53 protein-coding genes (2 of these 53 only partly in view) are annotated in these 56160 nt (G+C 70.8%); 11 read left to right on the top strand and 42 right to left on the bottom strand.

Annotated features, from left to right (window positions below):
• The 13 genes in view from ACIRC0_RS08315 to ACIRC0_RS08255 are tightly spaced (at most 15 nt apart) and all read right to left on the bottom strand, a layout consistent with a single transcriptional unit that may run on beyond the window.
• On the bottom strand, positions 1 to 604 hold the 5' end (the start) of the coding sequence (locus tag ACIRC0_RS08315; RefSeq protein WP_403613044.1) for an NADH-quinone oxidoreductase subunit M. Its footprint begins 968 nt before the window's first position; 604 of the gene's 1572 nt are visible here — the first part of the coding sequence; its start codon is at positions 602 to 604; its stop codon lies beyond the left edge, outside the window.
• A 5-nt stretch (positions 605 to 609) separates the two neighbouring features.
• Entirely contained in the window at positions 610 to 2556 is a 1947-nt protein-coding gene (gene nuoL, locus ACIRC0_RS08310; RefSeq protein WP_403613041.1) for an NADH-quinone oxidoreductase subunit L, read from the bottom strand.
• 15 nt (positions 2557 to 2571) lie between these two features.
• Positions 2572 to 2871 carry an NADH-quinone oxidoreductase subunit NuoK gene (nuoK, locus tag ACIRC0_RS08305; protein WP_023547474.1) on the bottom strand — a complete coding sequence of 100 codons (300 nt, stop codon included), beginning with the start codon at positions 2869 to 2871 and terminating at the stop codon, positions 2572 to 2574.
• Positions 2868 to 3707, bottom strand: coding sequence for an NADH-quinone oxidoreductase subunit J (locus tag ACIRC0_RS08300; protein ID WP_403613039.1), 840 nt, complete (start codon positions 3705 to 3707; stop codon positions 2868 to 2870). The genes nuoK and ACIRC0_RS08300 overlap by 4 nt, the downstream gene beginning before the upstream one ends.
• On the bottom strand, positions 3704 to 4345 hold the full coding sequence (gene nuoI / locus ACIRC0_RS08295) for an NADH-quinone oxidoreductase subunit NuoI (RefSeq protein ID WP_403613037.1): 642 nt from the start codon (positions 4343 to 4345) through the stop codon (positions 3704 to 3706). The genes ACIRC0_RS08300 and nuoI overlap by 4 nt, the downstream gene beginning before the upstream one ends.
• Positions 4338 to 5702 carry an NADH-quinone oxidoreductase subunit NuoH gene (gene nuoH / locus ACIRC0_RS08290; protein ID WP_403613035.1) on the bottom strand — a complete coding sequence of 455 codons (1365 nt, stop codon included), beginning with the start codon at positions 5700 to 5702 and terminating at the stop codon, positions 4338 to 4340. Before nuoH ends, nuoI begins: the two co-directional genes overlap by 8 nt.
• Positions 5699 to 8200 (bottom strand): NADH-quinone oxidoreductase subunit G, encoded by a 2502-nt coding sequence (locus ACIRC0_RS08285; protein WP_403613033.1) that lies wholly within the window; start codon positions 8198 to 8200, stop codon positions 5699 to 5701. Before ACIRC0_RS08285 ends, nuoH begins: the two co-directional genes overlap by 4 nt.
• The gene (gene nuoF, locus ACIRC0_RS08280; RefSeq protein WP_403613030.1) at positions 8197 to 9573 is read right to left on the bottom strand and encodes an NADH-quinone oxidoreductase subunit NuoF; all 1377 of its coding nucleotides are present in this window, start codon (positions 9571 to 9573) and stop codon (positions 8197 to 8199) included. The genes ACIRC0_RS08285 and nuoF overlap by 4 nt, the downstream gene beginning before the upstream one ends.
• Positions 9573 to 10448, bottom strand: a complete 876-nt coding sequence (gene nuoE, locus ACIRC0_RS08275; RefSeq protein ID WP_403613028.1) for an NADH-quinone oxidoreductase subunit NuoE — start codon at positions 10446 to 10448, stop codon at positions 9573 to 9575. Before nuoE ends, nuoF begins: the two co-directional genes overlap by 1 nt.
• Complete coding sequence (locus tag ACIRC0_RS08270) at positions 10445 to 11776, bottom strand: NADH-quinone oxidoreductase subunit D (protein WP_403613025.1); 1332 nt, start codon at positions 11774 to 11776, stop codon at positions 10445 to 10447. Before ACIRC0_RS08270 ends, nuoE begins: the two co-directional genes overlap by 4 nt.
• The gene (locus ACIRC0_RS08265; RefSeq protein ID WP_403613022.1) at positions 11773 to 12537 is read right to left on the bottom strand and encodes an NADH-quinone oxidoreductase subunit C; all 765 of its coding nucleotides are present in this window, start codon (positions 12535 to 12537) and stop codon (positions 11773 to 11775) included. Before ACIRC0_RS08265 ends, ACIRC0_RS08270 begins: the two co-directional genes overlap by 4 nt.
• Positions 12534 to 13088 carry an NADH-quinone oxidoreductase subunit B family protein gene (locus tag ACIRC0_RS08260; RefSeq protein WP_007383964.1) on the bottom strand — a complete coding sequence of 185 codons (555 nt, stop codon included), beginning with the start codon at positions 13086 to 13088 and terminating at the stop codon, positions 12534 to 12536. Before ACIRC0_RS08260 ends, ACIRC0_RS08265 begins: the two co-directional genes overlap by 4 nt.
• A gap of 13 nt (positions 13089 to 13101) precedes the next feature.
• Positions 13102 to 13461 (bottom strand): NADH-quinone oxidoreductase subunit A, encoded by a 360-nt coding sequence (locus ACIRC0_RS08255; protein WP_003992243.1) that lies wholly within the window; start codon positions 13459 to 13461, stop codon positions 13102 to 13104.
• Positions 13462 to 14265: 804 nt separating this feature from the next.
• On the opposite strand from ACIRC0_RS08255, the gene ACIRC0_RS08250 reads away from it, so the two are divergent.
• Positions 14266 to 15069, top strand: coding sequence for a C40 family peptidase (locus tag ACIRC0_RS08250; RefSeq protein WP_403613019.1), 804 nt, complete (start codon positions 14266 to 14268; stop codon positions 15067 to 15069).
• A gap of 87 nt (positions 15070 to 15156) precedes the next feature.
• On the opposite strand, the gene ACIRC0_RS08245 is transcribed toward ACIRC0_RS08250, so the two are convergent.
• Together ACIRC0_RS08245 and ACIRC0_RS08240 are read right to left on the bottom strand one after the other, a co-directional pair.
• Complete coding sequence (locus tag ACIRC0_RS08245; protein ID WP_403613017.1) at positions 15157 to 16944, bottom strand: FAD-dependent oxidoreductase; 1788 nt, start codon at positions 16942 to 16944, stop codon at positions 15157 to 15159.
• Between the two features lie 85 nt (positions 16945 to 17029).
• Positions 17030 to 18319 carry a geranylgeranyl reductase family protein gene (locus ACIRC0_RS08240; protein WP_403613014.1) on the bottom strand — a complete coding sequence of 430 codons (1290 nt, stop codon included), beginning with the start codon at positions 18317 to 18319 and terminating at the stop codon, positions 17030 to 17032.
• Between the two features lie 158 nt (positions 18320 to 18477).
• Between ACIRC0_RS08240 and ACIRC0_RS08235 the strand changes: the two genes are divergently transcribed.
• Positions 18478 to 18984, top strand: coding sequence for a GNAT family N-acetyltransferase (locus ACIRC0_RS08235; RefSeq protein ID WP_403613011.1), 507 nt, complete (start codon positions 18478 to 18480; stop codon positions 18982 to 18984).
• Between the two features lie 93 nt (positions 18985 to 19077).
• Entirely contained in the window at positions 19078 to 19419 is a 342-nt protein-coding gene (locus tag ACIRC0_RS08230; protein ID WP_403613008.1) for a PASTA domain-containing protein, read from the top strand.
• Here the strand turns inward: ACIRC0_RS08230 and ACIRC0_RS08225 are convergent.
• From ACIRC0_RS08225 to ACIRC0_RS08205, 5 genes are all read right to left on the bottom strand, one after another.
• The gene (locus ACIRC0_RS08225; protein WP_403613006.1) at positions 19406 to 20101 is read right to left on the bottom strand and encodes a demethylmenaquinone methyltransferase; all 696 of its coding nucleotides are present in this window, start codon (positions 20099 to 20101) and stop codon (positions 19406 to 19408) included. The genes ACIRC0_RS08230 and ACIRC0_RS08225 overlap by 14 nt on opposite strands.
• Before the next feature lie 127 nt (positions 20102 to 20228).
• A complete protein-coding gene (locus ACIRC0_RS08220; RefSeq protein ID WP_403613004.1) occupies positions 20229 to 20870 on the bottom strand; it encodes an imidazolonepropionase-like domain-containing protein in 642 nt (213 codons plus the stop codon).
• A gap of 7 nt (positions 20871 to 20877) precedes the next feature.
• Entirely contained in the window at positions 20878 to 22092 is a 1215-nt protein-coding gene (mqnC, locus tag ACIRC0_RS08215) for a cyclic dehypoxanthinyl futalosine synthase (protein WP_403613001.1), read from the bottom strand.
• Between the two features lie 87 nt (positions 22093 to 22179).
• Positions 22180 to 22905, bottom strand: coding sequence for a prepilin peptidase (locus tag ACIRC0_RS08210; protein ID WP_403612999.1), 726 nt, complete (start codon positions 22903 to 22905; stop codon positions 22180 to 22182).
• A gap of 33 nt (positions 22906 to 22938) precedes the next feature.
• A complete protein-coding gene (locus ACIRC0_RS08205; protein WP_403612996.1) occupies positions 22939 to 23787 on the bottom strand; it encodes a menaquinone biosynthetic enzyme MqnA/MqnD family protein in 849 nt (282 codons plus the stop codon).
• A 287-nt stretch (positions 23788 to 24074) separates the two neighbouring features.
• Between ACIRC0_RS08205 and ACIRC0_RS08200 the strand changes: the two genes are divergently transcribed.
• A complete protein-coding gene (locus ACIRC0_RS08200) occupies positions 24075 to 24278 on the top strand; it encodes a cold-shock protein (protein WP_043442843.1) in 204 nt (67 codons plus the stop codon).
• A gap of 142 nt (positions 24279 to 24420) precedes the next feature.
• Here ACIRC0_RS08200 and ACIRC0_RS08195 read toward each other — a convergent pair whose 3' ends face one another.
• A complete protein-coding gene (locus ACIRC0_RS08195) occupies positions 24421 to 24996 on the bottom strand; it encodes a helix-turn-helix domain-containing protein (protein WP_403612994.1) in 576 nt (191 codons plus the stop codon).
• A 70-nt stretch (positions 24997 to 25066) separates the two neighbouring features.
• On the opposite strand from ACIRC0_RS08195, the gene ACIRC0_RS08190 reads away from it, so the two are divergent.
• Positions 25067 to 25783, top strand: a complete 717-nt coding sequence (locus ACIRC0_RS08190; protein WP_403612992.1) for an AzlC family ABC transporter permease — start codon at positions 25067 to 25069, stop codon at positions 25781 to 25783.
• Positions 25780 to 26094 (top strand): AzlD domain-containing protein, encoded by a 315-nt coding sequence (locus tag ACIRC0_RS08185; protein WP_403612989.1) that lies wholly within the window; start codon positions 25780 to 25782, stop codon positions 26092 to 26094. Before ACIRC0_RS08190 ends, ACIRC0_RS08185 begins: the two co-directional genes overlap by 4 nt.
• 15 nt (positions 26095 to 26109) lie before the next feature.
• Here the strand turns inward: ACIRC0_RS08185 and ACIRC0_RS08180 are convergent, their stop codons facing one another.
• The 4 genes from ACIRC0_RS08180 to ACIRC0_RS08165 all read right to left on the bottom strand — a co-directional run bounded on the left by ACIRC0_RS08180 (position 26110) and on the right by ACIRC0_RS08165 (position 32014).
• Positions 26110 to 27315 carry a cytochrome P450 gene (locus ACIRC0_RS08180; protein ID WP_403612987.1) on the bottom strand — a complete coding sequence of 402 codons (1206 nt, stop codon included), beginning with the start codon at positions 27313 to 27315 and terminating at the stop codon, positions 26110 to 26112.
• Positions 27316 to 27387: 72 nt separating this feature from the next.
• Positions 27388 to 28395, bottom strand: a complete 1008-nt coding sequence (locus ACIRC0_RS08175; RefSeq protein WP_403612985.1) for a DUF1259 domain-containing protein — start codon at positions 28393 to 28395, stop codon at positions 27388 to 27390.
• Between the two features lie 184 nt (positions 28396 to 28579).
• Complete coding sequence (locus ACIRC0_RS08170; protein WP_403612982.1) at positions 28580 to 30517, bottom strand: AMP-dependent synthetase/ligase; 1938 nt, start codon at positions 30515 to 30517, stop codon at positions 28580 to 28582.
• Positions 30518 to 30724: 207 nt separating this feature from the next.
• A complete protein-coding gene (locus ACIRC0_RS08165; RefSeq protein WP_403612979.1) occupies positions 30725 to 32014 on the bottom strand; it encodes an acetyl-CoA C-acetyltransferase in 1290 nt (429 codons plus the stop codon).
• Between the two features lie 86 nt (positions 32015 to 32100).
• On the opposite strand from ACIRC0_RS08165, the gene ACIRC0_RS08160 reads away from it, so the two are divergent.
• Entirely contained in the window at positions 32101 to 33408 is a 1308-nt protein-coding gene (locus ACIRC0_RS08160; RefSeq protein ID WP_403612976.1) for a 3-oxoacyl-ACP reductase, read from the top strand.
• Between the two features lie 169 nt (positions 33409 to 33577).
• Positions 33578 to 34420 carry a MaoC family dehydratase gene (locus ACIRC0_RS08155; RefSeq protein WP_403612974.1) on the top strand — a complete coding sequence of 281 codons (843 nt, stop codon included), beginning with the start codon at positions 33578 to 33580 and terminating at the stop codon, positions 34418 to 34420.
• On the opposite strand, the gene ACIRC0_RS08150 is transcribed toward ACIRC0_RS08155, so the two are convergent.
• The 9 genes from ACIRC0_RS08150 to ACIRC0_RS08110 form a co-directional block, all read right to left on the bottom strand.
• Positions 34365 to 35066 (bottom strand): TetR/AcrR family transcriptional regulator, encoded by a 702-nt coding sequence (locus ACIRC0_RS08150; RefSeq protein ID WP_403612971.1) that lies wholly within the window; start codon positions 35064 to 35066, stop codon positions 34365 to 34367. The two genes, ACIRC0_RS08155 and ACIRC0_RS08150, sit on opposite strands and share 56 nt — an antisense overlap.
• A 39-nt stretch (positions 35067 to 35105) precedes the next feature.
• Positions 35106 to 35405, bottom strand: coding sequence for a DUF4229 domain-containing protein (locus ACIRC0_RS08145; RefSeq protein WP_403612969.1), 300 nt, complete (start codon positions 35403 to 35405; stop codon positions 35106 to 35108).
• A 106-nt stretch (positions 35406 to 35511) separates the two neighbouring features.
• Positions 35512 to 36036, bottom strand: a complete 525-nt coding sequence (locus ACIRC0_RS08140) for a GNAT family N-acetyltransferase (RefSeq protein WP_403612967.1) — start codon at positions 36034 to 36036, stop codon at positions 35512 to 35514.
• A gap of 8 nt (positions 36037 to 36044) precedes the next feature.
• On the bottom strand, positions 36045 to 37208 hold the full coding sequence (mqnE, locus tag ACIRC0_RS08135; protein ID WP_403612965.1) for an aminofutalosine synthase MqnE: 1164 nt from the start codon (positions 37206 to 37208) through the stop codon (positions 36045 to 36047).
• A 41-nt stretch (positions 37209 to 37249) separates the two neighbouring features.
• On the bottom strand, positions 37250 to 37705 hold the full coding sequence (locus ACIRC0_RS08130) for an Lrp/AsnC family transcriptional regulator (RefSeq protein ID WP_403612962.1): 456 nt from the start codon (positions 37703 to 37705) through the stop codon (positions 37250 to 37252).
• A 106-nt stretch (positions 37706 to 37811) separates the two neighbouring features.
• Positions 37812 to 38501: a UbiX family flavin prenyltransferase gene (locus tag ACIRC0_RS08125; protein WP_263231321.1), complete on the bottom strand. Its 690-nt coding sequence runs from the start codon at positions 38499 to 38501 to the stop codon at positions 37812 to 37814.
• A 160-nt stretch (positions 38502 to 38661) separates the two neighbouring features.
• A complete protein-coding gene (locus ACIRC0_RS08120) occupies positions 38662 to 40926 on the bottom strand; it encodes an ArnT family glycosyltransferase (protein WP_403612959.1) in 2265 nt (754 codons plus the stop codon).
• Between the two features lie 199 nt (positions 40927 to 41125).
• Positions 41126 to 42028 (bottom strand): menaquinone biosynthesis prenyltransferase MqnP, encoded by a 903-nt coding sequence (gene mqnP / locus ACIRC0_RS08115; protein ID WP_403612957.1) that lies wholly within the window; start codon positions 42026 to 42028, stop codon positions 41126 to 41128.
• Positions 42025 to 43482: a menaquinone biosynthesis decarboxylase gene (locus ACIRC0_RS08110; protein WP_403612954.1), complete on the bottom strand. Its 1458-nt coding sequence runs from the start codon at positions 43480 to 43482 to the stop codon at positions 42025 to 42027. The genes mqnP and ACIRC0_RS08110 overlap by 4 nt, the downstream gene beginning before the upstream one ends.
• A 188-nt stretch (positions 43483 to 43670) precedes the next feature.
• On the opposite strand from ACIRC0_RS08110, the gene ACIRC0_RS08105 reads away from it, so the two are divergent.
• On the top strand, positions 43671 to 44069 hold the full coding sequence (locus ACIRC0_RS08105) for a PLD nuclease N-terminal domain-containing protein (protein ID WP_403612951.1): 399 nt from the start codon (positions 43671 to 43673) through the stop codon (positions 44067 to 44069).
• Between the two features lie 26 nt (positions 44070 to 44095).
• Here the strand turns inward: ACIRC0_RS08105 and ACIRC0_RS08100 are convergent, their stop codons facing one another.
• On the bottom strand, positions 44096 to 45073 hold the full coding sequence (locus ACIRC0_RS08100; RefSeq protein WP_403612949.1) for an isopenicillin N synthase family dioxygenase: 978 nt from the start codon (positions 45071 to 45073) through the stop codon (positions 44096 to 44098).
• Between the two features lie 156 nt (positions 45074 to 45229).
• Here ACIRC0_RS08100 and ACIRC0_RS08095 point away from each other — a divergent pair, with 156 nt between their 5' ends.
• Together ACIRC0_RS08095 and ACIRC0_RS08090 are read left to right on the top strand one after the other, a co-directional pair.
• The gene (locus ACIRC0_RS08095) at positions 45230 to 47347 is read left to right on the top strand and encodes a hypothetical protein (protein WP_403612946.1); all 2118 of its coding nucleotides are present in this window, start codon (positions 45230 to 45232) and stop codon (positions 47345 to 47347) included.
• 103 nt (positions 47348 to 47450) lie between these two features.
• Positions 47451 to 48992 (top strand): ABC transporter substrate-binding protein, encoded by a 1542-nt coding sequence (locus tag ACIRC0_RS08090; RefSeq protein ID WP_403614654.1) that lies wholly within the window; start codon positions 47451 to 47453, stop codon positions 48990 to 48992.
• 42 nt (positions 48993 to 49034) lie between these two features.
• Here ACIRC0_RS08090 and ACIRC0_RS08085 read toward each other — a convergent pair whose 3' ends face one another.
• The 7 genes from ACIRC0_RS08085 to ACIRC0_RS08055 form a co-directional block, all read right to left on the bottom strand.
• Positions 49035 to 49442, bottom strand: a complete 408-nt coding sequence (locus ACIRC0_RS08085) for an SRPBCC domain-containing protein (protein WP_403612943.1) — start codon at positions 49440 to 49442, stop codon at positions 49035 to 49037.
• A gap of 214 nt (positions 49443 to 49656) precedes the next feature.
• The gene (ccsB, locus tag ACIRC0_RS08080) at positions 49657 to 50739 is read right to left on the bottom strand and encodes a c-type cytochrome biogenesis protein CcsB (protein ID WP_403612940.1); all 1083 of its coding nucleotides are present in this window, start codon (positions 50737 to 50739) and stop codon (positions 49657 to 49659) included.
• A complete protein-coding gene (locus tag ACIRC0_RS08075; RefSeq protein ID WP_403612938.1) occupies positions 50736 to 52628 on the bottom strand; it encodes a cytochrome c biogenesis protein ResB in 1893 nt (630 codons plus the stop codon). The genes ccsB and ACIRC0_RS08075 overlap by 4 nt, the downstream gene beginning before the upstream one ends.
• 3 nt (positions 52629 to 52631) lie before the next feature.
• Positions 52632 to 53402: a cytochrome c biogenesis CcdA family protein gene (locus ACIRC0_RS08070; RefSeq protein WP_403612936.1), complete on the bottom strand. Its 771-nt coding sequence runs from the start codon at positions 53400 to 53402 to the stop codon at positions 52632 to 52634.
• A 3-nt stretch (positions 53403 to 53405) separates the two neighbouring features.
• Positions 53406 to 54041 carry a TlpA family protein disulfide reductase gene (locus tag ACIRC0_RS08065; RefSeq protein ID WP_403612934.1) on the bottom strand — a complete coding sequence of 212 codons (636 nt, stop codon included), beginning with the start codon at positions 54039 to 54041 and terminating at the stop codon, positions 53406 to 53408.
• A 66-nt stretch (positions 54042 to 54107) separates the two neighbouring features.
• Positions 54108 to 55415 (bottom strand): hypothetical protein, encoded by a 1308-nt coding sequence (locus ACIRC0_RS08060; RefSeq protein ID WP_403612931.1) that lies wholly within the window; start codon positions 55413 to 55415, stop codon positions 54108 to 54110.
• A gap of 241 nt (positions 55416 to 55656) precedes the next feature.
• Positions 55657 to 56160, bottom strand: the 3' portion of a protein-coding gene (locus tag ACIRC0_RS08055; RefSeq protein WP_200418706.1) for a histidine phosphatase family protein. It continues 186 nt past the right edge of the window; 504 of the gene's 690 nt are visible here — the last part of the coding sequence; the start codon falls outside the window, past its right edge; its stop codon occupies positions 55657 to 55659.

The raw sequence follows: 56160 nt of genomic DNA, 5'->3' as shown, positions 1-56160 counted from the left end.
TCACCGCGGCCAGCATGATCAGGCCGCCGGCCAGGTTGTAGAGGAGGAACTTCACGGCGGCGTACGACCGCTGCGTGGACGCCGCCTTCTCGCCCTGCTCGTGGGCGCGGTCCCCGAAGCCGCCGATGAGGAAGTACATCGGGATGAGCATGGCTTCGAAGAAGATGTAGAAGAGAAAGACGTCGGTGGCCTCGAACGAGAGGATCACCATCGCCTCGACGGCCAGGATCAGGGCGAAGAAGCCCTGCGTCGGCCGCCAGCGCCGGCTTCCGGTCTCCAGCGGGTCCGCGTCGTGCCAGCCCGCCAGGATCACGAACGGGATCAACAGCGCGGTCAGCGCGATGAGCGCCACCGCGATGCCGTCCACGCCCAGCTCGTACCGGACCCCGAAATCCTTGATCCAGGCCTGGGACTCGGTGAACTGGTACCGGGCGCCGCCCGGTTCGAAGCGGAACGCGATCACTGCGGCGAGCGCGAGCGTGGCGAGCGAGACGACCAGCGCCAGCCACTTGGCGGCGGTGCGCTGCGCGGCCGGGACCGCGGCCGTGGCGATCGCCCCCACGGCCGGGAGCACCGCCGTCGCTGTCAGCAGGGGAAAGGACATCGCTATCAGACCGCCCTCATCAGCAGGGTCAGGGCGACGAGCACCGCCGCACCGCCGAACATCGAGACGGCGTACGACCGTGCGTAGCCGTTCTGCAGTCGGCGGAGCCGGCCGGACAGGCCGCCGACCGAGGCCGCCGTGCCGTTGACGACGCCGTCGACCAGGGTGTGGTCCACGTACACCAGGGAGCGCGTGAGGTGCTCCCCGCCCCGGACGAGGACGACGTGGTTGAAGTCGTCCTGGAGCAGGTCGCGCCGGGCGGCCCGGGTGAGCAGGGAGCCGCGCGGGGCGACGGCCGGGACGGGCCTCCGGCCGTACTGCGCCCAGGCGATGGCCACGCCGATGACCAGGCACACCATGGTCGCTCCGGTGACCGTCCAGGCGCTGACCGGCGAGTGCCCCTCGCTGTGCCCGGTGACCGGCTCGAGCCAGTGCAGGAACCGGTCGCCGATGCTGAAGAACGCGCCGCCGAAGACCGATCCGACCGCCAGCACGATCATGGGGATCGTCATGACGCCCGGCGACTCGTGCGGATGCGGCTCCGCGTGCTCGCCCCGGGTCTCGGCGGCGGGCTCCACGCTCGGCTCCGCCGGGGACGGAGTCGGGGCGTGGCGCCAGCGCTCCTCGCCGAAGAACGTCATCAGCATCACGCGCGTCATGTAGAACGCCGTGATGGCCGCGCCCAGCAGGGCCGCACCGCCGAGGATCCAGCCCTCGGTGCCGCCCTTGGCGAACGCCGCCTCGATGATCTTGTCCTTGGAGAAGAAGCCGGACAGGCCCGGGAAGCCGATGATCGCCAGGTAGCCGAGGCCGAAGGTGACGAAGGTGACCGGCATGTACTTCCTGAGGCCGCCGTACCGGCGCATGTCGACCTCGTCGTTCATGCCGTGCATGACCGAGCCGGCGCCGAGGAAGAGCCCGGCCTTGAAGAAGCCGTGCGTCACCAGGTGCATGATCGCGAAGACGTAGCCGATGGGGCCGAGGCCCGCGGCGAGCACCATGTAGCCGATCTGCGACATGGTCGAGCCGGCCAGCGCCTTCTTGATGTCGTCCTTCGCGCAACCGACGATCGCACCGAACAGGAGTGTGACCGCACCGACCACGGTGACGGCCAGCTGCGCGTCGGGCGCGGCGTTGAAGATGGCCCCGGACCGGACGATCAGGTACACGCCCGCGGTCACCATGGTCGCGGCGTGGATCAGGGCGGAGACCGGGGTCGGGCCCTCCATCGCGTCACCGAGCCAGGACTGCAGCGGCACCTGCGCCGACTTGCCGCAGGCGGCGAGCAGCAGCATCAGGCCGATCGCGGTGAGCTTGCCCTCGCTCGTGTCCCCGACGTGGCCGAGGACCGGGCCGAAGGCGAAGGTCCCGAACGTCGTGAACATCAGCATGATGGCGATCGACAGGCCCATGTCGCCGACGCGGTTGACGATGAACGCCTTCTTCGCCGCGGTCGCCGCGCTGGGCTTGTGCTGCCAGAAGCCGATCAGCAGGTAGGAGGCGAGACCGACGCCCTCCCAGCCGACGTACAACAGCAGGTAGTTGTCGGCGAGGACGAGCAGCAGCATCGCCGCGAGGAACAGGTTCAGATAGCCGAAGAAGCGGCGCCTGCGCTCGTCGTGCTCCATGTACCCGACCGAGTACAGGTGGATGAGCGAGCCGACTCCGGTGATCAGCAGGACGAACGTCATCGACAGCTGGTCGAGCCGGAAGGTGACGTCGGCCTGGAAACCGGCCACCGGGACCCAGGTGAACAGGTGCTGGGTGAGGGTCCGGTGGTCGGCGGCCCTACCCAGCATGTCGGTGAAGAGGACGACACCGAACACGAAGGAGGCGGCGGCGAGCACCGTGCCGAGCCAGTGGCCGACCGCGTCCAGCCTTCTGCCGCCGCACAGCAGCACGGCCGCTCCGAGCAGGGGCGCCGCGATCAGCAGCGCAATCAGGTTCTCCACGATTCTCCCGACCCCTTACAGCTTCATCAGGCTGGCGTCGTCGACCGAGGCCGAATGGCGGGTACGGAACAGCGACACGATGATCGCGAGCCCGACGACGACCTCCGCGGCGGCGACGACCATCGTGAAGAAGGCGATGATCTGCCCGTCGAGATTGCCGTGCATCCGGGAGAAGGTGACGAACGCGAGGTTGCACGCGTTGAGCATCAGCTCGATGCACATGAACACCACGATCGCGTTGCGCCGGATCAGTACGCCGGTGGCGCCGATCGTGAACAACAGGGCGGCGAGATACAGGTAGTTGACCGGGTTCACTTCGACGCCTCCTCGGTCCTCTTGAGCGCCGGCCGCTTCTCCTCGGTGCGCTCCAGGCGCTCGGCGGCGTGCTGCTCCAGCGCCTTGAGATCGCTGATCGCCTCGTCGGACACGTCGCGGATCTGGCCGCGGGCGCGCAGCGTCTTGTTGACGGTCAGCTCGGACGGGGTGCCGTCCGGCAGGAGGCCCGCGATGTCCACCGCGTTGTGCCGGGCGTAGACGCCGGGGGCCGGCAGCGGCGGAACGTGCTTGCCCTCCCGTACGCGCTGCTCGGAGAGTTCGCGCTGGGTGCGGGCGCGCTCGGTGCGCTCGCGGTGGGTGAGCACCATGGCGCCGACGGCGGCCGTGATGAGCAGGGCGCCGGTGATTTCGAAGGCGAACACGTACTTGGTGAAGATGAGGGCCGCCAGGCCCTCCACATTGCCGCCCGCGTTCGCCTTGCCGGTGCCGGCGAAGTCCTTCAGGGACGCGTTGGCGATGCCCGCGAACAGCAGGATGCCGAAGCCGAGCCCGCACAGGAGGGCCAGCCAGCGCTGCCCCTTGATGGTCTCCTTCAGGGAGTCCGCCGCGGTGACGCCGACGAGCATCACCACGAACAGGAACAGCATCATGATCGCGCCGGTGTAGACGACGATCTGCACGATCCCCAGGAAGTAGGCGCCGTTGGCGAGGTAGAAAACCGCCAGGACGATCATGGTGCCCGCGAGGCACAGCGCGCTGTGCACGGCCTTCTTCATGAAGACGGTGCCGAGGGCGCCGAGCACCGCGACGGTGCCCAGGACCCAGAACTGGAAGGCCTCTCCGGTGGAGGTGGAGTAGGCCGCGAGATCAGTCATCCGCCGATCACCTTCTTCGACGCCGGCTCGCCCTCGCCGAAGGTGGAGACGGCCTCCTGCGGGACCTCGCCCTTCGAGACGGCGACCTGGCGCACCGTGCCGGGCGCGGCCTCCGTCACCAGTCCCTGGTAGTAGTCCTGCTCGTCCATCCCCGGGTAGATGGCGTGGGGTGTGTCGACCATGCCCTCTTCGAGGCCGGCGAGCAGTTGCTCCTTGGTGTAGATGAGGTTGGCGCGGCTGGAGTCGGCCAGCTCGAACTCGTTCGTCATCGTGAGCGCGCGCGTGGGGCACGCCTCGATGCACAGGCCGCACAGGATGCAGCGGGCGTAGTTGATCTGGTAGACCCGCCCGTACCGCTCGCCCGGGGAGTAGCGCTCCTCGTCCGTGTTGTCCGCGCCCTCGACGTAGATCGCGTCGGCGGGACACGCCCAGGCGCACAGTTCGCAGCCGACGCACTTCTCCAGGCCGTCCGGATGGCGGTTGAGCTGGTGCCGGCCGTGGAACCGCGGAGCCGTGGTCTTCTTCTGCTCCGGGTACTGCTCGGTGAGCCGCTTCTTGAACATGGCCTTGAAGGTCACGCCGAAGCCGGCCACCGGGTTCTGGAAACCCGGCTTGGTGTCCTTGGGCTCGTCAGCCATCGGACGCCTCCTTTCCATCCGAAGATCCGTCACTGACAGTGTCCGGCCCACCACTGACAATCAGCTCCCGCTCCCGGCGCGAGCGGCGCCTGGGCACCGGTGGCAGCGTCTGTCCCGGCAGCGGCGGCACGGGGAATCCGCCGGCCATCGGGTCGAAGGCGGCGGGCTCCTCGGCGGGCCGCTCGGCCTCCTTGGCCTTCGCGCGGAACATGTCGACGACGAACGACACCAGGAGCAGCGCGAGGACTCCGCCCGCGACGTACAGCGCGATGTCGCCGAACCCGTAGTTCTCGTTGCGAAGCGCCCGTACGGTCGCGACGAGCATCAGCCAGACCACGGAGACCGGGATGAGGACCTTCCAGCCGAGCTTCATCAGCTGGTCGTAGCGCACGCGCGGGAGCGTGCCGCGCAGCCAGATGAAGAAGAACAGCAGCAGCTGGACCTTGATGACGAACCAGAGCAGCGGCCACCAGCCGTGGTTCGCGCCCTCCCAGACCGTGCTGATCGGCCACGGGGCGCGCCAGCCGCCCAGGAAGAGGGTGGTGGACACGGCCGAGACCGTCACCATGTTCACGTACTCGGCGAGCATGAACATCGCGAACTTGATCGACGAGTACTCGGTGTTGAAGCCGCCGACCAGGTCGCCCTCGGACTCCGGCATGTCGAAGGGGGCGCGGTTGGTCTCGCCGACCATCGTGACGATGTAGATGATGAACGACACCGGCAGCAGCAGGATGTACCAGCGGTCGTGCTGCGCCTCGACGATCCTCGACGTCGACATCGACCCCGAGTAGAGGAACACGGAGGCGAAGGCGGCGCCCATGGCGATCTCGTAGGAGATCATCTGCGCGCAGGAGCGCAGGCCGCCGAGGAGCGGGTAGGTGGAGCCGGAGCTCCAGCCCGCCAGCACGATGCCGTAGATGCCGACCGAGGCGACCGCGAGGATGTAGAGCATCGCGATGGGCAGGTCGGTGAGCTGCATCGTGGTGCGGTGCCCGAAGATCGAGATCTCGTTGCCGGCGGGCCCGAAGGGGATCACCGCGATCGCCATGAAGGCCGGGATGGCCGCGACGATCGGCGCGAGGATGTAGACCACCTTGTCCGCGCGCTTGACGATGAGGTCTTCCTTCAGCATCAGCTTCACGCCGTCGGCGAGCGACTGGAGCATGCCCCAGGGGCCGTGCCGGTTGGGGCCGATGCGCAGCTGCATCCAGGCGACGACCTTGCGCTCCCAGACGATGGAGAACAGCACGGTCACCATCAGGAAGGCGAAGCAGAACACCGCCTTGACGACGACCAGCCACCAGGGGTCGTGGCCGAACATCGAGAGGTCTTCAGCGGCGAGGTACGGGCTCATGCCTCCACCTCCTTGGGAGCTTCGGCGGGCGTCGCCGGGCCGATGCGGACGAGGGTGCCGGGCTGCGCCCCGATGTCGGAGGGGACGCCGCCGCCCGTGGAGTTCATAGGGAGCCAGACGACGCGGTCGGGCATCTCGGTGATCTGCAGCGCGAGTTCCACGGTTCCGGCCGGGCCGCGCACGGCCAGCAGGTCGCCGTCCTCGACGCCCGCCTCGGCGGCGGTGGCGGCGGACAGACGCGCGCGTGCCGCGTGCCGGGTGCCGGCGAGCGCCTCGTCGCCGTCCTGGAGGCGGCCCTGGTCGAGCAGCAGCCGGTGGCCGGCGAGCACGGCCTCCCCGGCGGCCGGGCGGGGCAGCTGCCCGCCGATCTCCAGGGGGTTGGCGGCCCGCGGACCGTCCCAGGCGCCGAGGCGGTCCAGCTCCACGCGGATCGTGCGCAGATCGGGCAGCCCCAGGTGCACGTCCATCGCGTCGGCGAGCATCTGCAGTACGCGCGCGTCGGTCGGCATCAGCGGGCGGGTCATCTGGTCGGGTTTGAGCGCGGCCTCGAAGAACCGGGCCCTGCCCTCCCAGTTGAGGAAGGTGCCGGCCTTCTCGGCGGCCGCCGCGACCGGCAGCACCACGTCCGCGCGCTCGGTGACCTCGCTGGGCCGCAGCTCCAGGGAGACCAGGAAGTCCACCTCGGACAGTGCTTCACGCGCGCGTGCCGGATCCGGCAGGTCGGCGACCTCGACGCCGGCCACGACCAGGGCGCGCAGTTCGCCGGTGGCCGCGGCCTCGACGATCTGGCCCGTGTCCCGGCCGTAGCGGTGCGGGAGGTCGGCGAGGCCCCAGGCGGCGGCGACCTCCTCCCGCGCGCGCGGGTCGGTGGCCGGACGCCCGCCCGGCAGCAGCGAGGGCAGCGCGCCCACCTCGACCGCTCCGCGCTCACCGGCCCGGCGCGGGATCCACACCAGCTTGGCCCCGGTGGCGGCCGCGGTGCGGACGGCGGCGGTGAGGCCGCCCGCCACGGCGGCGAGGCGTTCACCGACGACGATCACGGCGCCCTCGGTGCGCAGCGCCTCCGCGGCGCGTACGCCGTCCTCCTCCAGGCCGACCCGTCCGGCCAGCGCGTCCAGCCACTCGGTCTCGGTGCCGGGCGCGGCGGGCAGCAGGGTGCCGCCGGCCTTCTCCAGGCCCCGGGTGGCGTGCGTGGCGAGGGCGAACACCTGCTGGCCGTGCCCCCGCCAGGCCTTGCGCAGCCGCAGGAAGACGCCGGGCGCCTCCTCCTCGGACTCGAACCCGACGAGCAGGACGGCGGGCGCCTTCTCGAGGAAGGTGTACGTGACGCCCGTACCGTCGAGGTCGCGGCCGCGTCCGGCGATCCGGGCGGCCAGGAAGTCGGCCTCCTCGCCGCTGTGCACGCGCGCGCGGAAGTCGATGTCGTTCGTGTCGAGCGCCACGCGCGCGAACTTGCTGTACGCGTAGGCGTCCTCCACGGTGAGCCGGCCGCCTGTGAGCACCCCGGCCCGGCCCCGCGCGGAGAGCAGCCCCCGGGCGGCGATGTCGAGCGCCTCGGGCCAGGACGCGGGCTCCAGCTCACCGCTCTCGCGCCGCACCAGCGGGGTGTCGAGCCGGTCCTTCATCTGCGCGTACCGGAACGCGAAGCGTCCCTTGTCGCAGATCCACTCCTCGTTGACCTCGGGGTCGTAGGCGGCCAGGCGCCGCATGACCTTGCCGCGCCGGTGGTCGGTGCGGGTGGCGCAGCCGCCGGAGCAGTGCTCGCAGACCGAGGGGGACGAGACGAGGTCGAAGGGGCGGGAGCGGAAGCGGTACGCCGCCGAGGTCAGCGCACCGACCGGGCAGATCTGGATGGTGTTCCCGGAGAAGTACGACTCGAAGGGGTCGCCCTCGCCGGTGCCGACCTGCTGCAGCGCGCCCCGCTCCAGCAGCTCGATCATCGGGTCGCCCGCGATCTGGTTGGAGAACCGGGTGCAGCGGGCGCACAGCACGCACCGCTCACGGTCGAGCAGCACCTGCGTGGAGATCGGGACCGGCTTCTCGTACGTCCGCTTCCTGCCGTCGAAGCGGGACTCGGCGTTGCCGTGCGACATCGCCTGGTTCTGCAGCGGGCACTCGCCGCCCTTGTCGCAGACGGGGCAGTCCAGCGGGTGGTTGATGAGCAGGAGCTCCATCACACCCTTCTGGGCCTTCTCGGCGACGGGCGAGGTGAGGTGCGTCTTCACGACCATCCCGTCCGTACACGTGATCGTGCAGGACGCCATGGGCTTGCGCTGGCCCTCGACCTCGACGATGCACTGGCGGCAGGCGCCGGCGGGGTCGAGCAGAGGGTGGTCGCAGAAGCGGGGGATCTCGATGCCGAGCTGTTCGGCGGCGCGGATGACCAGGGTGCCCTTGGGCACGCTGATCTCGACGCCGTCGATCGTCAGCGTGACGAGGTCCTCCGGCGGGACCGCCGCCTCTCCCCCACCTGAGGGAGCGCTGGTGGTCACAGTCATGCGGTCACCTCCGCGGGCTTGTCCGCCCAGGCCGTGGACTTGGCCGGGTCGAAGGGGCAGCCCCGGCCCGTGATGTGGTCCTCGTACTCCTCGCGGAAGTACTTGAGGGAGGAGAAGATCGGCGAGGCGGCGCCGTCGCCGAGGGCGCAGAAGGACTTGCCGTTGATGTTGTCGGCGATGTCGGCGAGCTTGTCGAGGTCGGACATGACGCCCTTGCCTGCCTCGATGTCCCGCAGCAGCTGCACGAGCCAGTACGTGCCCTCCCGGCAGGGGGTGCACTTGCCGCAGGACTCGTGGGCGTAGAACTCGGTCCAGCGGGTGACGGCCCGCACCACGCAGGTCGTCTCGTCGAAGCACTGCAGGGCCTTGGTGCCGAGCATGGACCCGGCGGCGCCCACGCCCTCGTAGTCCAGCGCGACGTCGAGGTGCTCCTCGGTGAACATCGGCGTGGAGGAGCCGCCCGGCGTCCAGAACTTCAGCCGGTGGCCGGGCCGCATCCCGCCGCTCATGTCGAGGAGCTGCCGCAGCGTGATGCCGAGCGGGGCCTCGTACTGGCCGGGGTTGGCCACATGGCCGCTGAGCGAGTACAGCGTGAAGCCCGGCGACTTGTCGCTGCCCATCGACCGGAACCATTCCTTGCCCCGGTTCAGGATCGCGGGAACCGACGCGATCGACTCGACGTTGTTCACCACAGTCGGGCACGCGTAGAGGCCCGCGACCGCAGGGAAGGGGGGGCGGAGCCGCGGTTGACCACGACGGCCTTCGAGCGAGTCGAGCAGTGCGGTCTCCTCACCGCAGATGTACGCGCCCGCGCCCGCGTGCACGGTGACGTCGAGATCGAGCCCGCTGCCCAGGATGTTCTCGCCCAGGTAGCCCGCCGCGTAGGCCTCGCGCACGGCCGAGTGCAACCGCCGCAGCACGGGGACGACTTCACCACGCAGATAGATGAAGGCATGCGACGACCTGATGGCGTAGCACGCGATGACGATGCCCTCGATGAGGCTGTGCGGGTTCGCGAAGAGGAGCGGGATGTCCTTGCAGGTCCCGGGCTCCGATTCGTCGGCGTTGACAACCAGATAGTGAGGCTTGCCGTCCCCCTGGGGAATGAACTGCCACTTCATTCCCGTCGGGAATCCCGCGCCGCCGCGCCCGCGCAGTCCGGAGTCCTTGACGTACGCGATCACGTCGTCCGGCGACATGGCGAGCGCCTTGCGGAGCCCCTCGTAGCCGTCGTGCCTGTGGTAGACGTCCAGCGTCCAGGCCCTCTCCTCGTCCCAGAAGGCCGACAGCACGGGCACGAGCAGCTTCTCGGGGCTGGTCTCTCCCCCAGCCTCCGGCTGGGAGGTGCCCCCATGTTGAGTGGACAAGGTCATCACTGCCCTCCCTCGTCGGCTACGGGCCCGGCCGGGTGGGCCGGGTCGGAGGCCGATGTGTCCTGCGGCGCGTCGTGCGAGCTGAGGTGCTCGGACGGCGACGGCTGGTGCACGGCCGTGTCCCCGGCCTCGTCGTGCGGCCCGGCGTCCCGCGGGTGCACCACGCGCGCGGCGGGGGACTCCCCCTTGGCCAGCCGCAGCCCGACCAGGGAGGCCGGACCCGCGCTGCCGGTCGCCTCGACGGCCCCGTCCCTCTCGTCGGGGAAGCCGGCCAGCATCCGGGCGGTCTCCTTGAAGGTGCACAAGGGGGCACCGCGGGTGGGAGCGACCTGCCGTCCCGCGCGCAGGTCGTCGACGAGGCGCCTGGCGGTCTCGGGGGTCTGGTTGTCGAAGAACTCCCAGTTGACCATCACGACCGGCGCGTAGTCGCAGGCCGCGTTGCACTCGATGTGCTCCAGGGTGACCTTGCCGTCGTCGGTGGTCTCGCCGTTGCCGACGCCCAGGTGCTCCTGGAGGGCCTCGAAGATGGCGTCGCCGCCCATCACGGCGCACAGGGTGTTGGTGCAGACGCCCACCTGGTAGTCACCGGAGGGCCGCCGCCGGTACATGGTGTAGAAGGTGGCGACCGCGGTGACCTCGGCCGTGGTCAGGCCCAGCACCTCGGCGCAGAACCGCATTCCGGTGCGCGTGACATGGCCCTCCTCCGACTGCACCAGGTGCAGCAGCGGCAGGAGGGCGGACCGGGAGTCCGGGTAGCGGGCGACGATCTCGTGTGCGTCCCGCTCCAGCCGGGCCCGCACGTCGTCCGGGTAGTCGGGCGCGGGCAGTTCGGGCATGCCCAGGCTGACGCCCCGCTGGGAAGAAGAGGTGGTCACCGGTCGACGCCTCCCATCACGGGGTCGATGGACGCGACGGCGACGATGACGTCGGCGACCTGGCCGCCCTCGCACATCGCCGCCATGGCCTGCAGGTTGGTGAAGGACGGGTCGCGGAAGTGGACCCGGTAGGGGCGGGTGCCGCCGTCGGATACGGCGTGCACGCCGAGCTCGCCCTTGGGCGACTCGACCGCCGCGTACGCCTGTCCCGGCGGGACGCGGAAGCCCTCGGTCACCAGCTTGAAGTGGTGGATCAGGGCCTCCATGGAGGTGCCCATGATCTTCTTGATGTGGTCCAGGGAGTTGCCGAGCCCGTCCGGTCCCAGGGCGAGCTGCGCGGGCCACGCGATCTTCTTGTCGGCCACCATGACCGGGCCGGGCTGCAGCCGGTCCAGGCACTGCTCGATGATCCTGACCGACTGGCGCATCTCCTCCAGGCGGACGAGGAAGCGGCCGTAGGCGTCACAGGTGTCGGCGGTCGGGACGTCGAAGTCGTACGTCTCGTAGCCGCAGTAGGGCTGAGCCTTGCGCAGGTCGTGCGGCAGGCCGGCGGAGCGCAGGATCGGCCCCGTGGCGCCGAGGGCCATGCAGCCCGCGAGGTCCAGGTAGCCGATGTCCTGCATACGGGCCTTGAAGATGGGGTTCCCGGTGGCGAGCTTGTCGTACTCCGGGAGGTTCTTCTTCATCTTTTTCACGAACTCGCGGATCTGGTCCACGGCGCCCGGCGGGAGGTCCTGGGCGAGTCCGCCGGGGCGGACGTAGGCGTGGTTCATCCTCAGGCCGGTGATCAGCTCGTAGATGTCGAGGATCATCTCCCGGTCGCGGAAGCCGTAGATCATGATCGTGGTGGCGCCGAGCTCCATGCCGCCGGTGGCGATGCACACCAGGTGGGAGGAGAGCCGGTTCAGCTCCATCAGGAGCACCCGGATGATCGTGGCGCGGTCCGGGACCTGGTCCTCGATGCCGAGGAGCTTCTCCACGGCGAGGCAGTACGCCGTCTCGTTGAAGAACGGCGTCAGGTAGTCCATGCGCGTCACGAACGTGGTGCCCTGCGTCCACGTGCGGTACTCGAGGTTCTTCTCGATGCCGGTGTGCAGGTAGCCGATGCCGCAGCGGGCCTCGGTGACCGTCTCGCCCTCGATCTCCAGGATGAGCCTCAGCACGCCGTGCGTGGACGGGTGCTGCGGGCCCATGTTCACGATCAGGCGCTCGTCGTCGGCACGGGAGGCGGTCTGGACGACCTCGTCCCAGTCGCCGCCGGTGACCGTGTAGACGGTGCCCTCGGTGGTCTCGCGCGCGGAGGCGGAGGACGGGGTGTGCGTGCTCATGAGTACGACCTCCGCTGGTCCGGAGCCGGGATCTGGGCGCCCTTGTACTCGACGGGGATGCCGCCGAGGGGGTAGTCCTTGCGCTGCGGATGGCCCTGCCAGTCGTCCGGCATCATGATCCGCGTCAGCGCCGGGTGGCCGTCGAAGATCAGGCCGAAGAAGTCGTACGTCTCGCGTTCGTGCCAGTCGTTCGTGGGATACACGGAGACGAGCGACGGGACGTGCGGGTCGGCGTCGGGGGCGCTGACCTCCAGGCGGATCAGCCGGTTGTGGGTGATCGAGCGCAGGTGGTAGACGGCGTGCAGCTCGCGGCCCTTGTCGCCGGGGTAGTGCACTCCGCTCACGCCCGTGCACAGCTCGAAACGGAGCGCCGGGTCGTCGCGGAGGGTCTGGGCGACGGCGACCAGGTACTCGCGTTCGATGTGGAACGTCAGCTCGCCGCGGTCGACGACGGTCTTCTCGATGGCGTTCTCGGGGAGGAGGCCCTGTTCCTCCAGGGCGCCCTCCAGCTCGTCGGCGACCTCGTCGAACCAGCCGCCGTAGGGGCGGGTGGCCGCGCCCGGGAGGCGGATGGAGCGGACGAGGCCGCCGTAGCCGGAGGTGTCGCCGCCGTTGTTGGCGCCGAACATGCCGCGCTGGACGCGGATCTCCTCGCCGCCCTCGCCGCGTCGGCCGGGGAGGTTGGCGGCGCCGAGGTCCTTCTCGGGGTTGACCCCGTTCGAGGAGCCGTTCGCCGCGTCGGTGCCGTTCGCGTCGCTCATCGCAGCAGCCCCTTCATCTCGATCGTCGGCAGGGCCTTGAGCGCCGCTTCCTCCGCCTCCCGGGCCGCCTCCTCGGCGTTGACGCCGAGCTTGGAGGACTGGATCTTCTGGTGCAGCTTGAGGATCGCGTCCATCAGCATCTCGGGCCGCGGCGGGCAGCCGGGCAGGTAGATGTCGACGGGGACGATGTGGTCGACGCCCTGGACGATCGCGTAGTTGTTGAACATGCCGCCCGAGGAGGCGCACACGCCCATCGAGATCACCCACTTGGGGTTCGGCATCTGGTCGTAGACCTGCCTGAGGACCGGCGCCATCTTCTGGCTGACCCGGCCCGCGACGATCATCAGGTCCGCCTGGCGGGGCGAGCCGCGGAAGACCTCCATGCCGAAGCGCGCCAGGTCGTAGCGGCCGGCGCCGGTGGTCATCATCTCGATGGCGCAGCAGGCGAGGCCGAAGGTGGCGGGGAAGACCGACGCCTTCCGCACCCAGCCCGCGGCCTGCTCGACGGTGGTCAGAAGGAAACCGCTCGGCAGCTTTTCTTCGAGTCCCATGACGTAAGGCCCCTCAGTCCCATTCCAGGCCGCCGCGCCGCCATACGTACGCGTACGCGACGAAGACGGTGAGCACGAAGAGCAGCATCTCCACGAGCCCGAAGATCCCCAGGGCGTCGAAGGTGACGGCCCAGGGGTAGAGGAAGACGATCTCGATGTCGAAGACGATGAAGAGCATCGCCGTCAGGTAGTACTTGATCGGGAAGCGCCCGCCGCCGGCCGGCGTGGGGGTCGGCTCGATACCGCACTCGTAGGCCTCGAGCTTGGCGCGGTTGTACCGCTTCGGACCGATCAGCGTGGCCATGACCACGGAGAAGATCGCAAAGCCTGCCCCGAGGGCTCCCAGTACGAGGATGGGCGCATACGCGTTCACCGCTCCTCGCTCCTCTCAGTCGGCACTGACTGCTGGCGGTTGCGCTGGGCTCACATCCGTCCCACATGTCTCGCAAGCCCCGCTCGCCCCAGCGAAGATCGCGGACATGTGAAGCAGGTCACAAGCCCAACTGCCGTGCATCTTATGCCCGCGGGTGTGTGATCTGCGACACGGGGGTCGGCACGTACTTTGTGATCTCCACCACCCGGCGAAGGATCATGAAGTCGGATGAGCGGTGATCTACGTACGCGAAGCAGTCGAGTGATCACCAAGAGATGACATTTTCACCCGTCTCCGCTGGTAGAGGCGGTCTTGCACTATCAAAGGGCAAGCGCTCAAAGCAAATTGGCGTTGGACCAGAACCCTTGATAAAGGCACCCGTTCACACTTCAGAGGGAGGAGCGAGGGCGAATGTGGACGTGTGCACGCGTTCACGAGCAGAGGGGCGGCTTCACGCGCAGAGGTGCGTGCATTCACAAGCGGCAGGGCAGGCGCACGGACCGAGGAGCCCCGCTGCGCGCGAGACGCCCCCGCGACGGAGACCGTTCCGTGACCTGCGCCACATCTGTGTGACGGTTCAATAAAGCGGGCTTGGCCATCTGCCCCAACCAGTGGTAAGCCAGGAGCAATTCGGGACGTAACGACGAAAGCCCATGATCACAGGCTTGATCACCACTGTCCGCTTTGCCCGTTACGGCGTCAATAAAGAATGACACGCCCGGGATTCAGGCCGCCGATTGAACAACTGTGGCGCACCACACGTTTCTTGAAGGTATGGAGGAGTCCCTGGTACCGCTTGTCCCCATGTCCCACACCGCTCACATACGCAGCCACCGGAAGCCCCGCAACCGCAGCGCGTCGACCATCGCGATGCGGGCCTCAGTCGCCGGTGGTGTCCTCAGCACCCTGGCCGTGGCCGGGGCCTCGGCATCGGCCGACGCCGCGGAGCCGGTGACCCAGACGCTCGAGCTGCCGACCCTGACGGCCGACGTGGCCACGCAGGTCGCACAGTCCGCGGCGGCCACCCAGCAGGCCGCGGCCAATTACCAGCTGCAGGTCGAGCGTGACGCGGCCGCCGCCAAGGCCGCGAAGCAGGCCCAGACGGACCTGGCCCAGGCCAAGAAGAAGGCGGCCGAGGCCAAGCGGAAGGCCGAGGCGGAGCGCAAGCAGGCGGAGGCCGCCTCGCGCAGCGCCGAGCGCACCGTCCTCACCGCCGCCTCGACCACCGCCTCGACGAGCTCCTCCACGGCCACCGGTTCGGTCGCGGAGGTCGTCGCCTTCGTCAAGGCGCAGATCGGCAAGGCGTACGTCTCCGGCGCCACCGGTCCGTCGGCCTACGACTGCTCCGGCCTGGTGCAGACGGCCTTCAAGCAGGTCGGGGTCAACCTCCCGCGGGTCTCCCAGGACCAGTCGACGGCCGGCACCCAGGTCTCGCTGAGCAACCTGCAGCCCGGGGACATCCTGTACTGGGGCAGCGCGGGCAGTGCCTACCACGTCGCGGTGTACGTGGGCGACGGCATGTTCGTCGGCGCGCAGAACCCCTCCAGCGGCGTCGGGGAGCACCCGCTGTCCTACGACCCGCCGTCCGGCGCGGTCCGCGTGCTCTGACCGAGCCGTCGCAAGCGGTACGGGGATCGCAGGGCCGTCGCCCGTTCGAGGCGGCGGCCCTCCCCGCTCATCCCCGGCCGACTCCGCTCACCCCACGTCGAACGTGTTCGGCAGGCCGAGCCGATAGCGCACCTCGTCGACCCGCTTGAGGGGCTCCAGCTCCGGCGGGCGGTACAGCTCCCAGATCCGGCACCGCTCGGCGTCCGCGCCGTCGGCGTCCAGCAGCGCGTTGACGGCCCTGCGCGCCGACTCGTTGGCGCCCTCCATCGTCGCCAGGTCCACATCCGTCCGGACGTAGTCGCCCGCGAGGAAGAAATTCGGTACGGCGGTCCTCGCCGAGGGGCGGTTGTAGAGCGTGCCCGTCGGATGGATGAGGAGCGGCTCGCGGTTCTGCGGGTCGGGGCCGCCGAGACCGGTCACCGCCGGGTCCATGAACCAGCCGAGGCGATCCTCGTCCCTCAGCGTGGTCTTGCCGGAGTCGTTGAGTCCGTCCTTCAGCTGGGCCCACAGCTCCGCGACGATCTCCTCCTTGGTGCACTCGCGGGCCGTCTTGCCGTACAGGATGCCGGGCTTGTCCCACTCCGAGATGATCGCGGACAGGCAGTCCCGGGCCTGACCGTCGCCGTAGTCCCGCGAGAAGTCCCGTACGTCCCAGAACTGCGCCTGCCCGATCCCGGTCACCGACCAGGGTGAGTCCAGGCAGTTGATGTGCCCGTGGACGACGGGCGTGGGCGTGCGCAGATAGAACTGCACCCCGGTCATCCAGTCCGTCTTGAGCGCGTCGCACCGGGCGAGCTGCGGATCGGCGGCGCGCAGGGCGGCGCCCCAGGTGCGGCGGGCGTGCTCGACGGGCATCGCGGAGACGTAGTGGTCGGCGGTGAGGGTGCGCTCGTCCCCGCCGTCGCGCGCGGCGACCCTCACGCCGGTGACGCGCCCGCCCCCGTAACCCACCTCACGGACCTCGGTGCCGAGCACGAACTCGACGCCGAGGGAGCGCAGGTGCGCGGCCCAGGGGTCGATCCAGGCCTCGCTGGTCGGGGCGTTGAGGACGCGGTCGATGTCGGCGTCGCCGTCCAGGCCGCGGCCGAGCAGGCCCCAGAGGATGAGGGCCTCGATGATGACGCGGCCGACCGTGCGCGTGGACGCCACCTCCGCGCGCGTGGCGACGAGGTTGCGGGTCTGGCCGATGCCGAGGAGGGTCTGGTACTCCGCGCTCATCTCCTCGGCCCGGATGAACTGCCACCAGGACGTCTTCTCCCACTGGTCCTCGCGGCGGGCGTCGCAGCTGGTGAGGTGGACCAGGAGGCGGTCGGCGAAGTAGGCGGCCTCGTGGGCGGGCAGGCGGGTACCCAGGTCCAGTACGGACAGGATCTGGTCGCGGAGCCAGGACGGGATGATGTCGCCGGGGGCCGGCGGGGTGGTGACCCGGCGCAGCGGGAAGTGCAGGTCAGGGCGGCCGGAACTGCGGGCGAACAACTCCTCGGTGCCGTTGCGCAGGTTGCCGTGGACGCCGTTCGCGTTGCCGGGGAAGGGGATGCGGCGCATGGTGTCCGGCAGGTTCCGGTAGAAACCGGGGAAGAACCGGAAGCCGTGCTCGCCGGGCAGCGGTCTGCGGCCACCGCTCCCCGTACCGGGCACGTCCATGGAGCGGGCCTTGCCGCCGAGGACGTCGTAGTACTCGTAGACGGTGACGGCATAGCCGCGCTCGGCGAGTTCCTGGGCGGCGCTGAGCCCCGAGACACCGCCGCCGAGCACGGCGACGTGCCTGCGGGTGACGGCACGGGCGCGGCCGCCGGGCCATAACGAGACGGCGGCGGCTCCTCCGGCCCCTGCGAGGAAGCGTCTGCGGGTGGGTTCCTGGTGTTCTGTTGTCATGGGCACCGGAGGGTAGGGAGAGACGGACCGCGACGGAAGGTCGCGGCCCGGTCACCTACAGCACCCTCACCTGCCGGTCACCTGTTCACGCCTTGGGAGCCACCTTGGACAGCCCGTTGATGATCCGGTCCATCGCGTCGCCGCCCGTCGGATCGGTGAGGTTGGCGAGCAGCTTCAGGGTGAACTTCATGAGCACGGGGTGCGTGAGGCCGCGCTGGGCAGCGATCTTCATCACCTTCGGGTTGCCGATCAGCTTCACGAAGGCGCGGCCCAGCGTGTAGTAGCCGCCGTAGGTGTCCTTCAGGATCTTCGGGTAGTTGTGCAGGGCGAGTTCGCGCTGGCCGGGGGTCGCGCGGGCCAGGGCCTGGACGATGACGTCCGCCGCGATCTGGCCGGACTCCATGGCGTAGGCGATGCCCTCGCCGTTGAAGGGGTTCACCAGGCCGCCCGCGTCGCCGACGAGCAACAGGCCCTTGGTGTAGTGCGGCTGGCGGTTGAAGGCCATGGGGAGGGCGGCGCCGCGGATCGGGCCGGTCATGTTCTCGGGGGTGTAGCCCCAGTCCTGAGGCATCGAGGCGCACCAGGCCTTGAGCACCTCCCGCCAGTCCAGTTCCCTGAAGGACTCCGAGGTGTTCAGCACGCCCAGGCCGACGTTGCTCGTCCCGTCGCCCATGCCGAAGATCCAGCCGTAGCCGGGCAGCAGCCGCTCCTGGCCGCCGCGCCGGTCCCAGAGCTCCAGCCAGGACTCCAGGTAGTCGTCGTCGTGGCGCGGGGAGGTGAAGTACGTACGGACCGCGACACCCATGGGGCGGTCCTCGCGGCGGTGCAGGCCCATCCCCAGCGACAGCCGCGAGGAGTTGCCGTCCGCCGCGACCACGAGCGGCGCGTGGAAGGTGACCTCGCGCTTCTCGTCGCCCAGCTTGGCGTGCACGCCCGTGATACGGCCGGTGCGGTCGTCGACGATCGGGGCGCCCACATTGCAGCGCTCGTACAGCCGCGCGCCCGCCTTCTGCGCCTGCCGGGCCAGCTGTTCGTCGAAGTCGTCGCGCTTGCGGACCAGTCCGTAGTCAGGGTAGGAGGCGAGATCCGGCCAGTCGAGCTGGAGCCGCACCCCGCCGCCGATGATGCGCAGACCCTTGTTGCGCAGCCAGCCGGCCTCTTCGGAGATGTCGATGCCCATCGCGACGAGCTGCTTGGTGGCGCGCGGCGTCAGACCGTCACCGCACACCTTCTCGCGGGGGAACGCGGTCTTCTCCAGCAGCAGGACGTCCAGGCCCGCCTTCGCGAGGTAGTACGCGGTGGTGGAACCGGCTGGCCCGGCCCCGACGACGATCACATCGGCGGTGTGTTCGGTAAGGGGCTGGGGCTCGGTCACGGCGGGTTCTCCCCAAGACTCGACGACGACAACACCAGCGCCTGCGGCAGGCAGCGAGAAAGCCACGGGGAAACCGCGGCCGAAACAGCGTTCTGACGGGCACTGGACATGGGCAGTCTATTCAGCGTCACCGACCTCCCGGCTGAAGGGCTGCCCCCATGAACCGAGCTCTCCCCGACGTACGGCTGCGCGTCCCCACCGACGAGGACGCCTTCGCCTGGCACCGGGTGTTCGCCGACCCCGAGGTCATGGAGTTCCACGGCGGCAAGGCCGCCGAGCTGTCCGTCTACGAGGAGCTCACCGCCCGCCAGCGCCGGCACGACGCCGAGTACGGCTTCTGCCTGTGGAGCGTGCTCGACGAGTCCGGGGAGGTCATCGGCTTCACGGGCGCTCAGCCGTGGCCGCGCGAGTGGGGCCCGAAGGGGGAGATCGAGATCGGCTGGCGGCTCGGGCGGGCGCACTGGGGCAAGGGGTATGTGACGGCCGCCGCCCGGGTGACCCTGGAGCGCGTGCGTGCGGCGGGGGTGAGCGGCGTGGTGGCCATGGTCGACTCCCGCAACACGCGGTCCATCGCGGTCACACAGCGGCTGGGGATGCGCCTGGCGGAGACCTACACGACGCCCGCGTCGCAGCGGCAGGGCCACTGCTACCGCCTCGATCTGTGACCGAGCGTGATCGACTGTCACAGAAAGACACCTGGCGCTTCCGGGTGGCACCCCCGGCCGGTTACCCTTCCTGTACCGCTGGGGGTGACATCTGTGCCTATACCACCCAAAACACCCGAAGTGCGCGTGCCGCGGCTGATCGGTCTGATGGCGATGGACGCGCGTGAGGCCGCCAAGCAGCAGGGCGTCCTGCTCGCCGCACCCGACCGGCCCGACTTCCACCGCACCGTCGTCGACTACGTCGTACGGCAGTACCCGCAGCCGGGCGCCGAGGTGCCGCGCGGTGCCGTCGTCACCGTCTGGTTCGACCTCGGCGAGGGCGAGGGCGGCGGCGGAGCGGGCGTACGCGAACCGCGCGTGCCACCACCGCCGAGGGGCGGAATGCAGCGCGAGCTGGACGAGCCGGGCGACCCGTACGCGGTCAGTCCTGCTTGAAGCCCCGGTGCAGGGCCACGATCCCGCCGGTGAGGTTCCGCCACGCCACCTTGGACCAGCCCGCCTTGCGCAGCCGCTCGGCGAGGGCCGGCTGGTCGGGCCAGGCGCGGATGGACTCGGCGAGGTAGACGTAGGCGTCGGGGTTGGAGGACACCGCGCGGGCCACCGGCGGCAGCGCGCGCATCAGGTACTCGGTGTAGACCGTGCGGAACGGCGCCCATGTGGGATGCGAGAACTCGCAGATCACGACCCGCCCGCCGGGCCTGGTCACCCGGTACAGCTCGCCCAGCGCCGCGTCCGTGTCCTGCACGTTGCGCAGGCCGAAGGAGATGGTGACGGCGTCGAAGGTGTCGTCCTTGAACGGCAGCTTCGTCGCGTCGCCCGCGGTGAAGGGCATCCAGGGGTGCCGCTTCTTGCCGACCTGGAGCATCCCGAGCGAGAAGTCGCACGGGACGACGTACGCGCCGGTCCGCGTGAAGGGGAGCGACGAGGTCGCCGTGCCGGCCGCGAGGTCCAGGACCTTCTGCGCGGGCCGCGCGTCGACCGCCTTCGCGACCTCCTTGCGCCACAGCCGCGCCTGCCCGAGTGACAGCACGTCGTTCGTCAGGTCGTACCGTTCCGCCACGTCGTCGAACATCGAGGCGACTTCGTGCGGCTGCTTGTCCAGGGATGCGCGGGTCACGGGGCCATTGTGGCAGCAGGGGGTACGGCGTCGTGTCAGCAGCCTCGCCATCGGCGCCGGTGGACCAGGCCTCACTATCGACGCCGGTGCACCAGGCCTCGCCATCGGCGCCGGTGCACCAACCTCGCTATCGACGCCGGTGCACCAGACGTCCGGCGATGACCGTCGCCACGCACGTTCCGGCTCCGCGTTCGGCGAGCGCCGCATCGTCCGGGGCGTCGAACACGGCGAACGTGGCGTCCATGCCGACGCGCGGCAGCGGCAGCACGATCGCCTCCTCCAGGCTCCGTCCGGTCAGCGGATCGAGACACGGCGGGCCCGTGGGAGCCCCGAACCGCTGCTCGACCGTCAACCCCGCCCGGTACACGGCGGCGACCACGGCGGGGCGCCACAGGTCCCCCGCCACCGCGACGGTCCCGTGCGCCAGCATCCGCTGCACCCCGTGCCGTGCGCTGGCGCCCCAGCGGGCGTCGCTCAGGGCGAGCGCCTCGAGGGCCGCGCCACTGAGCGGCTCGGTACCCAGCTCATCGGCCTCACGCGGGTCCGGGTGGTAGGTCTGCTCCAGCAGTTCGGGACCGTACGGATTCAGCAGCCCGGGGGCGAGCAGTCCGGGCCACCGCCTGACCCGGGCCGTGGGGTGCGCGGCCGCCAACTCCTCGTACGTCCCGAGAGCCGCGAGCTCCCGGCCGTCGACGAGCAGGGCGCCTTCCGGCACGGACGGCCGCGCATCACCGGTGACCACGAGGTCGGCCACGTGAAGCGTCAGCATGCGCGCCCTAGTTGGACGCCAGGAGCTTCAACTCCGGGTGGGCCGTACCGCCCTCGATGGCCGTGGAGGAGATGTGGGACATCACGCGGTCGTCGACCGGGTCGTTGGCCGGGTCGTCGTGGACCACGAGGTGCTCGTACGTCGTCGACCGCTGGGCCGGGACGCGCCCCGCCTTCCGGATCAGGTCGATGATCTCCATGCGGTTGGAGCGGTGCTTGGCGCCGGCCGAGGAGACGACGTTCTCCTCGAGCATGATCGAGCCGAGGTCGTCGGCGCCGTAGTGCAGGGTCAGCTGGCCGACGTCCTTGCCGGTGGTCAGCCAGGAACCCTGGATGTGCCGGACGTTGTCGAGGAACAGACGGGCGACCGCGATCATCCGCAGGTACTCGAAGATGGTCGCCTGGGTGCGGCCCTTCAGGTGGTTGTTCTCGGGCTGGTAGGTGTACGGGATGAACGCCCGGAACCCGCCCGTGCGGTCCTGCACGTCGCGGATCATCCGCAGGTGCTCGATGCGCTCGGCGTTGGTCTCGCCCGTGCCCATCAGCATGGTCGAGGTGGACTCCACACCCAGCCGGTGCGCGGTCTCCATGATCTCCAGCCAGCGCTCGCCGCTCTCCTTCAGGGGCGCGATCGCCTTGCGCGGGCGCTCCGGCAGCAGTTCGGCGCCGGCGCCGGCGAAGGAGTCGAGCCCGGCGGCGTGGATGCGGGAGATGGCCTCCTCCACGGACACGCCCGAGATACGGGCCATGTGCTCCACCTCGGACGCCCCCAGGCTGTGGATGACCAGCTGGGGGAACGCCTCCTTGATGGCGCGGAAGTGCCGCTCGTAGTACTCGACGCCGTAGTCGGGGTGGTGGCCGCCCTGGAACATGATCTGGGTGCCGCCGAGTTCGACGGTCTCGGCGCAGCGGCGCAGGATGTCGTCGAGGTCGCGCGTCCAGCCCTTCTCCGTGTCCTTGGGGGCCGCGTAGAAGGCGCAGAACTTGCACGCCGTCACACACACGTTCGTGTAGTTGATGTTGCGCTCGATGATGTACGTCGCGATGTGCTCGATCCCGGCGTACTTGCGGCGGCGCACGGCGTCGGCGGCGGCGCCCAGCGCGTGCAGCGGCGCGTCGCGGTAGAGGACGAGCGCTTCCTCGGGGGTGATCCGCCCACCGTCGGCGGCACGGTCGAGCACGGCTGTGACATCAATGGACGTGAGGTCGGCCTTCTCGGTCACCGGGCTCCCTTTCGGCGGGGATGGACGGACACGTAAGGGTCGTGGCGGACCGAACCAGCCTACGCCAGCGCTTTTACCGGCCCGACGTCAGGCCGCGTACGCGCCGATGAGCAGCCCGACGAACGTGCCCGCGATGAGGAACGGCCCGAACGGGATCGTCGTACGCCGTCCGGCGCGCCGGGCGAGGACGAGCCCGAGCCCGTACAGCCCCCCGAACAGGAACCCGGCGAAGGTGCCGAGCACCACGGTCCCCCAGCCGTACCAGCCGAGCACCGCACCGAGCCCGGGCGCCAGCTTGACGTCCCCGAAGCCGAGACCGTGCGGGTTGAGGAGGAACAGCAGGAAGTAGGCGCCGCCCAGCACGAGCGCGCCGAGCAGCGCGGTGCGCCACCGGCCCGCGTGCTCGGGCGCCAGCGCGGCCAGCCCCAGCAGGGCGGGGGCGGCGCCGGCCAGCGGCAGGGTCAGGACGTCCGGCAGCCGCTGCACCCGGAAGTCCACGAGGGTCAGCAGGACGCCGACGGGGGCGAGCAGCAGCCACACGGCCAGCTCCGGGCGCGTGCCGGTGGCGAGCGCGAGCACCGCGCACACCAGTGCGGTGACCGCGCCCACGACCACGGTCCCGGAGCCGTACGCCCGCCCGTCAGCACACCGCGCCCGTCCGACCCATCCGCCGATCGGATGCCCGTCCGGGCACCGGTCCCGCCACGGCTGCCCGGGCTCGACGGACAGCCGGTACGCGGCACGGGGCACCAGCGCGCCGGCCGCCGCACCCCACACCGCGGCGGCGACGGCCGCCCAGAGGTCCAGATCCACCCGGACAGCGTAGGGACGGAGCGGACAACTCCCCTACCGTTCGAGCAGCTTCACCTTCACGTCCGCCGGGAAACCGGTCGTCGGGCCGACCCGGCGGGCGAACTCGGCGACGGCCTCCAGCTGCGGGCCCCCGAAGCTGAAGTCGAGCGTCGTGAAGTACCGCTCCAGGACGTCCTCGTCGAAGGCCTCCCAGCGTGCCGCCTGCTCGGCGACCTTGCCGACCTCCTCCAGGGACAGGTTGCGGGAGGAGAGGAAGGCCTCGTGCACCGTGCGGGTGATGACGGGCTCCCGCTCCAGGTAGTCGCGCCGGGCGGCCCACACCGCGAAGACGAACGGCAGGCCCGTCCACTCCTTCCACAGCGTGCCGAGGTCGTGGACGTCGAGGCCGAAGCGCGGTCCGTCGATGAGGTTGGCGCGCAGGGCGGCGTCGCCGATCAGCACGGCCGCCTCGGCCTCCTGCATCATCAGGCTGAGGTCGGGCGGGCAGGTGTAGTAGTCCGGGGCCACCCCGTACCGCTCGGCGAGCAGCAGCTGGGCGAGGCGTACGGAGGTCCGCGAGGTGGAGCCGAGGGCGACCCGGGCGCCGTCCAGCCGGTCCAGCGGGACCTGGGAGACGATCACGCAGGACATCACCGGGCCGTCACAGCCGACCGCGATGTCGGGGAAGGCGACCAGGTCGTCTGCGTTCCTGAGGAACTCCACCAGGGTGATCGGACCGATGTCGAGGTCGCCCCGCACGAGCTGCTCGCTGAGCTTCTCGGGTGTGTCCTTGGTCAGCTCGAAGTCGAGGAGGGTGCCGGTTCTCGCGAGCCCCCAGTACAGGGGCAGGCAGTTGAGGAACTGGATGTGGCCGACGCGCGGCCGGGTGCGAGAATTGTCCACATCGCGAGACTAGCCCTCGCGCTCTGCGGCGCCGTCTTCGCCCCCCGCTGTCAAGGGTTCCCGCGTCATTCAAACGTCCGGGTGACGTGATCTTGACCTCTATTGCTTTTGGCTGCCCGCGTGCTACGCTCGCAGCAAGTTGCAGTTTGGTTTCCTTGCAGTACAGAGCCTGCGGAGCATGTGACCGCGGGCTCTCGTCGTTTTCAGACATATGCAGTTGTGCAGCGGTTCCGTTTTCACACTTGCAGTTCTGGAGCAGGGCAACCCTTTGGGCCCAAGGAGGGCTTATGGCTACCGGAACCGTGAAGTGGTTCAACGCCGAGAAGGGCTTTGGATTCATCGCCCAGGAAGGCGGCGGCCCGGACGTCTTCGTCCACTACTCCGCGATCAACGCGAACGGCTTCCGTTCCCTCGAGGAGAACCAGCAGGTCTCCTTCGACGTGACGCAGGGGCCGAAGGGCCCGCAGGCGGAGAACGTCACTGCGATCTGAAGATCGCTGAGTCCCTGATCCAGACCTGAGAGCAGTACCCAAGGAGCCCCGCGCCATTCGGCGGCGGGGCTCCTGCCTTTCGATGAATTCTTCGCGAATTCTTCAGGATGCACCGGCCTCCCCCACGAGAGCCGAGGCGCGCTCACACGTGCTGCATGACGAGCACGAAGGCGCTCCCGGGTGCCAGTGCCTCGTACGAATGGGCGACGTCACCGCGGAACGCCATGTAGTCCCCGGGGCCCAGCTCCACCTCCTCACCGCGCGGCCCGGCGAGAACCCGCCCCTCACTCACGATCAAGTGCTCCAGGCTGCCCGGAATATGGGGTTCCGATAGCCGCGCGGCCCCCGGTTCCAGCCGGACGTGGTACAGGTCCCGGCGCGCGCCGGGCGGGCTCGCGGACAGCAGGGTCGCCGCGTAGCCGGCCTGCTCCGAGTGCACGGTCGGCCCCTGACCCGCGCGAATCACCTGAACGGCGGGGGCGGGCGGTTCGACCAGCGCGCTGAACGGCACGCCGAGGGCGACGCCGAGCGCCCACAGGGTCTCCACGCTGGGATTGCCGCCCGCCGCCTCCAGCTGGGACAGCGTGGACTTGGCGATGCCGGCCCGCTTGGCCAGCTCGGAGAGGGAGAGCCCGGCCCGGGTGCGCTCTCGGCGCAGGGCGGCGGCGATCCAGTCCAGCGGGAGCCGGGGCGGTGGGGCGGCGGTGTCGTGGGCCATCGGGCGTTCGCTCCATCGGTACGTTCGTTCATCTTGACGAACAGAAAGGCTGTTGTCCATTGTAGGAAACATGCGTTCGCTGTTCCGAACACCCGAGGTTCTCCCCTTACCGCCGACCGTGGACCGTGCCCTGCTCCGGGACATCTCCCTCGTCTGCCTCGCCAGTGGAGTGGTCGGCGTCTCGTTCGGGGCGATCGCGGTCGCGGGCGGGCTGCCGGTGTGGGTGCCGGTGGTGATGTCGCTGGTGGTGTACGCGGGCTCCGCTCAGTTCAGCGCGGTGGGGATCCTGCTCGCCGGGGGCGGCCCCGTGGCCGCGGCGGCGACGGGTCTGCTGCTGAACACGCGTACGGCGGCGTTCAGCCTCGCGGTGGCGGACGTGCTGGGCGGCCGGGGGCGCGCGGCACGGTTCCTGGGCGCTCACCTGGTGACCGACGAGACGGCGGCCTTCGCCCTGGCCCAGCGGGACCCGGCCCGGCGCCGCGCGGCGTTCTGGATCTCCGGGATCGGGATGTACACGGTGTGGAACGTGAGCGTCCTCGGCGGGGCCCTGGCCGGGGGCGCGCTCGGCGACACCGACACCTTCGGACTGGACGCCGCCTTCCCCGCGGTGCTGGCGGCGCTGGTCCTCCCGTCCGTACGGGACGACGCGGGCGTACGGCGGGCGGCGCTGGCCGGCGGCGCGGTGGCCCTCGCGGTGACGCCGTTCGTGCCGGCGGGGCTGCCGGTGCTGCTGGCACTGGCAGGGCTGCTCGCGCTGGGCCGACAGGCCTCGGGGAGGCAGGCATGAGGGCGACGTTCGCCGCGATCGTGGCGCTGGCCGTGGGGACGTACGCCTTCCGGCTGGCGGGCCCGCTGCTGCACGGCCGCGTCGAACTCCCCGACCGGGTCCAGCGGTTGCTGTCGGCGGGGGCTGTGGTGCTGCTGGTCGCGCTGCTGACGACGGGCGCGCTCACCGAGTCGGGCGGCTTCGCCGGGTGGGCGCGCCCGGCCGGGGTCCTGGTGGCCGTGGGCCTGGCGTGGCGGCGGGCGCCGTTCGTGGTCGTCGTGCTGGGCGCTGCGGCCACGACGGCCCTGCTGCGGGCGGCCGGGGTGGCCTGACCGCCCGGCCGCGCCTCACCAGGTCACCGGCAGCTCCAGCGGAAAGCGGCGGATCGTTTCCGTGTCCCAGCGGATCTCCTCGGCCGGCACGGCGAGGCGCAGCGTCGGGAACCGCTCCACCAGGCGCCCGACGGCCACCTCCAGTTCCGCCATCGCCAGCGGTACGGCGATGCAGCGGTGGCCGCCCCAGCCGAACGTCATATGCGGCATGGGCGGCCGCTCCGGGTCGATGACGTCCGGGTCCGGGTAGCGCTTCGGGTCGCGGTTCGCCGTCAGGTACGACACGTGGACGAAGTCGCCCTTGCGGATCCGTACGCCGTCCATCTCGACGTCCTCCAGCGCCACCCGGGGGATGCCGACCCCCTTGCGGAACGGGATGTAGCGGAGCAGCTCGTTGATGACGTCGGTCAGGGACTCCGGCCGGCTCCTCAGGTGCTCCATCAGCTCGGGGCGGGTCAGCAGCAGGTAGCAGATGTCGCTGATCTGGCAGGTGGCGGTGTCCTGCCCGCTGAGCACCAGCGTCAGCGCCATGACCGCCAGTTCCTCGTCGTCGAGGGCGTCGTCGCCGTCCTTGGCCGCGGCCAGCGCGCTGATCAGGTCGTTCCCGGGGGTGCGCCGCCGCTGTTCGACCTGCTCCAGGAAGTAGGAGCGCAGCGCGGCCTTGGCGTTCGCGGCGGTCTCGCGGCTGTCGGGCCCGGTCTCGAGCAACTGGTGCGCGTACTCCTGCATCCGCGCCCAGTCCTCGCGGGGGATGCCGAGGACGTCGTAGATGGTCTGCTGCGGGAGCTGGTTGGACAGGTGCTGGACGAGGTCCGCGGGCGGCCCCTGCTCGGCCATCTCCTCCAGGAGGGTGTCGGCCAGCCGGACGATCTGCTGCCGCATCCGCTCCACGTGCCCCCGGGCGAAGCCCTGGGACGCCAGACGGCGCAGGCGGCTGCTGTGCGGCGGGTCCATCACGTTGATGGACTCCCGGGAGACGATGGGCTCCGGGGTCAGCCGCGGATAGTCGTGCCCCATGATCGCCGCCCGGCTGAACCGCTGGTCGGTGGTCACCTGCCGTACGCCTTCGAAGTCGGTGATCAGCCAGGCGGCGCCGTCACCGTACGGCAGCCGGATACGGGTGATGGAGTCGCGGGCCATCAGCTCCGCGAGCGCGGGATCGAACTCCAGACCCTCGCTGAAGTCGAACGGGCACATCTTCGGTTCGGTGCTCTGGGTCATCGCGGGGTTCTCCCTCGTCCACGTGCTGTGCTTGGCCGCCGGCGGTACCGGAAGCGGGGGGATGACGTCTCTTCAACCGCCGGCCGGCGCCGCGTTGGTGGCGTCCACCGCGGGGCGCAGGCCCCGGGCCAGCGTGACGCCGTCCCCGACGGCCCAGAAGTGGGTGAAGAACAGGCGGGGTTCGTCCCTCAGCCCGTGGTTGTGGAGCTCGACCAGCTGGGTCCCCGCGCGTCTGAGGGCCGCGAGGACGTTCTGGACCTCCGCGGCGACCATCGCGACGTCGCCGCTGATCGCCACCCGGTCGCCACCCAGCGGCTGCCAGTTGAACGCGGTGGTCGACCCCAGGCCCGGCGGCAGCGCCATGCCGCCCTCGGTGATGGTCTCGCGGCGGATGAAGAGGCTCTTGTAGACCCCGTCGTCGTAGGTGCCCTTGACGCCCAGCGCCGCGTCGATGCCCGCGGTGTCCAGGGTGTGGCCGGACGGTGCGGGACGCTGCGGGGGCGGGGTGCCGGTACGGTCGAACGCCGCGCGCAGCCCGCGGGCCACGGTCACCGGGTCGTGGCCGTGCGCGTGGATGTGCACCCACCAGATGTCGGGCATCTGGGAGAGCAGGTGCTTGTGGAGCGCGGTCACCGCGATCCGGTGCTGCTGGAGGACATCGAGGAACGGCTGCAGTTCCTGCTCGGTGACCACCAGGTCGCCCATCGTCATCGTGCTGCCGTCGGCGTAGCGGACGAAGGACACGTGGGAGCCCAGGGCGAGTTCCGGTTTGACGAGGACGCCCTGGGAGATCACCGACAGATCCCGGCGCGGCAGGCCCGTGTGGTACATCAGGTCGCGCTTCATGTCGCCGCCGCGGCCCAGCGCCTTGGCCACGTCCGCCCAGTCCGACAGGGCGGTGCGCACCGGTCTGACCGGCCCGTCACGGTGTCCGTGGTCCGCCGCGGCGGGCAGGGCACGGGCGGGGGCGGTGTGCGCGGCGGCCAGCACGGGCGCCAGCGCGGCGGCCGCGGCCAGCACGCGCCGCCGGGGCGCACCCGATCGGGCGTGGGTGTCCTGCTGTGGATCATCGGCCATCATGTGAGCCTCCTCGACGCCTCTCGACGCGATGGAAGCACGGGGGGCCCCGGACCGCCGCCAGCACGGCCGCCGCCTGCGGCCAAATGGGCCAGTGGTCGTTCTCGAACGGGTGAGATCCGTCGTCGGCGGGGGGCGTGACCCACGGGCCCTACTGCGCGTAGGGGACATACGCTGCGTACGGGCCCTACGGCGCGTACAGCTCCTCCACCTCACGGGCGAAGTCCCGCATGATCGCCGCACGGCGCAGCTTCATCGACGGCGTCAGATGCCCGGCCTCCTCGGTGAAGTCCACGGGCAGGACCGCGAAGCGGCGGATCGACTCGGGGCGGGAGACGAGTTTGTTGGCCTCGTCCACCGCGCGCTGCAGGACCGCGTCGAGCTCCTCGTCCCCCACCAGCAGCTCCGGCGGGACGGGGTGCTTGCCGTTCATCCGGCGCCAGTGGGTGATGCCGTCCACGTCGAGCGTGATGAGGGCGGAGACATAGGGGCGGCCGTCGCCGATGACGAGGCACTGCGAGATCAGGGGGTGGGAGCGCAGCCAGTTCTCCAGCGGGGCGGGCGCCACGTTCTTGCCACCCGCGGTGATCAGGATCTCCTTCTTCCGGCCCGTGATCGTGAGGTAGCCCTCGTCGTCCAGGCGGCCGATGTCGCCCGTCGGGAACCAGCCGTCGGGGGTCGCCGGGATCACCCCGCCCGCGTGCGGGTCCCAGTAGCCCCGGAAGACCTGCCCGCCGGAGAGCAGCACCTCGCCGTCCGCCGCGATCCGCACCCGGGTGCCGGGCAGCGGCCAGCCCACCGTGCCCAGCCGGGGCTTGAGCGGGGGCGTGACGGTGGCCGCGCCGGTCGACTCCGTCAGGCCGTAGCCCTCGAAGATCTCGATGCCGGCGCCCGCGTAGAAGGCGGCGAGGCGGGTGCCCAGCGGGGAGCCGCCGCTGATCACATGGCGGAGCCGGCCGCCCAGGGCGCCGCGGATGCGGCGGTAGACGAGCGGGTCGTAGAAGGCGCGGGCCGCCTTCAGGGCGCGGCTCGGGCCGGGGCCGGTGCCGTGCTGCCGGGCCTCCAGCGCCTCGCCGTAGCGGCGGGCCACCGAGGCCGCGCGGTCGAACAGCGCTCCTCGGCCTCCGCGCTCGGCCGCCGCCCGGGCGTTGTTGAAGACCTTCTCCAGCATGTACGGGATGACCAGCAGGAAGGTCGGCCGGAAGCTCGCCAGGTCGGCCAGCAGGTCCTCCGCCTTCATGCTGGGCGCGTGCCCGAGCCGTACCCGTGCGCGGATGCAGGCGACCGCGACCATACGGCCGAAGACGTGCGACAGCGGCAGGAACAGCAGCGTCGACGGCTCCTCGCTCGTCCTGGCGTGGAAGACCGGGTGGAGGAGCTGGGTGGCGTTGTCCACCTCCGCCAGGAAGTTGCCGTGTGTCAGCGCGCACCCCTTGGGGCGGCCGGTCGTGCCCGAGGTGTAGACGAGGGTGGCGAGGGTGTCCGGGCCGAGCACGCCCCGGCGGACGGTCACCTCCTGGTCGGGGACCGCCGCGCCCAGCTCGGCCAGCCGCTCCACGTGCCCCTTCTCGATCACCCAGGCGTGGCGCAGGTCGGGCAGGCGGTGGCGTTCCGGGCCGATGGCCGCCGCCTGGCCGACCGTCTCCGTGATCAGGGCCACCGCGCCGGAGTCCTGGAGGATCCAGCGGATCTGGAACACCGAGGAGGTGGGGTAGACGGGGACCGTGACCAGGCCGGCCGCCCAGGCCGCGAAGTCGAGCAGCGTCCACTCGTAGGTCGTGCGCGCCATGACCGCGATCCGGTCGCCCGGCATCAAGCCCTCAAAGATCAGTCCCTTCGCCAGCGCCAGCACCTGGTCGGCGAACTGGGCCGCCGTCACATCCGTCCAGCCGCCGTCCGCGTCCCGGCGGCTGAGCACCCGGTGGCCGGGCGCCTCGCTCGCGTTCTCGAACGGCAGGTCGGCGAGCGAGCCGTGGGTCACCGGCGGCACCAGCGGCGGCACGTAGGCCTCCCGGACCTCCCCGTTCAGCCGCCGGGTCTCCGGCTCCACGAGCACCGGGCGGCCGTCGTGGTCGAGGTCGACGGGGGCGGCCGGCACGGGCGCGGACGAGTACGAGATGGGCATGGGCAGCTCCTGGGGCCTGCAGCTACACACTGCTGTGCTGCATAGGTACGCGCGGTGCGCACCGAGGTGTTCACCTGCGGCAGCGGCTCGCTGTTACCGCCGGTTAGGACCGCGATCGTACGGCGCCCGCATGGGGAGTCTGTGCGGGTTCGGGGATGGTCCGGGGACGGGGCTGTGCAGGCCTCGCCCCACGGGTTTGAGGTGCCGTCAGGGGCGCTCCAGGATCGCCGTGACGCCTTGGCCGCCGGCCGCGCAGATCGAGATCAGGCCGCGCGAGGGGGTGTCCCGCTCGGCCAGGAGACCCGCGAGCGTCGCCACGATCCGGGCGCCCGTGGCGGCGAAGGGGTGGCCGGTGGCCAGGGAGGACCCGGCCACGTTCAGCCGGGCGCGGTCCACCGGGGCGAGACCCCGTTTCTCCCAGGCGGCGAGGGTCGCCAGCACCTGGGACGCGAACGCCTCGTGGATCTCGACGAGGTCGAAGTCCTCGATGCCGCGTCCGGCCTTCTCCAGCATGCGCGGCACCGCGTACGCCGGCGCCATCAGCAGGCCGTCCTCGCCGCCCGCGACATCCCCGCTGACGAAGTCGACGGCGGCGGTCTCGTACGCCGTGAGATACGCCAGCGGTTCGAGGCCCCGCTGCCGCGCCCACTCCTCACTCGCGAGCAGAACCACCGCGGCGCCGTCCGTGAGCGGGGTCGAATTGCCCGCCGTCATGGTCGGATTAGGGCCGTCCGTGCCGAACACCGGCTTGAGGCGGGCGAGTTTCGCCGGGGTGGAGTCCGGGCGGAGGTTCTGGTCGCGTTCGAGGCCCCGGAAGGGGACCACCAGGTCGGCCAGGAAGCCGCGTTCGTACGCCGCCGCCAGCCGCCGGTGGCTGGTCGCCGCCAGTTCGTCCTGCGCCTCGCGGGTGATGCCCCAGGCGCGGGCCGTGACGGCGGCGTGCTCGCCCATGGACAGTCCGGTGCGGGGTTCGGCGTTGCGCGGGATGTCCGGGACCAGATGGGTGGGGCGGATCTTCGCGAGGGCCTTCAGCCGGGCGCCGGGCGACTTCGCGCGGCGGGCCTCGAGGAGGATGCGGCGCAGGCGGTCGTTGACGCCGAGCGGCGCGTCGCTGGCCGTGTCGGCGCCGCCCGCGATCGCGGACTCGGTCTGCCCGAGGGCGATCTTGTTGGCGGCGGCGATCACCGCCTGGAGGCCGGTGCCGCAAGCCTGCTGGATGTCGTAGGCGGGGGTGCGGGGGTGGAGCCGGGAGCCCAGCACGGTCTCGCGGGCGAGGTTGAAGTCGCGGCTGTGCTTGAGGACGGCACCGGCGACGAGTTCGCCGACCGCGCCGGGGTCGTCCAGGCCGTAGCGCTCGACCAGGCCGTCGACCGCCGCGGTCAGCATCTGCTGGTTGGAGGCGGTGGCGTAGGGGCCGTCGGAGCGGGCGAAGGGAATGCGGCTGCCGCCGACGACCGCGACCCGCCGCACCTTGCCGATCGTGAGGGGACTGCTCATCTCGACCTGCTCCTCACCGGTGACATAGCCTTACCCCCGGTAACCTTACTCCGGAGTAAGCATGAGGGCGAGCAGGGAGCTGGGCCATGACGACCGACCGTTATCTGCGCTTCACCGGGACCCCCGCCGGTCGTTTCCTCACCCGGCGGCTGGGGCTGCCGCAGCCGGTGGCGCTGCGCCGCTGGTCGGCCGAACAGCCGCTGCTGGACGGGCCGTTGCTGCACCTGACGGCCGGCAAGTCGGAGCTGCCGGACCTGGGCACGGTGCTGGCCCGCACCGGACTGCGGGCCGGGGACGCGCGTCCGGCGGCGGTCGTCCTGGACGCGACCGGCGTACGGGACGTCGAGGGGCTGGCCGAGGTGCACGCGGCGCTGCACCCCGTCGTGCGGTCGGTCGCGGAGTGCGGGCGCGTGGTGGTGCTCGGCGCGCCCCTCGACCCCGCCGACCACCACCGGGCGGCGGTGCAGCAGGGCCTGGAGGGGTTCACCCGGTCGCTCGGCAAGGAGGTCGGGCGAGGACGGACGGTGACGCTCGTACGGCTGACGGACGCGGGGGCGGCGGAGTCCACGCTGCGGTTCCTGCTGTCGCCCAGGTCGGCGTATGTGAGCGGGCAGGTCGTCGAGGTCGGGGACGGGGAGGTCGTCACCGTCGAGGACTGGACACGGCCGCTCGCCGGACGGACCGCGCTGGTGACCGGGGCGGCGCGCGGAATCGGTGAGGCGATCGCGGAGGTCCTGGCGCGGGACGGGGCGCGGGTGGTGTGCCTGGACGTGCCGCAGGCCGAGGCCGAGGTGCGGCGGGTGGCCGAGCGTGTGGGCGGGAGCGCGGTGACGGTCGACGTCACGGCGGACGACGCGGGGGCCCGGATCGCGGACGAGGTGCCGGACGGGCTCGACGTCCTGGTCCACAACGCGGGGATCACCCGGGACCGGAAGCTGGCCAACATGGCGGCTCCGAGGTGGAGTTCGGTGCTCGACGTGAACCTCGCGAGTGTGCTGCGCACGACGGACGTGCTGCTGGAGCGGGGGGTGCTGCGGCGCGGCGGGCGCATCGTGGCCAGCGCGTCGATGGCGGGGATCGCCGGGAACGTGGGGCAGACGAACTACGCGGCGAGCAAGGCGGGGGTGATCGGGTTCGTACGGGCCCTGGCGCCGCGGGTCGCGGCCGAGCGGGGGGTGACGGTGAACGCGGTGGCGCCCGGGTTCATCGAGACGCGGATGACGGCCGCGATGCCGGTTCTCCTCCGGGAGGCGGGGCGGCGGATGAACTCGCTGGGGCAGGGAGGGTTGCCGGTGGATGTGGCGGAGACGGTGGCGTGGTTGTGCCAGCCGGGGTCTGGAGCGGTGAACGGGCAGGTGGTGCGGGTGTGCGGGCAGAGCCTGTTGGGGGCTTAGCCGTCGCTGAACTGTGCCCGCTGCTGCGGCTGGCGGGGGAGAGAGCGCGACTCGACGCTGCCGAGGCGCCTCCCCCAGCGCCTCAACGGCCTGGCAGGTGCCCCCAGCGCCCGCCCGTGCCGCCCAGCGGCACGACTGCCCGCAGCCGAGTCGACCAAGGAGCCCTCTCGTGCCTTCCCTGCTTCCGGTTCTTGCCCGTGGTGCCCTCCTCTCCCCCTTCAAGCGGCCCCGCCCCGACGCCCCCTTCCCCCGCACGCCCCTCACTCTCCCCGGCGTACGCATCGACCTCCCCCACCTGGCCGCCTACGAGCGTGTCTGTGGATTCCCCACCGGCGTGGACGCCCTCCCCCTCACCTATCCGCACGTCCTCGCCTTCCCCCTCGCCATGCGGATCATGGCCGGCCGGGCGTTCCCGCTGCCCCTCCTGGGACTGGTGCACACCTCCCTCGAGATCACCCAGCGGGAAGCCCTCGCACCCGACGACGAGTACGAACTGACGGTGCGCGTCGCCGAGTTGGCGCCCCACCGGCGCGGCACCCAGGCCGTTGTGGTCACCGAGGCCCGTACCGGCGGCCGGCTCGTGTGGGACTCGGCCGGCACCTATCTCGCCCGGCACCGCACGACCGCCCCGGCAGGACCCCCGCCCGCCGAGGACCGCGCACCCCTTCCCGCCCTCGCCGAGTGGCGGCTGGCCGAAGACGTCGGGCGGCGGTACGCGGCCGTGTCCGGGGACCGGAACCCCATCCACCTGCACCCGCTCACCGCCCGCCTCTTCGGCTTCCCCCGGGCCATCGCGCACGGCATGTGGACCGTCGCCCGGTGCCTCGCCGAGCAGCCGGTGCCCGCCGCCGTGCACCTTCGCGCGGAGTTCAAGGCGCCCGTCCTGCTGCCCGGCACCGTCACCTACGCGGCCGACGGAGGGCGGTTCGAGCTGCGCGGCGGGGACAGGACGCACCTCATCGGGCGGCTTCGGCCCGAGGCGGGGGCGGTGACCAGGGGCGGCCCTCCATGAGATTGCCCAGCCCCGCCCAGGCGAAGTTCATCAGGGTCGCCGCGGCCTGCCGGGCGGAGACACCGGGGGTGACGTTGGCCCAGGCCGCGAGCGACTCGGCGGCCCCGACCAGGGCCTCGGCGAGCCCGGCGACCTCGTGTTCGGGCAGCTCGGGGTCGTGCTGCTCCCCCAGGCTCTCGACCCCGTTCGAGCAGGGGGTGTGCCCGTCACGTGCCGCTACGGCGATGAGCCGGGTGACGAACGCGACGATCTCCTCGCGCATCGCGGCCACCTCGGCGGCGAAGGGTTCACCGTGCGTACGGGCCTGCAGGTGCAGGATGGCCCAACCGTCCGGGTTCCGCGCGGTGTGCGTGAAGAAGGCCTGGAGCCCTTCCCAGAGCTGGTGGTCGGCGCCGGTCCCGGGCCGGACACCGGAGCGGACCGCCTCGATGAGGGTGGCGGCCTCGCGGCGGATGCAGGCGCTGAAGAGGGATTCCTTGGAGTTCAGGTACAGGTACACCAACGGCTTGGACACACCGGCGAGTTCGGCGATCTCGTCCATGGAGGCGGCCATGTAGCCGCGCTGCCCGAAGGTCTTCACGGCGGCGTCGAGCATCTGCTGCTCCCGCACGGCCCGCGGCATCCGCTTGGTCTTCACGGAACCCATGCGGGCAAGACTACGGTCGGCCCGCTGTGACACAGGCTTTCAGGAAGTCTGCCCCTGCGCCCGTGCCGTGTCGTCGGGCACGTCCTCCTGGCTGCGGTTGGCGTCGAGGTTCGCCTTCATACGGTCCACCCGCTGCACGATCTGCACCGACGCCCGGTCCCGCTCCTTGCGCAGCACCACGAAGCTGATCGGCGCGGAGATCACCAGGGCCAGCATGATGATCCACAGGCCGTTGGAGGCGCCGAGGCCGCGCGGGGCGATACCCGAGTAGACGAGGCCCCAGACGACCACGAGGCAGCCCGCGAGGATACCGAGGCGCATCAGCGTGTATCGGAGCATCTCAATCCACTCTTCCGTTCCGATCCGTTCCGAACGTTCCCAAAGGGCACCGTCCAGTGAAGCACGCCGGGGGCCCGATCTTGCAGCGGGGGGCGGGCGACCCTGCTCACCCCAGCGGCAGCAGCATGATGATGTCCTCGCGATCGTCCCCGGGGGCCACCCGGATCGCCCCGGGGATCCGGCCGACCTCCTTGTAGCCGCAGGAGCCGTAGAACCGCTCCAGGCCGAGGCCGCCGCGGCAGGTGAGCCGTATCGCCTCTATGCCCTCCAGGCCGCGGGCCGCGTCCGCGGCGGCGGCCAGCAGGTCACGGCCGTAGCCCCTGCCCTGGTGCCGCGGGTGGACCATGACCGTGTAGAGCCAGATCCAGTGGGTCATCAGGCGGTGCGTGTTGAAGGTGAGGAACGCGGTCGCGGCCACCCGCCCGTCCTCGTCCTGCCCGACGAGCAGCCGGCTGCGCCCCTCGCTCATGGCCATCAGGTGCTTCAGCAGCTCGGGGCGTATCGCGTCCGGGGTGACCGGCGCCACGAACCCCACGGCTCCCCCCGCGTTGGTCACATCGACCCAGAGGTCGAGGATCCCGTCGCGGAGGGCAGGGGTCATGGCGGGGTCGAGCGTGAAATCGAGAGCCACCGGCCGGGTCACACCCTCATCGGCTGCGGCTGTTCCCGGCGCGCCGGGTCCGGGCCCTCGTACTCCCGGATGATCTCGTACCGGGTGTTCCGCTCCACCGGCCGGAACCCGGCGTCGCGGATCAGCTCCAGCAGGTCCTCACGGGTCAGCTTGTTCGGCGTGCCGAAGTTGTCCGCGTCGTGCGTGATCTTGTACTCGACGACCGAGCCGTCCATGTCGTCCGCACCGTGCTGGAGGGCCAGTTGCGCGGTCTGGAGGCCGTGCATCACCCAGAAGACCTTCACGTGCGGGACGTTGTCGAAGAGCAGGCGCGAGACGGCGAACGTCTTCAGGGCCTCCGCGCCCGTCGCCATCTGCGTGTGGGCCTGGAGCCGGTTGCGGACCTTGCCGTCCTTCATGTCCACGAAGTCGTGCTGGTAGCGCAGCGGGATGAAGACCTGGAAGCCACCGGTCTCGTCCTGGAGCTCACGCAGGCGCAGCACGTGGTCCACGCGGTGGCGCGGCTCCTCGATGTGGCCGTACAGCATGGTGCACGGGGTCTTCAGACCCTTCTCGTGCGCCAGGCGGTGGATGCGCGACCAGTCCTCCCAGTGGGTCCGGTGGTCGACGATGTGCTGCCGGACCTCCCAGTCGAAGATCTCCGCGCCGCCACCGGTCAGCGACTCCAGGCCGGCGTCGATCAGCTCGTCCAGGATCTCCGAGGCCGAGAGACCGGAGATCGTCTCGAAGTGGTGGATCTCCGTCGCCGTGAACGCCTTCAGCGACACGTTCGGCAGCGCCTTCTTCAGCTCGCGCAGCGACCGCGGGTAGTAGCGCCACGGCAGGTTGGGGTGCAGGCCGTTGACGATGTGCAGCTCGGTGAGGTTCTCCGACTCCATCGCCTTGGCGAGCTTCACCGCCTCCTCGATCCGCATCGTGTACGCGTCCTTCTCGCCCGGCTTGCGCTGGAAGGAGCAGTACGCGCACGACGCGGTGCACACGTTCGTCATGTTGAGGTGACGGTTGACGTTGAAGTGCACGACGTCGCCGTTCTTACGCGTCCGCACCTCGTGCGCGAGGCCGCCCAGCCAGGCCAGGTCGTCCGACTCGTACAGCGCGATGCCGTCCTCACGGGTCAGCCGCTCACCGGAGCGGACCTTGTCCTCCAGCTCGCGCTTGAGCCCGACGTCCATGCGGATACCTCTTTCTGAGACAGACTCCGACAACCGTAGCCCTAGGCCTGTTCCGGCAGGTCCCCGACCCTGTTCTCCCACTTCGTCGACAGCACGATCGTGGTACGGGTCCGGGAGACGCCCTTGGTGCCCGACAGCCGGCGGATGATCTTCTCCAGGCCGTCCACGTCCGTCGCCCGCACCTTGAGCATGAAGGAGTCGTCGCCGGCGATGAACCAGCAGTCCTCGATCTCGGGCAGGTCCTTCAGCCGGCGCGCCACGTCCTCGTGGTCGGCGGCGTCGGAGAGCGAGATGCCGATGAGGGCGGTCACTCCGAGGCCGAGCGAGGCGGCGTTCACCGTGGCGCGGTAACCCGTGATGACGCCCGCCGCCTCCAGACGGTTGATGCGGTCGGTGACGCTCGGTCCCGACAGGCCGACGAGGCGCCCCAACTCCGCGTAGGAGGCCCGGCCGTTCTCCCTCAGGGCCTGAATGAGCTGCCTGTCCACCGCGTCCATGCGATCGAAGCCTTCCGGTGAAGAGATCCGATGAGAGATCTGCAGAGTTCCTGAAGTGATGAGTGGTGCTGTGCTGCTACTGCCTGGTGCCCCTGGGTGCCGGCGGTCACCGGACGGGCCGGGAACCGCCGAGTTCGCCCTCCCAGCGGCGGTACAGCCGGTGCGGCACCCCCGCCGCGTCCAGCACCCGCCCCGCGACGAAGTCCACGAGGTCCTGGATGTGCGTGGCCCCCGCGTAGAACGCCGGCGACGCGGGCAGCACCACCGCGCCCGCCTCGTCCAGCGCGACCAGCTGCTTGAGGGTCTGCCCGGCGAGCGGCGTCTCGCGTACGGCGACGACCAGGCGCCGCCCCTCCTTGAGCGTGACGCTCGCGGCCCGCTGCAACAGGTCCTTCGACAGCCCGAGCGCGACCCCCGCCACACACGCCGTGGACGCGGGCACGATCAGCATGCCCTTCGCCGGGTACGACCCGGAGGACGGCCCGGCGGCCAGGTCCCCGGCGCCCCAGTGCCGCACACGGTCTCCGTCGACGTCGACCACGAACGTCCCGGGCTTTCCGTCGGCGCCCCGTCCCAGCCACTCGCGCAGGTCCTCCCGCCAGTGGGCGTCCCGGAAGGCGATCCCGGTCTCGTCGAGCAGGGTGAGCCGCGAGGCACGGGAGACGACGAGGTCGACGCTCTCACCCGCGGCGAGGAGTCCGCGCAGCACGGCGGCGGCATACGGGGTGCCGGAGGCGCCGGACACCCCTACGATCCAAGGCGTACGCGGCGTCTCTCCTGGCTTGACTGGGTTCACGACACCGAGCCTATCCGGCGCCGCGGCGCAGGAACGGGCCAAGGGGCCGGTTACCGGAGCCTCCGCCGCCTCCTCGCCCGGTACCGGGACCCGCTCACGAGAACGGCCCCTCCGCGCGCGAGCGGAGGGGCCGTCCAGGAGCGGCCGGTCAGTGGGACGGTCAGCGGCCGGGGGTGCACCGGTACAGCGTCTGGGCCGCGACCGCTCCGGCGGCCGTGCCCGCGGCGGCGGAGTCCGTGCCGCCGTACGCCGAGGCCGGGACGGGAGTGCAGGCCGAGCGGACCCAGTCGGTGATCCGCGCCGTGGCCGTCGTCCCACCACCGCCGGGCAGAGCGCCCGTGCCGCGGCCACCGCCCAGCAGCACGTACCGCACCTTGCCGGTGTCGACCAGCTCCCGGAACTGCGCCTCGGTCGGGAACGGCACCCTGCCGCTGAAGCCGCCGAGCGGCAGGACGTGGGCACCGGTGGCGAGGATGTACGGGGACGCGCCGTTCCAGCTGGTGGTGGCGAACACGTAGGCGGCCGAGCCCTGGTGCTCGGTGGTGTAGTCGAGCACCTCCCGCTGGACCGCGGTGAGTCCGCCCTTCACGCCGATGCCGCCGAAGCCGCCCACGCCACCGAATCCGCCCACGCCACCGAATCCGCCCATGCCGCCGCGGGTCGCCCTGGTGCCGCGCGTCGCGCCGCCGCCCCAGGCCAGTCGGCCCGTCCGGCCGGCCGCCGAGATCACCGAGCCGTGGCCGCGGTGCGTGGCGGAGGGACCGACCGCGCCCATGCCGGTACTGCTGTAGGAGGGGTTGAACACCTGCACCGCCCACGCGCTCGGCGCGAGCAGCACCGCCGTGAGCGAGGCCGCCAGCCCGGCGAGGGCGAGCCGGCCGCCGGACGGCGTACGCCCCGGACGGGCCCACACCAGCAGGACGACGGCGCCGAGACCGAGCACGCCCACCGCGGGCGCCAGCCACGGCAGGAACGACGGGAACTGGCCGGCGAGGTACGCACTCCACGCCGCCGTCGCCGCCACCGCGCCCGGCAGCGCCCATGCGCGACGCCCGCCGGCGCGGTAGGCGCGCCACATCAGCGCGACGCCGCCCCCGGTGAGCGCGGCGAGCGGTACGGCGATCACGCCCATGTAGTACGTGTGGCCGGCGACGCTGCCCGCGCTGAAGACCAGGAAGTACGTGGTCAGCCAGGTGCCCCAGAGGAGGAATCCGGAACGGGTCCGGTCGGTGCGCGGCCTGCCCCGGCACCACAGGAGGCCGCAGACGACGGCGACGGCGGCGATCGGGTAGAGCCAGCCGGTCTGTGAGGCGAGTGACGTACCGAACATCTTCGACCAGCCGTTCTCGTCACCGCCCTGGCCGCCGGTCCGGTGCACGGCGTTCGTCCCGGCTCCCAGGGCGCCCCGGGTCCCGGTACGGCGGTACTGGGCGCCCCCGCCGAGTCCGGTGCCGCCCGCCCGGCCGGTCCCCTGCCCCAGGCCGGTTCCCTGCCCCAGGCCTGCCCCCTGCCATGGGCCGCCCCGGCCGCCTCCGCCGCCCTGCGTGGCGCTCACGCTGCCCGTGGAGGCCGCGCTGATGCCGAGGGAGGAGAAGCGGTTCAGGAAGTTGTAGCCGACCACCATGCTGAACGCCGAGTTGTTGGTGGTGCCATCCACGTAGGGCCGGTCCTTGGCGGGGGTGAGGGTGACGGCGAGCATCCAGGACGCCGACACGGCGGTCATCACCACCGCGGACACGCCGAGGTGCGCCAGCCGCCTCCGCAGCGTGATCGGCGCCGAGAGGAGGTAGACCAGGGTGAGCGCGGGCAGCACCGCCCACGCCTCCAGCATCTTGGCCTGGAAGCCGAGCCCGACCCACACACCGGCGAGCACCAGCGGGCGCAGCCGGCCGTCCCGGGCGGCACGCTGGGTGGCCTCGGCCGCCAGCAGCAGACACAACGTGAAGGCGGGGTCCTCGACGGCGGTGCGGAAGAGCCCCACGGCCACCGGGGTCAGCAGGAACGCCGTGCAGGCGATCAGCGCCGCGTTCACGCCCGCCCAGCGGCGCACCAGCCGGTGCAGGACCAGCATGCTCGCCACCCCCTCGAGGACCTGGGGCAGGATCAGCGCCCACGGATGGAACCCGAAGATGCGGGCGGAAAGCGCCTGCGGCCACAGGAATCCTGGCAATTTGTCGAGCGTGATGGAATTCCCGGGGTCGAAAGAGCCGTAGAAGAAAGCCTTCCAACTCTCCGTCATGCTGCGGACGGCGTTCGCATAGAACGTGTGGTACTGGCTGTGGTCGATCCCCCATGCGTAGAGCACGGCGGCGAGCACGATGATCAGCAGCAGCGCCGGGCGCGCGTATGCCGGCTGATCCGCCGGCGAACGCCACGGCGCGCGACGAGCGGCACCGGTGGGCGGGGTGAGGACTGTCGTAGCCATGCACAGCAGTCTTGGGGCACAGGGCGCGCCCGCCTACCGAAAAGGCCCGTTTCAAGGGAATTCTCGCCAGAATCAGGACGATTCTTTAACCCGTCCGGGCGGCATTTCAATCCGCGAAGTGCCGCCCATTACCAGCACTGTACGTACTCCGCCCACATGAATAACACAGTGGACGCACAGCTTTTGAGCTCCGCAGCTTTCAGACCGTCAGTCCGCGCGTCAGCAGATCCAGCAGCGCGCACACGAACAGGGCGATGCCGATGAACCCGTTGACGCTGAAGAAGGCCCGGTTCAGGCGGGTCAGGTCGTGCGGGCGGACGATCGTGTGCTCGTAGAGGAAGGCGCCCGCCACGATCACCAGGCCCAGCCAGAAGAAGAAGCCGGCGCCGGTGACTACCGCGTACCAGACGAACAGTGCCGTCGTGACGGCGTGACAGGCGCGGGCGCCCCGGATGGCCGCCGGGATGCCGAAGCGGGCCGGCACCGACAGGACGCCGGTCTGGCGGTCCGTCTCCACGTCCTGGCAGGCGTAGATCAGGTCGAAGCCGCCGATCCAGATGCCGACGGCGAGGCCGAGGATCACCGCGTCCCAGTCCCATCTGCCGCTGATCGCGAGCCAGCCGCCGATGGGGCCCATCGCCTGGGCGAGACCGAGGATGGCCTGCGGGAAGTTGGTGAACCGCTTCCCGTACGGGTACACCACCATCGGGATCACCGCGATGGGGGCGAGTGCCAGGCACAGCGGGTTGAGCAGGGCTGCGGCGCCCAGGAAGAAGACCAGTGCGATCAGGGCACCGGTCCACGCGTGGCGCACCGTCACCGCACCGGTGACCAGCTCGCGTTGGGCGGTGCGCGGGTTGCGGGCGTCGATCTCGCGGTCGATGATCCGGTTCGCGGCCATGGCGAAGGTGCGCAGCCCCACCATGGCGACCGTGACGAGGAACAGCCGTCCCCAGTGGATGTTCCGGTCCCAGTGGTACATCGCGGTCAGCGAGGCGATGTACGCGAAGGGCAGGGCGAAGACGGAGTGCTCGATCATCACAAGGCGCAGGAACGCCTTGGTGCGTCCGGGCTGCGGAATCGCGGCGGAGGCGCTGCTCACAGGCCGTACTCCTTCCAGCGGCGGGTGACCTTCGCCGCCGTATCGGGGTCGGACAGGACCATGTCGGGCCAGCCGCCGTCCCTCGTGTAGCCCTCCTCGGGCCACTTCTTCGTGGCGTCGATGCCCGCCTTGCCGCCCCAGAACTGCTGGTAGGAGGCGTGGTCGAGATGGTCGACGGGGCCCTCGACGACGGTGAGGTCCCGGGCGTAGTCCGTGTTGCCGAGGGCGCGCCAGGCGACCTCGTGCAGATCGTGGACGTCGCAGTCGGAGTCGACGACCACGATCAGCTTGGTGAGGGACATCATGTGGGCGCCCCAGACGGCGTGCATCACCTTCTGGGCGTGCTTGGGGTACTTCTTGTCGATCGAGACGATCGCGCAGTTGTGGAAGCCGCCCGCCTCGGGCAGGTGGTAGTCCACGATGTCCGGCACGATGATCTTCAGCAGGGGGAGGAAGAACCGCTCCGTCGCACGGCCGAGCGGTCCGTCCTCCGTCGGCGGGCGGCCCACGACGATCGACTGGAGCAGCGGGCGGCGGCGCATGGTGACGCAGTCGATCGTCAGCGCCGGGAAGGGCTCCTGGGGGGTGTAGAAGCCGGTGTGGTCGCCGAACGGCCCCTCGGGCAGCGTCTCGCCGGGCTCCAGCCAGCCCTCCAGGACCACCTCGGCGTTCGCCGGGACCTGGAGCGGCACCGTCTTGCAGTCGACCATCTCGATCCGCTTGCCCGCGATGAACCCGGCGAACAGGTACTCGTCGATGTCGCCGGGCAGCGGCGCCGTGGCGGCGTACGTCACGGCGGGCGGGCAGCCGAAGGCGATGGCGACCGGCAGCCTCTCCCCGCGCCGGGCCGCCACCTGGTAGTGGTTGCGGCTGTCCTTGTGGATCTGCCAGTGCATGCCGATGGTGCGCCTGTCGTGGCGCTGGAGGCGGTACAGACCGAGGTTGCGGATCCCGGTCTCGGGGTCCTTGGTGTGGGTGAGCCCGAGGTTGAAGAAGGAGCCGCCGTCCTTGGGCCAGGTGAACAGGGCGGGCAGGGTGTCGAGGTCGACGTCGTCGCCGTGCAGCACGACTTCCTGGACGGGCGCGTCCGCGGTCTTCACCTTCCTGGGCGGCACGTGCGCCATCGCGCCGAGCTTCCCGAACGCCTCGCGCACCCCGACGAACCCGTGCGGCAGCTCGGGCCTCAGCAGGCCGCCGATCTTCTCGGAGATCTCGTCGTACGACTTCAGGCCGAGGGACTTCAGCAGCCGCCGGTCGGTGCCGAAGACGTTCATCGCCAGCGGCATGCTCGACCCGCGCACGTTCTCGAAGAGCAGCGCGGGACCGCCGGACTTCTGCACCCGGTCGACGATCTCCCCGACCTCCAGATAGGGGTCGACCTCGGCTTTGATGCGCTTGAGGTCTCCCTCGCGCTCCAGCGCCCGGAGCAGGGACCGAAGATCGTCATAAGCCATGCGTCCCAGTATCGCCGAGACCCGGTTCGGAACTCCGGGCGCCCCGGCGGTTCGGCCGGGGGTCCGGCTCGCCGCGGAGGGGCTGTGCGCGCAGCGGCCCCCGGAACAGCACAGCGGCCACCCGCTACCCTGACCCCGTCACCGGGGCCCGTCGCGCCCCTCGCCGTCTCCTGGGGGATCGCACCACCATGTTCAGGTATCTGCCGTTCCTGCTGGTCCTGGCGCTGTGGATATACGCCTTCATCGACTGCCTGAACACCCCCGAGGAGCAGGTGCGCGGGCTGCCCAAGGTGGTCTGGGTGATCATCATCCTGCTCTTCGGCGAGGTGCTGGTCGGCCCGATCGCCTGGCTGGTGGCCGGCAAGCACCGCGGCCCCGCCCCGGTGAACGGCTCCACGCCCTCCGAGTGGCACCGCAACCACCGCACCACCTTCGTCGCACCCGACGACAATCCCGAGTTCCTGAGGTCCCTCAAGGAAGAGAACAAGAAGGACGAGGCCCTGCTGAAGGAGTGGGAGGCCGACCTGCGCCGCCGCGAGGAGGAGCTGCGGCGCCGGGAGCGGGGCGAGGGGCCCGCGGCCGACTGACGGAACCCGCGCTGCTCGAGTGGGCCTCAGTTCACCGTGATCGAGTCCAGCTTCTCCCGCAGATAGACATGCGAGTCCACCGGCTCGTACGCCACCCTGCCCACCGGGGCCGGAACCGACTCCACGACCGTCCCCGGGGTGCACTCGCCGAAGTAGACCAGGGACATCAGCTCCTCGGCGGGAGCGTCCACCGGCGGCGGCAGGACGCGGTGGCGGCCCGAGCGCCAGCGATCACCCGTCCAACGGGCCATCAGGTCACCGATGTTGATGGTGAACGCCTCGGGGTCGTAGGGGGCGTCCTCCCAGCCGCCCTCGTCCGTCCACACCTGCAGGCCGCCCCTGCCCGCCTGCCGGTCCAGGATCGTGACCGTGCCGAAGTCGGTGTGCGGGCCGATGCGGAACTGGCCCGGCTCCGGCTCGCCGACGACGTCCGTACCCGGGTACCAGTTGATGTTGAAGCCGTAGGTGGGGCGGGCCATGTGCCGCGTGAAGAAGTCCGGTTCCAGGCCCAGGGCCTCGCCGAGCAGCGACAGCAGACGGTTCTCCAGCTCCGCCATCCGCGCCAGGTACTCCTCGCACAGCCCGCGCAGCTCCGGCACCTGAGCCGGCCAGACGTTCGGCGCGTACCACTCCGCGTCGATCTCCGGGTCCCCGAACGGCTCCTGCGTCGCGAAGGTCAGTGACTCCTTCAGGTCGGGCGGTGTCTCGGTGCCCTCCGCGTAGCCGTTGGCCTCGGTGCCGGGGCCGAGCCAGCCGCGCCCGCCGACCCGGGCCGCGTACTTCTCCTTGACCGCCACCGGCAGTGTGAAGAAGGTCCGCGCGGTCTCGCGGATCCGGGTGCGCAGGGACGGGTCCACGCCGTGGCCGGTGACCAGCAGGAATCCCGCGGTCTGGAGGGCTTCGTCGACGGTGCGGGCGATGCGGGCGCGGGCGGCGGGGTCTCCGTGCAGCCACGGCCGCAGGTCGATCGTGGGGACACGGGGATCGGTCAGGGCCTCGGTCATCGTCGTCCTCGTTCCGCAGACTTTCGCAACCAGACGGTCATCGTGCGCTCCGATCCGAATCAACTCCCCATTTTTCAACGGTGGTCTGGGTATACCTCACTTCTGGGTACAGCTCACAGCAGCACATCGAAGCGGACCGCGCCGGGGGGAGATGCGGTGGACGACAGACGGCTGCACGGCCGGGAGCCTCTGTTCGACACCGAGCCGCCCGGGCTCGCCTCGCGGCTCGTCGGTCTGCGACCCCACCAGCTTCGCTCCTGCCCGTACGAGCACGACGGCGACCTGCCGTTCGTGGTGTTCACGGGCAGGCGCGGACTCGGCAAGAGCGCGCTGCTCGACGAGGTGCGCGCCGCCTACCAGGGGCACACGCCCGTCGCGCTGATCGACGGCGAGGAACCACAGTTCGCCGGTCCGCCGCCGGAGCGGCCCGGCGAGGTCTGGTCGCCGGTCGCGCAGGCGCTGACCACCGTCGCCGAGCAGCTCGCCGAGCCCGTGACGGGCGCCCGGCGGATCGGGTTCCCGCGGCTCGCCTCCGGGCTGCTCGCGGTCGCGGCGGGCGGCTGGGGCGACCGGGACGTGCCGCGCATCCGGCAGGAGGCCGAGCGGATCCTCCTGCTGAACGACTCCCGGTCCTTCCTCGACGGCTTCGCGGGCCGCTGGGTGAGCAAGGTGGTCGCCAAGCTGATCGCGTCCATGTCGAACACCGGCCCCGTCGTCGAGCCGATCATCGAGGCGACCCTGGAGTCCTTCAGCGAGGGCGTCTCCCCCACCCACCGCCGGCTGCGCAGGGCGGCCACCTGGTACCGCGACTACCCGAACGCGGGCGGCAACCCCAAGCTGGGGCTCATCCTGCTGTCCGGGCACTTCCGGGCCGGCGGCGACTCCCGCACCCACGCCGAGCGCCATCTCGTGCGGGCCCTGCTGGCCGACCTCGACGACGCCTACGCCGGTGTGGTGCAGCGCTCCCGCCGCGTCGGCCGCCCGGTGATCCTCATCGACAACGTGCAGGAACCCGCCGGACGCGGCCTGCTGGAGTGCGTCCTGCGTGACCGCGCGGACGGCATCCGCGACCGGGTCGTCTTCTTCTCGGCTCTGCGCGGCTACAGCCACCCGGCGCTGCGCAACGCGGCCCGCCGCACCCTGACCGAGGTCGCCCGTACCACAGGCTGGGAGCCCGGCGCCTCCCCGTCCTCCCGGGCGCTGCTCGTGTCGCTGCCGCCGCTCAAGCCCGACGACACCCTGCACATCGTGGGCGCCGTCTGCCGGGGCGTGGACGTACCGCCCCAGCTTCCGCACGCCACGCACCGGCTCACCGGCGGCAGCCCGCTCGGCATCACCCTGCTCGCCGAGTCGGCCCGGCAGAACCTGCCGCGCGGGGCCGCGTCCCTCGGCGCCCTGCTCACCGGGGACGTCACCGTCCACGACGACCACGACGGCCGCCCCGCCTACCAGGAGCTGCTGGACCGGCTGGTGCCCGGCGGCCGGCTCGACGAGCTGACCGTGCTCGCCGCCGCCCACGACCGCCCGTCGGCGCTGGCGCTCGCCCGGGACCGCCTCCCGGACGACTTCGGCGCGGCCGGGGTGCTCGGACTGGAGGAACGGCTCGCCGCGGAGGGCTGGCCGAGCGCGCCGGGACAGTTCGTCGGGGACCCGTTCCTGCGCGCGCTGCTCCTGCTGCGGCTGCACCACCTCGACGCGGGCCACGCCCAGTGGCAGGCGGCGCACCGCGCGCTCGTCGACCACTACGGCGAGCAGGGCGGGGCGGATGCCGCCCGCTACCGGCTGCACCACGAACTCGCCCTCGGCAAGGCGGACTTCGCGGTGGCCCATCTGCGCGACACCTTCACCGGCACGGATGTCGGCAGCTGGCTGTCCGCGCTGGTCTTCATCGCGTCCGCGCCCTACTACCACGCGCACGACCCCGAGGGCCGGGACTTCGACGGCGGTCACGACCACGACCACCGGGCCGCGGTCGCGCTCGGCCGTACGGACGCCGAACAGCGGCCGCCGCAGGGCGTGGACCCCGTCCTGCACCTGCGGGTGCGGCGGCTGCTGCACGCGGTGTGGCAGCTGACCGATCCGCTGGTGCTGCCCGATGCGAAGGTGGCCGAACGGCTGCGCTTCGAACTGGAGCAGCTGTCGAACCTGCGCCCCTCGGGCACCGCCCTGCTGTGGCGGGCCTCGCGGGACTGGCCGACGGACGCGCTGGCCGGACGGCCCCTGCGCATCCCCGGCGACGACGAGGACGGGAACGGGGACGGGGACCGGGGATGACCGGTGTGACGGCGGGCCGGTGCGGTCCATGGGGTCGGGCTGGTCGGGGCGGCCGGGCTGGTCGGGGCGGTCCGTGCGGACCGTACGAGAACGGGGGGCGATGATGGCGGCACGCTGGTGGACCTGGCTGCGCGAGGACGTCTGGGAGATCCGCTTCCGCCGGTATGCGGCGCTGCTGCTCGCCGCCGTGCTGGTGGCGGGCGCCGCGTGGGCCGTCGTCACCTACATCGGCCGGCAGCCCTCCTGCGCCCCCGGCGTGGCCCGCCTCGACGGCGGCGACTGTGTGGGCGTGTCGACGACGGCGTACGACTTCGGGGAGCGCCGGTTCGCCGACGTGGTGGAGGCGGTGTACCGGGAGAACGACCGTCTGAAGTCCGGCGGTTACGTCACCGTGGCGCTCTTCGAGCCGTTCACCGCGAGTGACCCGGACAGTGTGGACGACACGCTGCACGAACTCCAGGGCGCCTATCTCGCCCAGTACCGGGCCAACCACGACACGACCGGGGAGACCCCCCAGATCCGGCTGGTGCTCGCCAACACCGGCCGGGACGGGTCCCACTGGCCGCGTGTGGTCGACCGGCTGACGCAGATGGCCGAGGGTGCCGACCGGCTGCGGGCGGTGACCGGGATAGGGCTGAGCACCGACAACAACCGTGCCGCCGTCAAGGAGCTGACCCACCGCGGCATCCCGGTCGTCGGCTCCTCCATCACCGCCGACAGCCTCGCCAACGGGGCCGACGGCAAGGACCCCTACCCGGGGCTCGCCCGTGTCGCCCCCACCAACAGCGACTCGGCCCGCGCGCTCGCGTCCTTCGCCCGGGTCTCCGGGGGCAGGGCGCTGCTCGTGTACGACAAGCCGGGCGACCCCTACACACGCACCCTGCAGAGCGCGTTCGAGAAGCTGGTGGCCGGATCGCCGTACCAGGCGCAGCCGTTCACCCCGCCCGTGGACCGAACGCAGGAGGGCACGACCGCGAACCAGTTCCGGCAGATCACCCAACTGGTGTGCGACACCCCGAAGACCACCGACACGATCCTGTTCGCCGGGCGCCACACCCAGCTGCGGCAGTTCGTCAACGCGCTGGGCGCGCGCGGCTGCATGGACCACCGGCTCACCGTGCTCACGGGCGACGAGGGCTCGTACCTCAACGGGGACAAGCGCCTCGACTGGAAGGCCCTCACCCGGAACCTGTCCGTGCGCTACACCGCGCTCGCGCATCCCGACGCGTGGAAGAAGGAGACGGCACGGACGGGCGGGAGCGCGGCGGACGCACAGGAGCTCGACGGCCTGATCGCGCGTGGCGCGAAGCAGCCGGTGGGGCCGATCGGGCCGGTGGATCTGGCCGACGGGCAGCTGATCATCGCGTACGACGCCATGCGGCTCGCGGTGCAGGGGATGCGGGAGGCCACGCCGACCGGCGACTCGGTGCCCGCGCTGACGGACGTGGTGAACGAGTGGGCGTTCATGAAGGGCTCGCACCGGGTGGACGGGGCGAGCGGCTGGATCTGCCTCGACGTGCACGGGAACCCGTACGACAAGGCCGTACCGATCGTGGAACTCACCCCGGACGGGGGTGCGCGGTTCGTACGGATCGCCTGGCCCGAGGGCCGTCCGCCGGCCAAGGAGTGCCTGCCGCCTGCCTAGTGCCGCAAGCGAACGCTGCCTGCCGCGGCACTGGTCACGTCGTCAAGGACCTGGGCCGAAAGACCCCAGCAACCGTTCGAACCGTTCCCGCCAGCCCGGGTCCCTGTCCTCCCCGCTCTCGTGCGTGAACCGCACCGTCGTCCCCGTCGGGCGGCCCGGCTCCAGGTGGAAGCGGATGCGGCCCCGGCCCGCCACCGTGTACTCGGCGACCCGTTCCACGTCCCAGGCCGTGATCCGGCCCTCGGCCGGGCCGTCCGGGAGCCGCAGGCCCACCGCGCCGCCGAGCCGTGGTTCGAACGGCTCGGCGGGGGCCAGCCACTGAGCGAGGCCCGCGGCGGAGGCCAGCACCGGCCAGACGTCCTCCACGGGGCGGGGCAGGCGCAGCAGGTAGTGCCGTACGTACGCGTCCCCCCGGTGCTCGGCGGTGCCCTCTTCGATGGGATCGGTCATGACACCAGCGTCGCTCCCGAGGGGGCGTTCCGCACGTGTTGCGGGCGCTCGCCCGCGAAGGTCGACGTGATCGCGACGCCCCTCGCGGCCGGCCCGGTCCTCGACGCCCCGGACCACCTCGACGCCCGGATCCTCACGCGGCCCGTACCCGTCGTACGGCGAAGGCCGGTCCCCGTGACCCGCGTCACAGGAACCGGCCTTCGCCGCAACGGACTTACACGCCCGCGTACGAGTGCTTGCCGCCCACGAAGATGTTCACGCCGTAGTAGTTGAACAGCCAGCAGCCGAAGGCGATGAGCGCGATGTACGCCGCCTTGCGGCCCTTCCAGCCGGCCGTGGAGCGGGCGTGCAGGTAGCACGCGTAGGCGACCCACGTGATGAACGCCCAGGTCTCCTTCGGGTCCCAGCCCCAGTAGCGGCCCCAGGCGGACTCCGCCCAGATGGCGCCCGCGATGATCGTGAACGTCCACAGCGGGAAGACGGCGGCGTTCACGCGGTAGGAGAACTTGTCGAGGGACGCGGAGGACGGCAGCCTCTCCAGGACGGACGTGGCGAAGGTTCCGGGCTTGCCGCCGCTCGCCAGCTTGTTCTCGTGGGAGTCCTTGAAGAGGTACAGGATCGTGCCGACCGCGCCGACGTAGAAGACCGCGCCGCAGACGATCGCGGTGGAGACGTGGATGTACAGCCAGTACGAGTGCAGGGCCGGGACCAGCTGGTCGCTCGCGGTGTAGAGGACGGTGACGGCGAGGCCGAGGTCGAGCAGGACCGTGGTGGTCAGGAAGAGGCCGAGCCAGCGCACGTTCTTCTTCAGCGCGAGCAGCGTGAGGTAGACGCCGACGGCGACCGTGGAGAACGTGATGTTGAACTCGTACATGTTGCCCCACGGCGCCCGCTCCACGGAGGCCGCGCGGGCGACCACGCCGCCCAGCTCCACGAGGAAGGCGAGCACGGTGAGGGAGATGGCGATACGCCCGTAGAGGTCGCCCTGCTCGTCACCGCCGTGGGCGCCGGGGCCGTCCGGCACGTCACGGGCGCCGGCCACGGCCCTGGTGACGACCTTGGGCCGCTCCAGGACCGCGGTGCCCCCGGCCTTGTTGACCGTGACCGCGGGCCCGGCGGCCTTCCGCCCGGCCTCGGTCGTGAGCGCGTTGGCCGTGCGGGCGACCTTGCTGCGGCTGCCGAAGAGCCATTCGGCGATGTACGCGAAGAAGGCCAGGGTGTAGACGGCCATCGCGGAGTAGATCAGCGTGTTGCTGATGTTCGCGAGGTGTTCGTTGGTGGCGGTGGCGAGGGTCACTTTTTTCGAGCCCCTTCAGCGGCAGGTACGGGGGTTGCGGCGTCCGGCTCCTGTTCGGGGTCGGCGTCGGGGGTCGTGTCGGCGGCGGGCTCGACGATCTCGTCGTTCTTGACGCTCTCGTCGCTCTCGTCGGTCTCGTCGGTCTCGTCGGTCTCGTCGGTCTTCGTGGGTGCCTGCTCGTGGACGAGCGCGGCCAGGTCGCCCAGTTCCTCGGGCACCTTCGCGGACTCGCTGCGGCCGAGGCCCGCCATCTCCACGACGGTGACGCCGTCGGCGCCGGTCGTCGCGCGCACCCACACGCGGCGGCGCTGGATGAACAGCGAGGCGGCCAGGCCGAAGATCGCGGCGATCGCGCCGCCGAGCGCCCACCCGGTGCCGGGCTGCTGCACCACCTGGAAGCCGGCCCACGACTTGATCTGCTTGTCGAAGGTGATCGAGCCGTTCCCGCCCGGCAGCTTCATGGTCTCGCCGGGCAGCAGACGGGCCTTGACGATGTCGCCCTTGGCGTCCTTGAACGGCTTCAGGCCCCTGGCCTTGGTGTCCAGCTGGTACACGTTCTGCGGGATGCCCGCGTTGACGCCCAGGTCGCCGTGGTACGCGGACACCGCGAGCACCGGGTAGTCGAGCGCCGGGAACTGGGAGAACATCGTGCCCTGCCCGGCGCCCGCGAAGGTCGGCACGAAGAACGCGGGGAAGCCGAGCTGCTCGGACTGGCCCTGGGCGTTCTTGTAGCCGTCGAGGACCTTGACGGCGCCCTGGGAGGTCACGTTGGAGTCGATCGGCAGCAGCGGCACGGCGTCATGGAAGACGACGTTCCCCTTGCCGTCGCGGACGGTGACGACGGGCGCGTAGCCGTGGCTGACCAGGTACACCTTGGCGTCGCCGATCACCAACGGCTCGTTGACCTTGATGGTGGTCTTCTTGTCCTTGCCGTAGGCGCCCACGCTGTAGGTGATGTTCGCCTGGTAGGTGCGCGGCGTGCCCTTGTTGGGGCCGTTGCGCTCGTAGGTGCCGGTGAACTTGTTCAGGGTGAAGCTGAACGGCACCAGGTTGTCGTCGCTGAAGAGGTTGCCGGACTTGAAGTCGTCGTACTGGGTGAGAGTGTTGGAGAAGCCGTCGCCCTCGACGATCAGCTTGTTGCCCTCCGTCTTGTACAGCTGGCCCCAGGCGAAGGCGACCAGCATCACGACGAGAGCGATGTGGAAGACCAGGTTGCCGGCCTCGCGCAGATAGCCCTTCTCGGCGGCCACCGCGTCCCCGGCGACATGCGCGCGGAAGCGGCGGCGCTTCAGAACCGCCAGCGCGGCCTCGCGGACCCGCTCGGGGTCGGCGTCGGTGCGCCAGGTCGCGTACGCGGGCAGCCGGGTCAGCCGCTTGGGGGCGGCCGGCGGGCGGCCCCTGAGCTGGCCGGTGAACTGCCAGGTGCGCGGCACGATGCAGCCGATGAGCGAGATGAACAGCAGGATGTAGATCGCGGAGAACCACACCGAGCTGTAGACGTGGAACAGCCCGAGCTTGTCGTAGATCTCGCCGAGCGTCTTGTGCGAGTCCTTGAAGTCCTGGACCTTCAGCGCGTTCTGGCCGGTCTGCGGGATCAGCGAGCCGGGGACCGCGGCGAGCGAGAGCAGGAACAGCAGGATCAGCGCGACCCGCATGGAGGTCAGCTGCCGCCAGAACCAGCGGGCCCAGCCGATGATCTCCCGCGCGGTCCAGGTGATCCAGCCCTGGGCGCCGGGGGCGCGGGAGCCGCCGAAGGAGCCGGGCACGGCCGTCTCGACGGGGGCGGTGGACAGTTGCGAACCGGCCTCGTCGAGGTCGGCTTCACTGCCCTGCGCCAGGATCTCGGGGGCCTCTTCACTGTGCACGTCGGTGCTCCGTGTGTCGCTCATGGATCAGACCCCCACCGTGAAGCCGTCGGACCAGCTCTGCATCTGCTGCACGATGCCGTCCCAGGCGCCGGTGACCAGCAGCAGCCCGGTCGCGATCATCATGCCGCCGCCGATGCGCATCACCCACTGGTAGTGCCGCTTGACCCAGCCGAACGCGCCCAGCGCCTTGCGGAAGGCGACGGCGGCGAGCACGAACGGCACGCCGAGGCCGAGGCAGTAGGCGACGGTGAGGAGGGCGCCGCGGCCTGCGCTGCCCTGGTCGGAGGAGAGCATCAGCACCGACGACAGGGTCGGGCCGATGCACGGGGTCCAGCCGATGCCGAACAGCGCGCCCAGCACGGGCGCGCTGACCAGACCCGCCACGGGCCGCTTGTGGAAGCGGAACTCCCGCTGGGTGAACCAGGGCATCGCCCCCATGAAGAACAGACCCATGAGGATCATGAAGACGCCCAGCACCTTGGACAGAACGTCCTTGTGTTCCTGCAGCGTCGAGCCGAAGAACCCGAACAGCGCCCCGCTGGAGACGAACACGGCGGTGAAGCCGAGCACGAACAGGGAGGCGCCCGCGACCATCCGCCCGCGCCGGGCCTCGGCCAGGTCGGTGCCGGTGACCCCGGTCACATACGACAGATAGCCGGGCACCAGCGGCAGGACGCACGGGGAGAAGAAGGAGACGAGACCGCCGAGCAGGGCGACGGGGAGGGCGACCAGCAGGGCTCCGTTGAGCACCGTGCCGTTGTAGCCCTCGGCGGCGAGCGTGGTCAGAGGACTCACTTGTCACTTCTCCGCGAGGACCGGGTCGAGCATCTCGCGCAGCTTGTCCTCGGTGAGGGCCTGCAGTGTGCGCGCGGCGATCTTCCCGTCCCGGTCGATGATCAGCGTGGACGGGATCGCCTGCGGGTTGAGCGTGCCCTTCTTGAAGCGGAGCATCAGCTTGCCGGTCGGGTCGTACAGGCTCGGGTACGTGACCCCGTACTGCTGCTCGAAGGCGCGGGCCGGACCGGTGCTGGTGTCGCGGGTGTTGATGCCGACGAACTGGACGCCCTTGCCCGCCGTCTCCTTGGCGACCTTGACGAAGTTGGGCGCCTCGGCGCGGCAGGGCGGGCACCAGGAGCCCCAGACGTTGATGACGACGACCTTGCCCTTGTAGTCGGCGACGTCCAGCTTCTTGCCGTCGACGGTGGTGCCGGACAGGTCGGGGGCGTCGGCCCGCTCGCCCTTCTCGACGGTCGCGATGCCGTCCTTGCCGGTGATGAAGTTGGTGTTGCCGGAGCCCCCCGAGGTGCCGCCGGATCCGCAGGCGGACAGGACGAGCGCCGCGACGGCGGCCCCGGCGGTGGCCAGGACGGCGCGTCGGCGGCTGCGGCTACGGGTGCGGTTCAGGCGCTGGGGGGCGCGGCAGGCGGCACTCATGTGAAAAGTTTCGCATGTCCGTTCCGGGGATCTTGCCCACCCCCCTTGTGGGCGGAAACCCGCATTTCAGGCGGGGTTCGAGGGACTCCCCGAGGGGCTCTTGCCACTGCCGGGGGTGCTGGAGAGGAACGCCTTCCAGCCGCCGGCCGGCCGCTGCCCGACTCCGAGCGTGCGCAGCTTGGCGAGCACCTCGGGCTTCTGGACGTCGAGCCAGTCGACGAACTGCCGGAAGGAGACCATGCGCACATCGGCGCCCTTCTCCTTCTCCCGCGCGATGTGCTTGAAGGCCTCCTCGACGGAGTCCATGTAGATGCCGCCGTTCCAGTGCTCGAAGTGGTTGCCTATGAAGAACGGCGCCCGGTTTGTCTCATATGCCCGCTGGAATCCGGCTATGTACGCTCCGGCGGACTGCTGGCGCCAGGCGGGGTAGTGGTAGGCGGGCGCCTTGGTGGAGTTCTGCGACTGGTTGGCCATCATGTTGTAGTCCATCGACAGCACCTCGAAGCTGCGCCCCGGGAAGGGCACCTGCTGCAGCGGCAGATCCCACAGCCCGTGCCGCTTCGTCGGCCACACCTGGATGCCGCCGGGCGAGGAGGCGTCGTAGCGCCAGCCGAGCTCGCGGGCGGTGGGCAGCAGCCTGTCCTGGCCCAGCAGACAGGGCGTACGGCCGCCGACCAGCTCCTTGTCGTAGTCGAAGGGCAGGGGCGGCAGGTCGTGCCAGCCGGTGTTGGTCTTCCACTCCTTGACGAAGGCCTTGGCCTGGTCGATCTCGCTGCGCCACTGCTTGGGCGTCCACCACTTGACCGAGCCGTGAGCTTCGCCACAGAAGTGGCCGTTGAAGTGGGTGCCTATCTCGTGGCCTTCGAGCCAGGCCCGGCGGACGTTGGTCAGCGTGGCCTTGATGTGCTCGTCGCTGAGGTAACCGATGTCGGAGGCGCCCGGCGCGTTGTTCGGCGGCAGGTACTTGCGCTTCTTCGACTCCGGCAGCAGGTAGATCCCGGAGAGGAAGAACGTCATGTGCGCGCCGTGCTCCTTGGCGAGGTCCAGGAAGCGCGGGAAGAGGCCGTTGCCGACCTCGCCGGCGCCGTCCCAGGAGAAGACCACGAACTGCGGAGGAGTCTGGCCCGGCTCCAGCGGCACCGGCTTGTCCGGCTGGAACGGCTGCTTGCCGGTGTCGGCGGTGGAGCCGTCACCCAGCGGACGCGCGGTGGCCGTGGGGCTGTTACTGGGATCGCCGGAACCGTCGGATCCCCCCTTGCCGGAACCGTGGGCAGGACTCGGGCCGTCGTGCTGGGTACCGCACGCGGCGAGTCCCATGGCCGCCGCCGCACCCGCGCCGAGTCCTATCAGTCCCCGTCGGCTGATGTCCCGCATTCCGTCCCCATCTCATAGCGCCCTCTCAGTGGTCGCACAGTGAGAGGGCGCGATGGAGAGGCAGGTTCCGCTGAAACCGCATACCTGTCGCGGATTTTACGAAGATACTGCCTGATGCCAGGACTGACTACGTCTTGTGACGAAGCGTACGCCGAGCCGTCAACCGTAGGGCGTGGAACGTTTCCCCTCTTCCACCGTCAGATCCTGTGTCCCGCCGTCAGACCCTGTGTCACACAGGCTTTCAGGCCCCGAACGCCTTGCTGTTCCCGGGAGCGGACTTCCCCTTCGCCGGCTTGGCGCCCGCGCGCAGATGCGGCGGCACCAGGTCGCGGGCCGGCTCGGTGTAGCCCACCGACACGATCTTGTCGCCCTGGTACGTGAACGTGGTGAGGGAGGCGAGCGTGCACTGCCGCTTGCGCGGGTCGTGCCACAGCCGCCGCCGCTCCACGAAGCTGCGCACGATCCAGATCGGGAGCTGGTGGCTCACGCACACGGCCTCGTGCCCGCGCGCGGCGTCCTTGGCGGCGTTCAGCGCCGCCATCATCCGGACGACCTGCTCCACGTACGGCTCGCCCCAGGACGGCTTGAACGGGTTGACCAGGTGCTTCCAGTTCTCCGGCCGCCTGAGCGCACCGTCCCCGACACCGAAGGTCTTGCCCTGGAACACGTTGTCGGCCTCGATGAGCCGCTCGTCGGTGGCGAGATCGAGACCGTGTGCCTTGGCGATCGGGGTGGCCGTCTCCTG

Source organism: Streptomyces sp. NPDC093984 (assembly GCF_044764595.1).
In the GTDB taxonomy this organism is placed as follows: domain Bacteria; phylum Actinomycetota; class Actinomycetes; order Streptomycetales; family Streptomycetaceae; genus Streptomyces; species Streptomyces cynarae.
Note: the sequence above shows the minus strand (reverse complement) of the source record. Positions and strands in the feature narration are given on the sequence as shown.

Coding starts and splice junctions, on each gene's coding strand:
- ACIRC0_RS08300 (WP_403613039.1), bottom strand. CDS start 3,707: ATGACTGATCTCGCGGCCTACTCCACCTCCACCGGAGAGGCCTTCCAG.
- nuoI (WP_403613037.1), bottom strand. CDS start 4,345: ATGGCTGACGAGCCCAAGGACACCAAGCCGGGTTTCCAGAACCCGGTG.
- nuoH (WP_403613035.1), bottom strand. CDS start 5,702: ATGAGCCCGTACCTCGCCGCTGAAGACCTCTCGATGTTCGGCCACGAC.
- ACIRC0_RS08285 (WP_403613033.1), bottom strand. CDS start 8,200: ATGACTGTGACCACCAGCGCTCCCTCAGGTGGGGGAGAGGCGGCGGTC.
- nuoF (WP_403613030.1), bottom strand. CDS start 9,573: ATGACCTTGTCCACTCAACATGGGGGCACCTCCCAGCCGGAGGCTGGG.
- ACIRC0_RS08270 (WP_403613025.1), bottom strand. CDS start 11,776: ATGAGCACGCACACCCCGTCCTCCGCCTCCGCGCGCGAGACCACCGAG.
- ACIRC0_RS08265 (WP_403613022.1), bottom strand. CDS start 12,537: ATGAGCGACGCGAACGGCACCGACGCGGCGAACGGCTCCTCGAACGGG.
- ACIRC0_RS08260 (WP_007383964.1), bottom strand. CDS start 13,088: ATGGGACTCGAAGAAAAGCTGCCGAGCGGTTTCCTTCTGACCACCGTC.
- ACIRC0_RS08250 (WP_403613019.1), top strand. CDS start 14,266: ATGTCCCACACCGCTCACATACGCAGCCACCGGAAGCCCCGCAACCGC.
- ACIRC0_RS08245 (WP_403613017.1), bottom strand. CDS start 16,944: ATGACAACAGAACACCAGGAACCCACCCGCAGACGCTTCCTCGCAGGG.
- ACIRC0_RS08235 (WP_403613011.1), top strand. CDS start 18,478: ATGAACCGAGCTCTCCCCGACGTACGGCTGCGCGTCCCCACCGACGAG.
- ACIRC0_RS08220 (WP_403613004.1), bottom strand. CDS start 20,870: ATGCTGACGCTTCACGTGGCCGACCTCGTGGTCACCGGTGATGCGCGG.
- ACIRC0_RS08200 (WP_043442843.1), top strand. CDS start 24,075: ATGGCTACCGGAACCGTGAAGTGGTTCAACGCCGAGAAGGGCTTTGGA.
- ACIRC0_RS08195 (WP_403612994.1), bottom strand. CDS start 24,996: ATGGCCCACGACACCGCCGCCCCACCGCCCCGGCTCCCGCTGGACTGG.
- ACIRC0_RS08190 (WP_403612992.1), top strand. CDS start 25,067: ATGCGTTCGCTGTTCCGAACACCCGAGGTTCTCCCCTTACCGCCGACC.
- ACIRC0_RS08185 (WP_403612989.1), top strand. CDS start 25,780: ATGAGGGCGACGTTCGCCGCGATCGTGGCGCTGGCCGTGGGGACGTAC.
- ACIRC0_RS08180 (WP_403612987.1), bottom strand. CDS start 27,315: ATGACCCAGAGCACCGAACCGAAGATGTGCCCGTTCGACTTCAGCGAG.
- ACIRC0_RS08175 (WP_403612985.1), bottom strand. CDS start 28,395: ATGATGGCCGATGATCCACAGCAGGACACCCACGCCCGATCGGGTGCG.
- ACIRC0_RS08170 (WP_403612982.1), bottom strand. CDS start 30,517: ATGCCCATCTCGTACTCGTCCGCGCCCGTGCCGGCCGCCCCCGTCGAC.
- ACIRC0_RS08165 (WP_403612979.1), bottom strand. CDS start 32,014: ATGAGCAGTCCCCTCACGATCGGCAAGGTGCGGCGGGTCGCGGTCGTC.
- ACIRC0_RS08160 (WP_403612976.1), top strand. CDS start 32,101: ATGACGACCGACCGTTATCTGCGCTTCACCGGGACCCCCGCCGGTCGT.
- ACIRC0_RS08150 (WP_403612971.1), bottom strand. CDS start 35,066: ATGGGTTCCGTGAAGACCAAGCGGATGCCGCGGGCCGTGCGGGAGCAG.
- ACIRC0_RS08145 (WP_403612969.1), bottom strand. CDS start 35,405: ATGCTCCGATACACGCTGATGCGCCTCGGTATCCTCGCGGGCTGCCTC.
- mqnE (WP_403612965.1), bottom strand. CDS start 37,208: ATGGACGTCGGGCTCAAGCGCGAGCTGGAGGACAAGGTCCGCTCCGGT.
- ACIRC0_RS08130 (WP_403612962.1), bottom strand. CDS start 37,705: ATGGACGCGGTGGACAGGCAGCTCATTCAGGCCCTGAGGGAGAACGGC.
- ACIRC0_RS08120 (WP_403612959.1), bottom strand. CDS start 40,926: ATGGCTACGACAGTCCTCACCCCGCCCACCGGTGCCGCTCGTCGCGCG.
- ACIRC0_RS08110 (WP_403612954.1), bottom strand. CDS start 43,482: ATGGCTTATGACGATCTTCGGTCCCTGCTCCGGGCGCTGGAGCGCGAG.
- ACIRC0_RS08105 (WP_403612951.1), top strand. CDS start 43,671: ATGTTCAGGTATCTGCCGTTCCTGCTGGTCCTGGCGCTGTGGATATAC.
- ACIRC0_RS08100 (WP_403612949.1), bottom strand. CDS start 45,073: ATGACCGAGGCCCTGACCGATCCCCGTGTCCCCACGATCGACCTGCGG.
- ACIRC0_RS08090 (WP_403614654.1), top strand. CDS start 47,451: ATGGCGGCACGCTGGTGGACCTGGCTGCGCGAGGACGTCTGGGAGATC.
- ACIRC0_RS08085 (WP_403612943.1), bottom strand. CDS start 49,442: ATGACCGATCCCATCGAAGAGGGCACCGCCGAGCACCGGGGGGACGCG.
- ACIRC0_RS08075 (WP_403612938.1), bottom strand. CDS start 52,628: ATGAGCGACACACGGAGCACCGACGTGCACAGTGAAGAGGCCCCCGAG.
- ACIRC0_RS08065 (WP_403612934.1), bottom strand. CDS start 54,041: ATGAGTGCCGCCTGCCGCGCCCCCCAGCGCCTGAACCGCACCCGTAGC.
- ACIRC0_RS08060 (WP_403612931.1), bottom strand. CDS start 55,415: ATGCGGGACATCAGCCGACGGGGACTGATAGGACTCGGCGCGGGTGCG.